We start from the raw sequence: 56,975 nt of genomic DNA on the forward strand, positions 1-56,975 counted from the left end.
CCCCCCCCCCCCCCCCCCCCCCCCCCCCCCCACCCCCCCCCCCCCCCCCCCCCCCCCCCCCCCCCCCCCCCCCCCCCCCCCCCCCCCCCCCCCCCGCTGCAGTTTTATGGGGACATTTCACGGCATGGGCGCGCTTCCATGGTGGCCGAAACCAGCCGTTCGGCAGCCGGAGGACGGTCAGCCGTGGCCCAGTGCCCGCTCCACCTCGATCTCGATCACCACGCGTGACGGATTCGGCCCCGGCGTCCGCTCGTAGCGCTCGGCGTAGCGCCGCACCGCATCCGCGACCCGCTCCGGTTCCGTCCGTATCGTCGCGCGCCCCTCCAGCGTGGCCCAGCGCCGGCCGTCCACCTGGCACACCGCGACCCGGGCGCCCCCGGGGCCGGCCGAGAGCACGTGGGACACCTTCGCGGAGGTCCTGTTCGTGATCACCCTGGCCAGTCGGGCCCCGGGGTCGTAGGTCACCCCGACCGGCACCACGTGCGGACTGCCGTCGGGCCGGAGCGTGGTCAGCGTGCACAGATGCCGCTCACGCCAGAACGCGAGGTAGGGCTCGTCCGGGGCGGCGGGGTCTACGGAGTGCGTCACCATGCCCGCAACCTAGCCCGAAAGCCCGCCCTCTGACATTGAGTGGAATAGACTCAACTTTGTGTACGCTGGTTAAGTCAGCAGTGGAGAGAGGCCGAGGAGGAGAACGGATACGTGGACGCCGAGCTGACCAACAGGAGCCGGGACGCGATCAACGCGGCCGGCAACCGGGCCGTGACCGAGGGGCACCCGGACCTCACCCCCGCTCACCTGCTGCTGGCTCTGCTCCAGGGGCAGGACAACGAGAACATCACCGACCTGCTCGTGGCCGTCGACGCCGACCAGGCCGCCGTACGCTCCGGCACGGAGCGGATCCTGGCCGGGCTGCCCAGCGTGACCGGTTCCACGGTCGCGCCCCCGCAGCCCAACCGGGAGCTGCTGGCCGTGATCGCCGACGCCGGCGAGCGCGCCAAGGACCTCGGTGACGAGTACCTGTCCACGGAGCATCTGCTGATCGGCATCGCCGCGAAGGGCGGCGCCGCCGGCGAGGTGCTCGAGGAGCAGGGCGCCGAAGCCAAGAAGCTGCTGGAGGCCTTCCGCAAGGCCAGGGGAGGACGCCGCGTGACCACCGCCGATCCCGAGGGTCAGTACAAGGCCCTGGAGAAGTTCGGCACCGACTTCACCGCCGCCGCCCGCGAGGGCCGCCTCGACCCGGTCATCGGACGGGACCAGGAGATCCGGCGGGTCGTGCAGGTACTGAGCCGCCGCACCAAGAACAACCCCGTCCTCATCGGCGAGCCCGGCGTCGGCAAGACCGCCGTCGTCGAGGGGCTCGCCCAGCGGATCGTCAAGGGGGACGTACCGGAGTCGCTGAGGAACAAGCGGCTGGTGGCGCTGGACCTGGGCGCGATGGTGGCCGGCGCCAAGTACCGGGGCGAGTTCGAGGAGCGGCTGAAGGCGGTGCTCGCCGAGATCAAGGAGTCGGACGGGCAGATCATCACCTTCATCGACGAGCTGCACACCGTCGTGGGCGCCGGCGCCGGCGGGGATTCGGCCATGGACGCGGGCAACATGCTCAAGCCGATGCTGGCCCGTGGCGAGCTGCGCATGGTCGGCGCGACCACGCTGGACGAGTACCGGGAGCGGATCGAGAAGGACCCCGCCCTGGAGCGCCGCTTCCAGCAGGTGCTGGTCGCCGAGCCGACCGTCGAGGACACCATCGCGATCCTGCGCGGGCTGAAGGGCCGCTACGAGGCCCACCACAAGGTGCAGATCGCCGACAGCGCGCTGGTGGCCGCCGCCACCCTGTCCGACCGGTACATCACCTCCCGCTTCCTGCCGGACAAGGCCATCGACCTCGTCGACGAGGCGGCCTCCCGCCTGCGCATGGAGATCGACTCCTCCCCGGTCGAGATCGACGAACTGCAGCGCGCGGTCGACCGGCTGAAGATGGAGGAGCTGGCGATCGCCAAGGAGACCGACCCGGCCTCCCGCGAACGCCTGGAGAAGCTGCGCCGCGACCTTGCCGACAAGGAGGAGGAGCTGCGCGGCCTGACCGCCCGCTGGGAGAAGGAGAAGCAGTCCCTCAACCGGGTCGGTGAGCTGAAGGAGAGGCTGGACGACCTGCGCGGCCAGGCCGAGCGCGCCCAGCGCGACGGCGACTTCGACACCGCGGCCAAGCTGCTCTACGGCGAGATCCCGCAGCTGGAGAAGGAGCTGGAGGCCGCCTCCGCCGCCGAGGAGGAGGTCGCCAGGGACACCATGGTCAAGGAGGAGGTCGGCTCCGACGACATCGCCGACGTCGTCGCCGCCTGGACCGGCATCCCCTCCGGGCGCCTGATGGAGGGCGAGACGCAGAAGCTGCTGCGCATGGAGGACGAAATCGGCAAGCGGCTCATCGGCCAGACCGAGGCCGTGCGGGCGGTCAGCGACGCCGTACGGCGCTCCCGGGCCGGCATCGCCGACCCCGACCGTCCCACCGGATCCTTCCTCTTCCTCGGCCCGACCGGTGTCGGCAAGACCGAACTCGCCAAGGCGCTCGCCGACTTCCTCTTCGACGACGAGCGGGCCATGGTCCGCATCGACATGTCGGAGTACGGCGAGAAGCACAGCGTGGCCCGGCTGGTCGGCGCGCCTCCCGGCTACGTCGGCTACGAGGAGGGCGGCCAGCTCACCGAGGCCGTCCGCCGCCGCCCGTACAGCGTGATCCTGCTGGACGAGGTGGAGAAGGCCCATCCCGAGGTCTTCGACATCCTGCTCCAGGTGCTGGACGACGGCCGCCTGACCGACGGTCAGGGCCGTACGGTCGACTTCCGCAACACCATCCTGGTGCTCACCTCCAACCTGGGCAGCCAGTTCCTGGTCGACCCGCTCAGCAGCGAGGCGGAGAAGAGGGAACAGGTGCTGGAGGTCGTCCGTGCCTCCTTCAAGCCGGAGTTCCTCAACCGGCTCGACGACCTGGTGGTCTTCTCGGCGCTGACCAAGCCCGAGCTGGAGCGGATCGCGCAGCTCCAGCTCGACCGCCTGGCCAGGCGGCTGGCCGAGCGCCGGCTCGGTCTGGAGATCACCCCGCAGGCGCTGGAGTGGCTCGCCGAGGAGGGCCTGGACCCGGCCTACGGCGCCCGGCCGCTGCGCCGTCTCGTGCAGACCGCCATCGGCGACCGGCTCGCCAAGGAGATCCTCTCCGGCGAGATCAAGGACGGCGACACGGTCCGCGTGGACCGCTTCGGCGAGGGCCTGCTGGTGGGCCCGGCGACCGGGAAGACGCTGTGACGCTCAGGTGGTGAACGCCGAGAACCGTACGAGGGCCCGGTCCGGGCCCTCGTACGTCACGTCGACGTTCACGGCGTACGCGCCGAAGCCGGGGTCGGACTTGCCGGGGACCTGGCCGGCGTAGTGCGCGAAGCCCTCGTGGAAGGCGAGGTCGAGACAGAGGTCGACGGAGTCCGGGTAGCAGTACTCCGCCTTCGGCTCCGGCGCGTCCGGATAGGTGGTCCTCAGCCAGTCGCGCACGCCGTCCCGCGGCATCCGGAACCGGGCCACGTAGTCGGTGTCCAGCCACGCCTGCACCGTGCACTCGGCGTCGTACGCCCCGTCCGGCAGCTTCGCCCCGCCGAAGGCGAGCGCCTCGGCGCACGCGGCCTCCTCCGGCTCCCCACCCAGCGGGTAGTCGGAGGTCGCGAACCTCACCACCGCCACGACCAGCCAGATCAGCACCACACCGGGCAGCACCCCGACCGCCGCGAAAAGCCCCCATCCGGTCCGCCCCCGTGCCGCCATTTCGGCCTCCGTCACCCGCTCGCCTCACCCGACCAGCCGGATCATGTCAGCCCATGGCTGACAGGTCATGCCGGGGCTTGCCACCCCCCTCCCCGCATGGGGGAGGATGGCGGGATCCGCATGAAGGGAAATACACGGTGAGCATCGACCCGTCCTCGATTCCGAACTTCGGGGGCCAGCCCGAACCGCAGCCCCAAGGACCGGCGGGCCCCGTCGTCCCGGATCAGGACCTCGTGAAGCAGCTCCTCGACCAGATGGAGCTGAAGTACGTCGTCGACGAGGAGGGTGACCTCGCGGCGCCGTGGGAGCAGTTCCGCACCTACTTCATGTTCCGCGGGGAGGCCGAGCAGGCGGTCTTCTCGGTGCGGACCTTCTACGACCGCCCCCACCAGATCGGCGAGAAGCCGCAGCTGCTGGAGTCCGTCGACGACTGGAACCGCCGCACCCTGTGGCCCAAGGTGTACACCCACACCCACGACGACGGCACCGTCCGTCTGATCGGCGAGGCCCAGATGCTGATCGGCACGGGCGTCGACATCAACCACTTCGTCTCCTCCACGGTCAGCTGGGTGCGGGCCGCGATCGAGTTCGACAAGTGGCTCATCGAGCAGCTCGGCCTGGAGCAGGAGGTCGACGAGGCGGAGAAGCCCGAGGACGACGGAGAGTAGCTCCTGCGGGCTGCCGGCCCGTCACAGCGGCACGCGCCCGAACACCACGAGGTACGCGCCGTAGGCACAGCTGAGCCCGGCCAGGGACGCGACCACCACGGTCGCGTGCCAGGGCCGGGCTCTCGCCGTGCGCACCACCGCCCGGGCGAGCGGCAGCAGCAGCGGGAACGCCGGCAGCAGGAACCGCGGCTTGGACTCGAAGAAACCCGACCCGCCGAGCGCGATCAGCAGCAGCACCCCGCTGTGCACGAGAAGCGGCAGGGGCGCGCGCTCCAGGAGCAGCAGGGCGTAGAGCAGCGCGCCGGCCACCACGATGATCAGCGCCACCGGGAAGGGGAACCGGCCCCCGTGCAGCAGCACGCGGCGCACGACGTCCAGCGCGCCCTGCCCGAAGTCGAACCGGGACCCCCAGCGCCGCTGCACCTCGAAGTAGCCGCCGAGCGGGTTCCCCGTGCGCCGGCCGACCCACAGCAGGTACGCCGTCCAGCCCAGCGGGGCGAGCGCCGCGCCCGTCCACAGCCTGTGGGCGACCCGGCCGCGGCGGCGCCACAGCTCGGCGCCGGCCGCGGCCAGCACGGCGGCGGCGACCGCGAACCCGTTCGGCCGGGCGAGTCCCGCGAACGCCGCCAGGGAGCCGGCCCACAGCCAGTTCCCGGCCAGCACCGCGTACAGCGACCAGGCCGCGAACGCGGTCAGCACCGGCTCGGTGTACGCCATCGACAGCACCACCGAGTGCGGCAGCAGGCCCCACAGCAGCACCAGTGCGATGCCGACCGAGCGCCCGTGCAGCCGGGAGCCGACCGCGTGGATCCCGGCGGCGGCCACGGCGGCCGCCGTCCACGACACCAGCAGCCCGGCGCCGATCCCGCCGAGCGGCGTCAGCGTGGTGACCGTCCGCACCAGCGCCGGGTACAGCGGGAAGAACGCCAGGTCGCTGACGGTGGTCGAGCGCAGGTGCAGGGAGTGGCCGTAGCCGTGCGCGGCGATCCCCAGGTACCAGACCGAGTCCCAGGACCGGCCGAGCAGGGTGAGCGGGTGCTTGCCTGCGGCCTGCGCGACCAGGGCCAGCACGGCGGTACCGGTGAGCCGCGCGCTCAGGAACAGGCCCACCGCGAGGGCGCTCGCGCGGCCGGGGGACGGCCCGGTCCGCCGCTCGGGCGCCGGCTGCGGTGTGACGGCGGGTGGGACGAGGACGGTGCTGGCGTGGGTCACACCACCGCACCTTGCAAGGGCCCGGGCGCCGATGCGAGCAGCGGACGCCCGAGCGCGTCACCGGTTCACCTGTGTCGCGTACAGGACCGGCGTCCGCGCGGGTCCCGTACGGAGCCCGCGCGGGCGGCTCACATGCCCCGCAACCGCTGCGCCGCCTCCCGCAGCACCTCTTCCCGCTTGCAGAAGGCGAACCGCACGAAGGGGGCCCCCGCCTCCCGGTCGTCGTAGAAGACGGCGTTGGGGATGGCGACCACGCCCGCCCGCTCCGGCAGGGCGCGGCAGAAGGCGAAGCCGTCCTTCTCTCCGAGGGGGCGGATGTCGGTGGTGATGAAGTAGGTGCCGGCCGGCTTGAAGACCTCGAAGCCCGCCTCGGTCAGCCCCCGCGCGAGGATGTCCCGGCGGTCCTGCATGGAGCGTCGGAGGTCCGCGAAGTAGGAGTCCGGCAGGGCCAGGGCCTCGGCGACCGCGTACTGGAAGGGGCCCGAGGAGACGTACGTCAGGAACTGCTTCACCGAGCGGACGGCGCCGACCAGCTCCGGCGCGGCCGTCACCCAGCCGACCTTCCAGCCGGTGAAGGAGAAGGTCTTGCCCGCCGAGCCGATGCTCACCGTGCGCTCGCGCATCCCGGGGAAGGCGGCCAGCGGCAGGTGCTCGGCGCCGTCGAAGACCAGGTGCTCGTAGACCTCGTCCGTCACCACCAGCAGATCCCGCTCCACCGCCAGCTCGGCGATCGCGGCCAGCTCGGCGCGCGTGAGGACCGTGCCGGTCGGGTTGTGCGGGGTGTTGATCAGCAGCAGCCGGGTGCGGTCGGTGACGGCGGCGCGCAGCTCGTCGAGGTCCAGCCGGAAGCTGCCGTCGTACGGCCTGAGGGTCACCGGCACCCGCGTCCCGCCGGCCAGCTCGATGCTCGCCGCGTAGGAGTCGTAGTACGGCTCCAGCGCCACGACCTCGTCCCCGGGCTCGACCAGCGCCAGCAGCGAGGCCGCGATCGCCTCCGTCGCGCCTGCCGTGACCAGCACCTCGGTGTCGGGGTCGTACGACAGTCCGTAGCGGCGCAGCTGGTGCTCGGCGATCGCGGTGCGCAGCTCGGGGATGCCGGGGCCCGGCGGGTACTGGTTGCCGCGACCGTCGCGCAGCGCCCGTACGGCGGCCTCCCGGACCTCCTCGGGGCCGTCGGTGTCGGGGAAGCCCTGGCCCAGGTTGATCGACCCGGTGGCCACGGCGAGGGCGGACATCTCGGCGAAGATCGTCGTCCCGCCGAGTCGTCCTGTGCGGCTCCGCCCCGTGGCGGCGGGACGGCGGTCGAGGTGCGGGCGCTCGGTGGAGGTCATGCCGGTCATCCTGCGCCCAAGCTCTGGAGTTCCTCAACTCTGCTTTGCGCCTCGAGGCGGCCGGGCATCCCCCCGTCACCGCGCCGGACGCGGTGACAGGCGAGGCGCCCACGGGGGGCCGCTTCGGGGGAATGGAAGGAGGGTGACGCCATGACCTACGGCATCATCCTGACGGTCTTCATGGTCCTGGTGATCGGGGTCGTGATCGCCAGTGTGCGCAAGGGCAGCCCGGTGCGCCGGAACGCGCGTTCGTACGGCGGGGGCAGCAGCAGCGGCAGCAGCAGCACCAGCTGGTGGGCCGGTGGGTCGGACAGCGGCTCCGGTTCGGGCGGCCACCACGGTGGTGGTCACCACGGCGGGGGTCACCAGTCCTGCGGGGGCGGCTCTTCCTGCGGCGGCGGTTCCTCCTCCTGTGGTGGGGGTTCGTCGTGCGGTGGCGGGGGCGGATGCGGGGGAGGCAGCTGACACGGGGCAGCTGAGCTTCCACGCGCGGGCGCCCGCCGGACGAAGGCATTCCGGCGGGCGCTCGCCCGTCACCTCCCCGCGCCCGGCGTACGCCGTAGTTGAACAGTTGAGCTGTGGAGCCCTCTGAGGGATGGAAACCGCACGAAGTTGGGTAAAAACGCTGTGGGGGCGCCTCTGTTCATGATTCCCTCTAAATCGCCAACGCAGCCCCTCGGACGTCCCACAGACTCCCTTCCCCGGCCGGGCCGGCTGGGCTGACATGGCCGATCTCCCCCTCCTTGCGTGTTAGCGGAGCCGATCCATGCTCACGACCCTGAACACCTCCTACACCGATACGCGCGCAGCCGACCTCGCCTGGGCACTGGGACGCGAGCCGCTGCCCGCCCTGGCCACCCTGGATCTCGAACTCACGGGCGCCATATTGCAGTTGAGACTGCTCGGCGCGTCCCACCAGGTGCTCCTGGAGGAGAAGCGCGGCACCTGCTCGGAGACGGTCGCCTGTATTCCGGGCTCCAGTACGCCGCTCCCGCTGGGTGTGGCCAAGCGGGTCGGCGACTGGGAGTACGAGTTCGCCGCCCGCGTCGAGGTGCTCACGCCCGGCTCGTTCGCGGGCCGGGCCCAGGAGTTGCTGGCCCTCGTCTCCGACCATCCGCACGGCCTCGCCGGCGTCTTCCCCGGCAGCCCGCACGCGTTCACCGCGATGCTGGCCCAGCGGCACCAGGGCCAGGTGCACTGGCGCACCTGGCACGCCTACCCGCAGGACGGGCAGTTGGTGGCCACCCGCACCCGGGTCGGGGTGCGATCGTCCGTGGGGCAGCCGGGCTAGGGCGAGTTCGGGTGTCATAAACCCGGGGTGCGTCAACTGCCTCCATTTCCACACGTGTGGGTGACGAAGCGTACCGAGCCCGTGACGTAACGTCGCAGAGTGATCGAACCGCACGCCCCGGCGCCCCCGGGCGCCCCGCCCTCCTGGACCGGCCCCGCGCGGCTGCCCGTCCGGCCCGGCACCGGGCGGTTCCTGGTCCTCGTGTGCGTCTTCGTCTGTGCGGCCTGCGGACTGGTGTACGAACTCGAACTCGTGGCGTTCGCCTCGTACTTGATGGGCGACTCGGTCACCCAGGCCTCCGTCGTGCTGTCCGTGATGGTGTTCGCGATGGGCATCGGCTCCCTCGGCGCCAAGCGGCTGCGCTGGCACGCCGCCGCCGGTTTCGGCGCGGTCGAGTCGGTCCTCGCGCTGGTCGGCGGGTGCAGCGCGATGGTGTTGTACGCCGTGTTCGCCTGGACCGGCGGCTGGGGCGGGGTGTGGGCCGAGGGCCCGCGCTGTCTGCTGGTCGCCTTCTCCCTCGCCATCGGCCTGCTCATCGGCGCCGAGGTCCCCCTGCTGATGGAGCTGATCCAGCGCATCCGCCGCCAGGACGCGGGCGGCGCGGTGGCCGACCTGTTCGCCGCGGACTACGTCGGCGCCCTGGTCGGCGGTCTGGGCTTCCCCTTCCTGCTGCTGCCCTTCTTCGGCCAGCTGACCGGCGCCCTGCTCACCGGCACGGTCAACGTCGTCGCGGGCGGCGCCCTCGTCCTCGGCCTCTTCCGCCGCGACCTCACCCGCCGTGCCCGCTGGACCCTGCTCCTCGTCGGCCTCACCGTCCTCGGTGTCCTCGCCTCCGCCGCGGCCCTCGCCGACGACTTCGAACGGGCCGCCCGGCACGCCGTGTACGGCAAGGACGTCCGGGTGGCGGTGCAGACCGGCGTCCAGGAGGTCGTCCTGACCGGCGGCACCGACGGCAGGCCCCTCGACCTCTTCCTCGACGGCCGTCTCCGCGTCGGCGGCCGCGACGAACGCCGCTACCACGAGGCCCTCGTCCACCCGGCCCTGTCCGGCGCCTCCGACGCGCGCGTCCTGATCCTGGGCGGCGGCGACGGCATGGCCGCCCGCGAGGTGCTGCGCCACCGCCGGGTGCGCCGCGTCGACGTCGTCGAACTCGACCCCGGCCTGCTCCGGCTGGCCCGCCACGACCCCGGCCTGTCCGCCGCCAACGACCACGCCTACGCCGACCCCCGCGTCCACGTCACCACCGCGGACGCCCTCGGCCGGCTGCGCGGCGCCCCCGCGGCGGCGTACGACGTCGTGATCGCCGACCTGCCCGACCCCGGCATCACCGCCAGCACCAAGCTCTACTCCCAGGAGTTCTACGGCCTGGCCCGGCGCGTCCTGGCCCCGCACGGCCGCCTGGTGGTGCACGCCGGGTCCGTCACCACCCGCCCCCGCGTCTTCTGGACGGTCGCCGCGACCCTCCGCGCGGCCGGCTTCGCCACCGCCCCCTACCGGGTGCTGGGCCACGACTCCGGCTTCGCGGCCGGCCCCGACCGCTCCACGGGCACGCCCCGGGCACCGCACGACTGGGGCTTCCTGCTGGCGACACCGGGCCGTACTCCACCGCCCCTGCGTCTGGGTCCCGAACGTCTGCGCACCATGAACCCGGCCGAGCTGGCGGCGGACGGCGAGGCGGCGCAACGGACCCGGATCGAGGGCTTGCCGGCGTCGACGCTGGTGCATCCGCGGTACTGAAACGGGCGTCCGGGGGCGCGGCCCCCGGCAAGGCCGGGTGAGTTCCGGCCGCGACTGGGTAGGCTCAGCGGACATGGAGCACCAGGTCTTCGTCCCGGTTCCCGCCGAGCGGCTCGGAGCGGCACTGGCCGACCCCGCTCGCGTCGCCCGGGCGGTCCCCGGCCTGCAGCAGGACGCCGGTGCCGAACCCGTCGCCGGGCGGCTGAAGCTGCGTGTCGGCGGACACTCCGTCACCTACCGGGGCGCGGTACGGGTGGTGGCCCGCGAGGACGGTGCGTACGCCGTCGAGGGCGACGCCACCGAGGCCCGCGGTACCGGCACGGTCAAGCTCGCCCTCACCCTGCGCCTCGCCGACACCGACGGCGGCTGCACCGTCACCGTCGAGGGCACGGCGGACGCGGACGGCCGGATCACGGAGCTGCCGGCGGAGGCGGTCACCGCGGCGGCGACGAGGCTGCTGAACCGTTTCGTGGAGGGCCTGGCGGACGTGGGGGAGGAACCGCGGCCCCCGGCCGACCGTCCCGCCTCCGTCTTCGACACCGAGGTGCCCCCGCCGTCCCTGGACCGCGAGGTCCCGGACGAGATCGAGCACGGCGACGACGGGGCCGACCGCCTCGCCGAGGACTTCGCCGACACCGGTGAACCACCCGCCGAGGCCGCGCACGCACGCCGGACGATGATCGGCCGCAGCGCCGAGGAGGTCGACCACGCCCCGCCGCGCGGCCGCTACGCCCCCGTACCGGCCCCCCAGAGCATCGGCGTGAGCCCGGCCCTGCGCTGGGCGGCGCCCGCCGCGGCCCTGGCGCTCGCCTCGGCGATCGTCGTCACCCGCGCCCTGCGCCGACGCCGCTAGGGGGCTTCGTCCGGATCAGCCCGGGTCCGGCCCGATCCAGACGAAACCCTGGGGCGTCGCGTACGCGACGCGGTCTTGATCGCCCCAGTAGGGTCGTGCCGTGAGTGACGAAGACATCACGCTGACCGCGGGCGACGCGGAGGTGAGCGTGCTGCCGGGCAACGGCGGCCGTATCGGTGGGCTGCGGATCGGCGGCGTGGAGCTGCTGCGACAGGGCGAGCGCTTCGGTTGCTTCCCCATGGTGCCCTGGTGCGGCCGGATCCGGGAGGGCCGCTTCCTGGACGGCGCCACCGTGCGCCAGATGCCGCTCAACTCCCCGCCCCACGCCATCCACGGCACCGCCCGCGACGGTGCCTGGCGCACCGCGCGCGTCTCGGAGGACGAGGCGGTGATCACGTACGAGCTGGTGGACCCCTGGCCGTACGCCGGCCGTGTCACCCAGATCGTCGCGCTCGCCGAGGACAGCCTGACGCTGACGATGTCCGTGGAGGCGCACGACGACTCCTTCCCGGCGCAGATCGGCTGGCACCCGTGGTTCCACCGGAACCTCGGCGGCGAGGACGTCCGGCTGGGCTTCGAGCCCGCCTGGCAGGAGGAGCGCGGCGCCGACCACCTGCCCACCGGCAACCGCGTCGACCCGGGGCCCGGCCCCTGGGACGACTGCTTCGGCATGCCGGGCGGCGTCGACGTCACCCTCACCTGGCCCGGGCAGCTGGAGCTGAAGGTGACCAGCCGCGAGGAGTGGGTGGTGGTCTACGACGAGCAGGCCGAGGCCGTGTGCGTCGAGCCGCAGACCGGACCGCCCAACGGCCTCAACACCCACCCGCGGCTGGTCACGCCGCTGGAGCCGCTGGAGGCGACGACCACGTGGAGCTGGCGTCGGCTCTAAGCTGGTCGGCATGACGGACGTACGTGGCGCGCTGCTGCAGCAGATCAAGGACAAGGCCGTGGTGCACGGCAAGGTGACCCTCTCCTCCGGTCTGGAGGCCGACTACTACGTCGACCTGCGCCGCATCACCCTCGACGGCGAGGCCGCCCCGCTGGTCGGCCAGGTGCTCCTGGACCTGACCGCGGACCTGGAGTTCGACGCGGTGGGCGGGCTCACCATGGGCGCAGACCCGGTCGCGGCCGCCATGCTGCACGCCGCCGCCGCGCGCGGGAAGAGGCTGGACGCGTTCGTCGTGCGCAAGGCGGCGAAGGCGCACGGCCTGCAGCGCCGGGTGGAGGGGCCGGAGATCGCGGGCCGGCGGGTGCTCGTGGTGGAGGACACCTCCACCACCGGCGGCTCGCCGCTGACCGCGGTGGAGGCCGTGCGCGAGGCGGGCGCCGAGGTCGTCGCCGTCGCGACGATCGTGGACCGGGCGACCGGCGCCGCGGAGAAGATCGAGGCCGGGGCGGGCGTTCCGTACCGTTTCGCCTTCTCGAAGGATGAACTGGGTCTGGACTGACACGCCCCTTTGACCTGGACTTGGTGGGGGCATGGACCAGCGCCCCATGTCTGGAAAGATGGGGACGACGATGACGTCACCCCCAAGGTCTAGGTCAGGGCCGTAACGCAGCACGTCAACCCGCACACTCAAGGAGCGGACACATGCCCATCGCAACCCCCGAGGTCTACAACGAGATGCTCGACCGGGCGAAGGCAGGCAAGTTCGCCTACCCGGCCATCAACGTCACCTCGAGCCAGACCCTGAACGCGGCCCTGCGCGGCTTCGCGGAGGCGGAGAGCGACGGCATCGTCCAGATCTCGACCGGTGGTGCCGAGTTCCTCGGCGGTCAGTACAGCAAGGACATGGTGACCGGCGCGGTCGCGCTCGCCGAGTACGCGCACATCATCGCCGAGAAGTACCCGGTCAACATCGCGCTGCACACCGACCACTGCCCGAAGGACAAGCTCGACGGGTACGTGCGTCCGCTGCTCGCGCTCTCCAAGAAGCGCGTCGAGGCCGGCCTCGCCCCGCTGTTCCAGTCGCACATGTGGGACGGCTCCGCCGAGACCCTCGCGGACAACCTGGAGATCGCGCAGGAGCTGCTGGAGCAGGCCCGCGCCGCCAAGATCATCCTCGAGGTCGAGATCACCCCGACCGGTGGCGAGGAGGACGGCGTCTCGCACGAGATCAACGACTCCCTCTACACCACCGTCGAGGACGCGATCCGCACCGCCGAGGCCCTGGGCCTGGGCGAGAAGGGCCGCTACCTGCTCGCCGCCTCCTTCGGCAACGTGCACGGCGTGTACAAGCCGGGCAACGTCGTGCTCCGTCCCGAGCTGCTGAAGGAGCTGAACGACGGCGTCGCCGCCAAGTTCGGCAAGCAGTCGCCGTTCGACTTCGTCTTCCACGGCGGTTCCGGCTCCACCGAGCAGGAGATCCTGACCGCGCTGGAGAACGGCGTCGTGAAGATGAACATCGACACGGACACCCAGTACGCCTTCACCCGTCCGGTCGCCGACCACATGTTCAAGAACTACGACGGCGTCCTGAAGGTCGACGGCGAGGTCGGCGACAAGAAGACCTACGACCCGCGCACCTGGGGCAAGCTGGCCGAGGCGTCCATGGCCGCGCGTGTCGTCGAGGCCACGCGGAACCTGCGCTCGGCGGGCAACAAGATCAAGTAAGCGGTGCCTTCGGTGGGCCCGGCGGCTGTCTGAGCCGCCGGGCCCGCTGTATACCTGGGGGCATGCCCGACGTCCGGCTGGCCTCGCCCCGGGGCAAGTGGATCCTGTTCACCACGATCCTCGGCTCCAGCATGGCCATGCTGGACTCGACCGTCGTCAACGTGGCCCTGCCGACCATCGGCCGCGACCTCGGCGCGAGCCTGGCCGCGCTGCAGTGGACGGTCAACGCGTACATGGTCACACTGGCCGGCCTGATCCTGCTGGGCGGTTCGCTCGGGGACCGCTACGGCCGCCGGAAGATCTTCGTGCTCGGGGTGGTGTGGTTCGCGGCGGCCTCGCTGCTGTGCGGCCTGGCCCCGACCTCCGGCGTCCTCATCGCCGCCCGCGCCCTGCAGGGCATCGGCGGGGCGCTCCTCACCCCCGGCTCCCTCGCGCTCATCCAGGCCTCCTTCCACCCCGACGACCGGAGCCGGGCCGTGGGCCTGTGGTCCGGCTTCGGCGGGATCGGCGCCGCGGTCGGCCCCTTCCTGGGCGGCTGGCTGGTCACCGGCCCCGGCTGGCGCTGGGTGTTCCTGCTGAACATCCCGCTGGCCCTGCTGTGCGTCCCGGTCGCGGTCCGGCACGTGCCGGAGTCCGCCGGCCAGGGCGGGCAGGGCCGCTTCGACGTGCTCGGCGCGGCCCTCGGCGCCCTGGCCCTCGCCCTGCTGACCTACGCACTCATCGAGGCTCCCGGCGGCTCCCCGGCAGTAGCCCTGACCGGGGCGGCGGGCCTGGCCGCGGCGGCCGCCTTCGTGTACGTCGAGAAGCACCGCCCCGACCCGATGCTCCCGCCGGACATCTTCGCCTCGCGCCAGTTCACGGCGGTCAACCTGGTCACGCTGTGCGTGTACGCGGCCTTCGGCGGCTTCTTCTTCCTCACCGCGCTCCAGCTCCAGGTGGTCGCGGGCTACTCGCCGCTGGCCGCCGGTACGGCGCTGCTCCCCACCACCGCCCTGATGCTGCTGTTCTCGTCCCGCTCGGGCGCGCTGGCCGACCGCACGGGCCCCCGGCTGCCGCTCACCGTCGGCCCCCTGCTCTGCGCGGCGGCGATGCTGCTGATGCTCCGGGTCGGCCCGGACGCGGACTACCTCACGGACGTCCTGCCCGCGCTGCTGGTGATGGGCGCCGGCATGGTCACCCTGGTCGCCCCGCTGACGGCCACGGTCCTCGCCTCCGTGGACACCGCCCGGGCGGGCCTGGCCAGCGGCATCAACAACGCGGCGGCCCGCGCGGCGGGCCTGGTGGCGGTGGCCGCGCTCCCGCTGCTGGCGGGGATGGGGCCGGAGGCGTATCGCGACCCGGCCGCCTTCGACCGGTCCTTCGACCGGGCGATGCCGATCTGCGCGGGGACGCTGCTGCTGGGCTCGGCACTGGCTTTCGCGCTGGTCCGCCGGCCGGCTCCCGGGTGCCGCCGACCGGAGTGCCGGACCCACGGCAACGTGACGTGTCCGCCGTTGGAGGCGGGGGGCCGTCGCTAGGGGGTCTGGCGCCCGTCCGGGGCGCTCACCCGCGTATCCGTGCGAGAAACTGAACCCATGACGATTCACGAGAACCTCCTCGGTGGGCCGGCCCCGACCCACCTCCCGGACGATCCGGAGCCCCGCGAGCTGCTGGCGAGCGGCACCGCGCCGACGGACGTCGCCGCCCAGCACCCCACCTCCTCCCTCGCCTGGGCCCAGCTGGCCGACGACGCGTTCGAGCGTGGCGCGGTCGTGGAGTCGTACGCCTACGCCCGTACGGGATACCACCGCGGCCTGGACGCGCTGCGCCGCAACGGCTGGAAGGGCCACGGCCCGGTTCCGTGGGAGCACGAGCCGAACCGCGGCTTCCTGCGCGCCCTGCACGGCCTCGCCCGGGCCGCCGGGGCCATCGGCGAGCAGGAGGAGTACGAGCGCTGCACGCAGTTCCTGAAGGACTCCTCCCCGACGGCGGCCCAGACCCTGGGCTGACCCCCCGACGGGAGGTGCCGGTGTGGCCCGCCTGGCAGCAGGCGGGCCTTGCCGTATCCGGGGGGATTGCGGAGGATTCGGGGTGGGGACCGGGGCCCCCGTGCCGGCATCGGCAGGGGCGGACCGCTACCCGGAGTAACATCAGGAGACAGCGATGTCCCAAAAGGCTCACCCCCCTTCCGAGGCCGCTGAGCCCGAGACCCCGCATCTCGATTTCGCGGGCACGACGCCGTACGAGGACTACGTCAAGGCGGACGTGCTCACCCACCTCCAGCACACCCTCTCCGACGACCCCGGAGAGATGGTCTTCCTGGTCACCACCCAGGTCATGGAGCTGTGGTTCACGGTCATCGTCCACGAGTGGGAGACGGCCGCGCAGGCCCTGCGCTCGGACGACGTACCGACGGCGATCGCCGCGCTGAAGCGCTCGGTGCGGGAGCTGGAGGCGCTGAACGCCTCCTGGAAGCCGCTCGGCCAGCTGACCCCGGCGCAGTTCAACTCCTACCGCAGTGCCCTGGGCGAGGGCTCCGGCTTCCAGTCGGCGATGTACCGGCGCATGGAGTTCCTGCTCGGCGAGAAGTCCGCGTCCATGCTCGTACCGCACCGCGGCGCCCCGCGCGTCCACGCGGAACTGGAGAAGGCGCTGCACGAGCCGAGCCTGTACGACGAGGTGCTGCGGCTGCTGGCCCGCCGCGGCCACGCGGTCCCCGGGTCCGTCCTGCACCGTGACGTGGCCCGGCGCTACGAACCCTCGGACGTCGTCGAGTCGGCCTGGGCGGAGATCTACTCCGGCGACGAGAGCGCCGAACTCGCCCGCCTCGGCGAGGCCCTCAGCGACGTGGCGGAACTGGTGTGGCGCTGGCGCAACGACCACCTGGTCGCCACCCGCCGCGCGATGGGCGCCAAGCCCGGCACGGGCGGCTCCGCCGGCGTGGCCTGGCTGGAGAAGCGGGCCCGCAAGAACGTGTTCCCGGAGCTGTGGACGGCGAGGTCCCATGTCTGAACTGGCGCTGTTCGCGAAGAAGCTGGACGAGGCTGACGAACTGGCCCCGCTCCGCTCCCGCTTCGTCCTCGACACGGCATCCGATCACGCGGCCGGCGTCGCGGGGGTCTACCTGGACGGGAACTCGCTCGGCGCGCTGCCGGCGAACGTACCGGGGCGGCTGGAGGACGTCGTCCGGCGGCAGTGGGGCGAACTGCGGATCCGCTCCTGGGAGGAGAGCGGCTGGTGGACCGCGCCCGAGCGGATCGGCGACCGCATCGCCCCGCTGGTCGGCGCGGCACCGGGCCAGATCGTGGTGGGCGACTCCACCAGTGTCAACGTTCTCAAGGCACTTGTGGCGGCGATCCGCATGGCCGACGACAGCCGTGACGAACTCCTCGTCGACGCGACGACGTTCCCCACGGACGGCTACATCGCCGAGTCGGCGGCGCGCCTGACGGGCCGCACCCTGCGTGCGGTGACTCCTGCGGAGGTCCCGTCGGCGCTGTCCGGCCGCACGGCGGCGGTCCTGCTCAACCACGTCGACTACCGCACCGGGCGCCTGCACGACCTGCCGTCGCTGACGGCGGCGGTCCATGCCTGCGGGGCCCTCGCGGTCTGGGACCTGTGCCACAGCGCGGGCGCGCTGCCGGTGGGCCTGGACGAGCACGGGGTCGACCTGGCGGTCGGCTGCACCTACAAGTACCTGAACGGCGGCCCGGGCTCACCGGCGTACCTCTACGTCCGCCGCGACCTGCAGCCCCGTTTCGACTCCCCCCTCCCCGGCTGGAACTCCCACGCCGATCCCTTCGGCATGAGCCCGTCCTACGCCCCGGCACCCGGCGCCCTGCGCGGCCGCGTCGGCACGCCGGACATCCTCTCCATGCTGGCTCTGGAGGCGGCCCTGGAGGTCTGGGAGGACGTCTCCGTCACGGCCGTCCGTGCCAAGTCCCTCGCCCTGACGGACTTCTTCCTGCGCTGCGTGTCCACGTACACGGAGCCCGGCCGCGTGGAGTCCCTGACCCCCGAACCGCACGAGGAGCGGGGCAGCCAGGTCGCGCTGCGCTGTGCCGACGCGGGTGACGTGATGAAGCGGCTGATCGAGCGGGGCGTGGTGGGCGACTTCCGCCACCCCGACGTCCTCCGCTTCGGCTTCACCCCGCTGTACGTGAGCTTCGGCGAGGTGGAGCGAGCCGCCCGGGTGCTGGGGGAGGTGCTGGCGCCGCCGGCCCGCGGCTGACGGCTGACGGCTGACCGGGGGGCGGGGGTCCGGCTGCGGGCCGGTGGGGGCCGGCCGCGCGGATCCCGCGCCCCTTCGGGGCGCTCGCCACACCGCCCTCCCGGTACAGAACCGTCCATCCCTCACCCTCCGTCACCTCCCCATGTCCTCGCACGTCACTGGCCTGATACCGTCCCCGCCAACGGCCGACGAACAATCCCCGCCTGGTCCGCCACATCGCCAAACCCGTTCCCTCGCCGAGAGGTTGGAGCATGCCGGACCACGCCGCAGCAGCCCGCGCCGCCGCCGAGGAGGAGTCGGCCTTCGCGCACTCCCCGGTCGGCCCCGACGTCACCGCCGCCTACGGCGACCACCCCGACCAGGTGATCGACTTCTACGCTCCGCGCACCGGCACCTCCCCCGCCCCCCTGGTGGTCGTCCTGCACGGCGGAGCCTGGCGTGCCCGCTACGACCGCCGCTACCTCACCCCCTTCGCGGACTGCCTGGCGCGCAGGGGCTTCGCCGTGGCCAACGTCGAGTACAGACGCGGCGGCGACGCCCCGGTCCCCGCGCGGAACACCGGATCGCAGAGCGGCTCCGGGGCCCCGACCCCGCCGGCCGGCCGCTGGCCCGACACCTTCGACGACGTGGCCGCCGCCCTGGACGCCCTTCCCGCCCTGGTCGGCACGGCGCTCCCGCAGGCCGACGCCCGCCGCACGGTCCTCACCGGCCACTCGGCGGGCGGCCACCTCGCACTCTGGGCCGCGGCCCGCCACGTCCTGCCGGCCGACGCCCCCTGGCGCACGGACGGCCCGGCCCCCCTGCGCGGTGTCGTCGCCCTCGCCCCGATCGCGGACCTCGCGGTGGCTCAGAAGCTGGACGTCTGCGGCGGCGCGGCCCTGCAACTCCTGGGCGGGCAGGATCATTTCGCCGAGCGCCGGCCGTACGCCGACCCCGCGCTGCTCCTTCCGACGGGCATCGCGACGACGCTGGTCCAGGGCCGTGCGGACCTGGAGGTGCCGCAGGCGGTGGCCGAGTCGTACGCGGACGCGGCGGCCAAGGCCGGCGAGATGGTGGGCCTGACGCTGCTGGAGGAGGTCGGTCACTTCCCGCTGATCGACCCGGCGGCGGACGCCTGCGCGGTGGTGGCGGAGGAGATCGCCCAACTGGCCTGGTGACACGCCTGCTTCCCACGTAGGGGGGCGACCCCGGTGATACCCGTAGTACCTGAGAGCTACCGCGCGGGACGGCTCCCTGGCGGGACGCCGACGACCCGCTCCCCTCCCTAACTTCCCTGTCGGACGCACCCGATGGCCGGGCGGTCCGGAGGGAAGCCACCCATGGGCCACGCGCCGCCGCACACCACGCACCCGCAGCCGCCGACGGCGCTCCCGTCCGCCGAAGGCCGCCCGACGGCGCACCGCGTCCGGCGCCGGGCCCTGCTGCCCGCCCTGCTCACCGCCGCCCTGGTCGTCCCCCTCTCCGGCGCGGCCCGCCCCGCGATCCCCGCCCCGCCCCCCGCTGCCCTCGGCGTCCCCCTCACCCCGGCGACCCTGCACACGGCGTACGAGGCGAACCGCGCCAACGCCACCGAGGCCGCCCGCATGGCAGCCGCCCACGGCGACGGCCGGCGCGCCGCCGCCGACCGTGCCGTGGCCGCCCCCTCCCGCCACCTCCTCTCCTTCGACGGCCGCGGCCCCGGCCTGGCCACGGAGGTCCTCGGCGACCTGCCCCACGCCGATCACGTGGCGGTTCTCGTCCCCGGCTCCGACACCTCCCTGGACACCTACGCCCGCTTCCACCGGGCGGCGGCCGCCCTCTACGACGACCTCACGCACCGCGCACCCGGCGGCACCCGCGTCGCCGTGGTCGCCTGGCTCGGCTACCGGACCCCCGCCACGGTCGGCACCGCCGTGGCGACCCCGGCCCGCGCCGAGGACGCCGCCCCCCACCTGCGCGCCCTCGTACGGCAGCTGCACGCCCTCACCCCCGCCCGGACGAGCATCGCCCTCCTGTGCCACTCCTACGGCTCGGTCGTCTGCGGCCGCGCCGCCGCGGACCTGGACGCGGCCGACATCGCCCTCGTCGGCAGCCCCGGCACCGGCGCCGACACCGTCGCCGGCCTGCACACGCCCGCCCGCGTCTGGGCGGCCCGCGGCAGCGACGACTGGGTGGCCCACGTACCGCACCTCCGCGCCGACCTGCTGGTCACCACCGTCGGCTTCGGCACCGACCCGGTCTCCCGTGCCTTCGGCGCCCGGGTCTTCGACGCCGCCGGCGCCGGCCACAGCGGCTACTTCACCCCGGGCTCGGCCGCCCTCGCCAACCTGGCCCGGATCACCCTGGGCGAGACCTCGGAGGTGACCCGTGCCTGAGCCCGCCCCGAGCGCCCCGCGCCGCGCGCTGCACGCCGTACGTCAGGGCGCCCACCGCGTGGACACCGCCACCCCCGCGTCCCGGGACCGCGCGGTCGACGCGCTGCGCGCCGTCGCGATCCTCGGTGTCGTCCTCGGCCACTGGCTGGTCACCGCGCTCGTCGCGAAGGACGGCGCGCTGCACACGGCGAGCCCGTTGCAGCACCTGCCGTGGCTGGCCCCGATCTCCTGGGTCTTCCAGACGCTGGCCGTGTTCTTCCTGGTCGGCGGCCATGTGGCGACCCGCGGTCATGCCTCGGCCCGCGCCCGGGGCGTGTCGTACGGCGCCTGGCTGCGCGGCCGCCTGACCCGCCTGCTCCGGCCGGTCCTCGCCCTCCTCACCCTGTGGACGGTGGCGGCGACGGCCCTGCTGCTGACCGGCACCCCCTTCGGCACGCTGCACACGCTCGTCAAACTGGCCCTGTCCCCGCTGTGGTTCCTGCTGGTCTTCGCCGCCCTGACGGCGGCCACCCCCCTCGTCGCCCGTCTCCACCCGCTCTGGCCCCTGGCCGTCGTCCTGCACGTGGACCTCCTCCGCTTCGGTCTGCACCTGGGCCCCGCGTGGCTGGGCCTGCTGAACCTGGCGGCGGGCTGGCTGGTCCCGTACACCCTCGGGGCCGCCTGGGCCCGGGGCGAGCTGGACGGCCGCCGCACCGCCTGGATCCTGCTGCTCGGCGGCACGACGGCCACGGCCGCCCTGGTGGCGGGGGCCGGCTACCCCGCGTCCATGGTCGGCGTCCCGGGCGCCGCGATCTCCAACCTCGACCCGCCGACCCTGGCGGCCGTGACCTTCGGTGTGGCCCAGTGCGGTCTTGCCCTGCTGCTGCGCGACCGGCTGCGCGCGGCGATGCGCCGTCCGCTCGTCTGGGCGGCCGTGGCCCTGGTCAACCTCTCCGCGATGACGGTCTTCCTGTGGCACCAGACGGCCCTGATGGTCACGACGGCCGCCGCCCTGCCGGCCGGCCGGCTTCCGGGCCTGCACACGCTCCCCGAGGGGCTCGGCTGGGTGGCGGCCCGGCTGCTGTGGCTGCCGGTGTTCGCGATGGTGCTCGCGCTGTTCCGGACCGCCTTTCACCGGCATGAGCAGGGCGGCGCCCGCAGCCCGTCCCGGGTGGTCCGCGCTCACCGCCCGGCGGCCCGGCGGTCCGCTCGGCAGGCGCCCCGTGTCTAGGCTGGTCCGCGTGACGGAAACGGGGGTGGGCCGCGCACGGCGCTGGCTGCGGTCGCTGCGCGAGGACCTGTGGACCTTCCGTGCGGATCCTCTGCCGCCCTCGATGTGGCTGCGCTGGTTCCCGCACGGCCTGCTGTGGCTGGTCGCCTTCGGGGTGGCCTTCGGCGCGGTGGCGCAGCTCGGATCCGACGGCGGCGTGGGTTCCCAGCTCGCCGTGCTGATCGGACTCGCGCAGGGCGGCGCCGTGGTGCTCGCGCTGTGGCGGCCGGTCCCGGCGTGGTGGATGTCCATGGCGGGCATGCTGGTGGGGGCGGTGGAGGTGCGGCGTCAGCTGCTGGCAGGCGGTGCCCACGACTTCACGTGGCCCTGGTCGTCGGCCGGGATCGTCGGGCACATGGCCGTGCTGCTGCTGCTCGCCCTGCGGGTGCGCACGCGGGTGTCCGTCGAGGCGCTGGCCGTGACCGTGCTCCTCACCTATCTCCTCCAGGGCCTGTGGGGCGCGTCCGGCTACACGCCCACCGGGGTGCTCGCGGTCGTCTTCTTCTCGGTCGTCGTGATCCTCGGCAGCGCCCTGCGCGGCCGCCGGGAGGCGCGCGCCGAACTCGTCGAGCAGACCACCCTCACCGCGGAGGAGCGGGCCCGCCGCACCCTGCTGGAGGAGCGCAGCCGCATCGCGCGGGAGCTGCACGACGTCGTCGCCCACCACATGTCGGTCATCTCCATCCAGGCCCAGGTGGCCCCGCACCTCGTCGAGCGCCCGCCGCAGGAGCTGATCGAGAACCTCGCGGGCATCCGGCAGAACGCGCTGGAGGCGCTCACCGAGCTGCGCCGGGTGCTCGGCGTGCTGCGGTCGGAGAACCCCGAGGACCCCTACGGTCTGGGCCATCCCGGCACCGGAGCGGCGCCGGACGCACCCCAGCCCACGCTCGGCCGGCTCGACGCGCTGATCGAGAACACCCGCGCGGCGGGCCTGGACGTGACCACCGAGATCAAGGGCCGGGCGCGGCCCTACGCTCCGGGGGTGGAGCTGTCGGCGTACCGGATCGTGCAGGAGGCACTGAGCAACGCCCTGCGGCACGCGCCGGGATCCCGGGTCCGCGTCGAGGTCGCGCACCTGAGGGACGGTCTGCGCCTGGCGGTGACCAACTCCCGCCCGCGGCACCCCGTTCCGCCCTCCCCGGGCGCCGGACACGGGCTGCTCGGCATGCGGGAGCGCGCCACGATGCTCGGCGGCACCCTCACCGCGGCCGGGACCCCGGCCGGCGGCTTCGCCGTCTCGGCCTTCCTCCCGCGGGACGGCGCCCCGCCCACGCTCCCGCCCGCCCCGCCCCCGACAGGAGAACAGACCCCATGACGAGCGGCACCATCCGCGTACTCATCGCCGACGACCAGCAGATGGTCCGGCAGGGCTTCACCGTGCTGCTCAACACCAAGCCGGACATCGAGGTGATCGGACAGGCGGTGGACGGCCGGGACGCGATCGCCCGGACGGCGCAACTGCTGCCGGACGTGGTCCTGATGGACATCCGGATGCCCGAACTCGGCGGCATCGAGGCGACCCGCCGCATCACCGCCGACCACCCGGGCATCAGGGTCCTCGTGCTGACCACCTTCGACCTGGACGAGTACGTGTACGAGGCGCTGCGCGCGGGGGCCGCCGGTTTCCTGCTCAAGGACGCCTCCGCCGACCAGCTCGCCGAGGCGGTCCGGGTCGTGGCGGCCGGTGACGCCCTCCTCGCCCCCGGCATCACCCGCCGCCTGATCGCGGAGTTCTCCCGTCTGGACCAAGGCCCCCGCACTCCGCTCAGACAGCGCGTCGGTGACCTCACGGAACGGGAGACGGAGGTACTGGCGCTGATCGCGCAGGGCCTGTCGAACGCGGAGATAGCCGGTCGGCTGGTCGTCGCCGAGCAGACCGTGAAGACGCACGTGGGCCGGATCCTGGTGAAGCTGGGCCTCAGGGACCGGACCCAGGCGGCGGTGTTCGCCTACGAGTCGGGGCTGGTGCGCCCCTCCGGATACTGACCCAGGCGGCCCGTAGTACCTGAGACGGACCCCCGAGGACCCCCCTTCGAGAGGACGACCGCGCCCCCGTGCGCGCCCTACGGTGTGGCACGTGACCGAGACGACGCACACGCAGACCACACCGCCGGGGGTGGCGGGCAGACCGCGCAGCCCCGAGTTCCGGCTGGCCGCGGACGCCCTGCGCGGGCTGTGGCAGGACCTGTTCCACGACGCCTTCGCCTACCGCCCGCTGCCCCGCGCTGCCGCCGACGGCCCGGTCGGCCGCCATCTGACGGGCCGCACCAAGGAGTACGCGGCCTGGGCCCCGCACGCGACGGTCGCGGCCGCCGGCGGGGTGGCGGCGCTCATCGCCCTCGCGGACAACTACCTGGGCCCGTCGGCCGTGGTGTGCGCGCTGCTGGCCCTGGTCCCGGTGCTGCTGACCCTGGTGCGTCCGGCCGGGGCGTTCTGGCTGTCGCTCGCGGCGACCACGGCCACCACGATCGCCGCGAGCAACAGCTGGAGCGAGTGGCCGTGGCTGCCGAGCAGCTTCCTCTCCCACCTGGTGGTGCTGACGGTCGTGGCGATCCGCACCCGCCCGCGCACGGCGGCCTGGATGTGGGCGCTGACCGCGCTGTACGGCTTCTGGGCCGAGGCCGCCTTCGGCTGGGGGCACTACGACACCGACGTCGCCCCGATGCTGATCGTCTCCGCGCTGATCCTGCTGGCCGTCACCGTCCGGCACATACGCCGGCAGGCCCAGCAGGAGGTGACCGCCCAACAGACGGTGACCGCGGTGGAGCGCTCGCGGCGCACGCTGCTGGAGGAGCGCACGACCATCGCCCGTGAGCTGCACGACGTGGTCGCCCATCACATGTCGGTGGTCGCCATCCAGGCGGAGGCCGCGCCCTACCGGGTGGAGAACCCGCCGCCGGAGCTGGAGAAGGCCTTCGCCACCATCCGCGAGAACGCGGTGGCGGCCCTGACCGAGCTGCGCCGGGTCCTGGGCGTCGTCCGCGCGGAGGACTACGAGGCCCCGGACGCCCCCCAGCCCACCCTCGCCGACCTGGACGCGCTGCTCGCCAATGTGCGGGAGGCCGGCCTGGAGGTGGACAAGGCGGTGACCGGCGCGGTCCGCGAACTGCCCCAGGGCGTGGAGCTGTCGGCGTACCGGATCGTGCAGGAGGCACTGAGCAACACGCTGCGGCACGCGCCGGGCGCCGGTGCCCGGGTGGAGATCGGGTATGTCCTCGGCGGGCTGGGCCTGCGCGTCGTCAACGGCCCACCGCCGGCTTCGGCCCTGCTCAAGCCCTCACCGGGCGCCGGGCACGGCCTCACCGGGATGCGGGAGCGGGTCTCGATGCTGAACGGGGAGATGACGACGGGACCGACGGCCGACGGAGGCTTCGAGGTGACGGTGTTCCTGCCGGTGCCGGCGGCCGGCGCGATCGAGGGCGAGGCATGACGATCCGCGTACTGATCGCCGACGACCAGATGATGGTCCGCGAGGGCTTCTCGGTCCTGCTGAACGCGATGCCGGACATCGAGGTGGTCGGCGAGGCCGTCAACGGCCGGGAGGCGGTGGACCGGGTCCGTGAACTGGCGCCGGACGTCGTCCTGATGGACATCCGCATGCCGGAGCTGAACGGCATCGAGGCGACCCGGGAGATCGTCGCGGCGGACGGCCTGGCGAAGGTGCTGGTCCTGACGACGTTCGACCTGGACGAGTACGTCTACCAGGCGCTGCGCGCGGGCGCCTCCGGCTTCCTCCTGAAGGACGCCTCGGCCCGGCAACTGGCGGACGGAGTACGGGTGGTGGCGGCCGGCGAGGCTCTCCTCGCCCCCTCGGTCACCAAGCGTCTGATCACGGAGTTCTCGCGCCTGTCCGAGGCGCCTCGGCTGATGCCGGCGGCCCAGGCGGCGTACGGGGAACTGACGGAACGGGAGACGGAGGTCCTGGTCCTGATCGCGCAGGGCCTGTCGAACGCGGAGATCGCCGGGCGGCTGGTGGTGGCGGAGTCGACGATCAAGACCCATGTGAGCCGCATACTGGTGAAGCTGGGTCTCAGGGACCGCACCCAGGCGGCGGTGTTCGCGTACGAGGCGCGGCTGGTGACTCCGGGCTGACGCCGAGAGCCGTGGTGGCCCCGCTGACGGCGGCACCCCTGGTCAGACCCCGGGCCGACGCGTTAGCGTCCCCGCATGGCAGGCCCCACCGACCTCGCTTTCGACCCCTGGGACCCGGAGTTCGTCGCCGACCCGTACCCGGCCTACGCCGAGCTGCGGGCGCGCGGCCGGGTGATCCGGTACGAGCCGACCGACCAGTGGCTGGTCCCGCACCACGCTGACGTCTCGGCGCTGCTGCGCGACCGCCGCCTCGGCCGCACCTACCAGCACCGGTTCTCGCACGAGGACTTCGGCCGGACCGCGCCGCCCGCGGAGCACGAGCCGTTCCACACCCTCAACGACCACGGGATGCTCGACCTGGAGCCGCCGGACCACACCCGGATCCGGCGCCTGGTGTCGAAGGCGTTCACCCCGCGCACGGTGGAGCGGCTGAAGCCGTACGTGCACGGGCTGGCGAACGAGCTGGTGGCGAAGCTGGTGGAGGCGGGCGGCGGGGACCTGCTGGCGGACGTGGCCGAGCCGCTGCCGGTGGCGGTGATCGCCGAGATGCTCGGCATCCCCGAGGCGGACCGGGGGCAGTTGCGCCCCTGGTCGGCGGACATCTGCGGGATGTACGAGCTGAATCCCTCCGAGGAGACGGCGGCGCGGGCGGTACGGGCCTCGGTGGAGTTCTCGGACCACCTGCGGGAGCTGATCGCGGCGCGCCGCGAGAAGCCGGGGGAGGACCTGATCTCGGGCCTGATCGCGGCCCACGACGAGGGCGACCGCCTCACCGAGCAGGAGATGATCTCCACGGCCGTCCTCCTGCTCAACGCCGGGCACGAGGCCACGGTCAACGCCACGGTGAACGGCTGGTGGGCGCTGTTCCGCAACCCCGGCCAGCTGGCGGCCCTGCGCGCCGACCACTCGCTGATCCCGTCCGCGATCGAGGAGCTGATGCGCTACGACACCCCGCTGCAGCTCTTCGAACGCTGGGTCCTGGAGGACATCGAGATCGACGGCACGACGATCCCGAGGGGCGCGGAGATCGCCATGCTCTTCGGCTCCGCCAACCACGACCCGGCGGCCTTCCAGGCCCCTGAGCAGCTCGACCTCGCCCGTGCGGACAACCCGCACATCTCCTTCAGCGCGGGCATCCACTACTGCATCGGCGCCCCCCTGGCCCGCATCGAACTGGCGGCGTCCATGACGGCCCTCCTCCGGCAGGCCCCGACCCTGAGACTGGCGACGGAGCCGCGGAGGAAGCCGAACTTCGTGATCCGGGGGCTGGAGGGGCTGAGCGTCGAGGTGGGGTGACCGGTACGCCGGCCAGGAGCGGTTCGGGCACCGGCCCCGCTCGGCGTCCCGGCTCAGCGTTCCTTGGTCTCCTCCAGCACCGTCCGTCCCAGCAACGCGTACCGCTCGGGGGAGCGGTGCTTGAGGTACTGGGCGCAGCCGACGCCGGCCGCCGCGACCAGGGCGACCAGCCACGGGGTCGCCTTCAGCACCAGTGAGCCGGACTCGGGCCCGGCCGCCGCGCCCATGTTGGACACCAGCAGCACGACCACCGCGAGCATCGCGACGCCGCCCAGCAGGGGCGCGGTGAAGGTGCGGAACCAGTGGCGGCTCTCGGGGTGGTGGGAGCGGAAGTACCACAGCACCGCGAACGAGCACACGGCCTGGACGACGAGGATCGCCATGGTGCCGAGGATCGCGAGCAGGACGTACGTACCCGTGTAAGGGTCCTTGCCCGCGGCCCAGAACGCGGCGATCAGCACCCCGCTCACCACCGTCTGCACCAGGCCGGCGATGTGCGGGGAGCCGTGCCGGGCGTGCGTGCGCCCGACGGTGTTCTTCAGCGAGGGCAGGACGCCCTCCCGTCCCAGCGCGTACAGATAGCGGGCGGCGCAGTTGTGGAAGGCCATGCCGCAGGCCAGGGAGCCGGTGATCATCAGCCACTGCATGACGTCGACCGCCCAGTGACCGACGTAGCGCTCGGTGGGGCCGAAGAACATCGCGAGCGGGTTGGCGGACGAGGCGGCCCGCACCGCCTCCGCCTCGCCGTTGCCGGTGATGGCCATCCAGGAGACGAGGACGTAGAAGACCCCGACGCCGAGGACGCTGATCATCGTCGCCTTCGGGATGATCTTCTTCGGGTCGCGGGACTCCTCGCCGTACATCGCCGTCGACTCGAAGCCGACCCAGGACCAGAAGGCGAAGAACAGGCCGAGCCCGGCGGAGGTGCCCTTGAAGGCGTTGACGGGGTCGACCGGCGCGAAGGTGAACCCGTGCGGACCCCCGCCGTGGAGGGCCACGGACACCGCCATGGCCGCCAGCACGGTGACCTCCGTCGCCAGCAGTACCACCAGCAGCTTCTCGGCGACGCTGACCCCGAACCAGGTGCCGGTGGCGTTGATCGCGAGCATCAGGACCGCGAAGGCCCACCAGGGCACGTGCAGCCCGGTCTGGTCCTTCAGCGTGGTCGTGGCGAACGTGGAGAAGATGCCGATCAGCGCCGGCTCGAAGACGACGTAGGCGAAGGTGGCCAGCAGTCCGGAGGCCAGCCCCACGGTCCGTCCCAGCCCGTAGGAGATGAAGCCGTAGAAGGCGCCGGTGGACGTGATGTGCTTCGCCATCGAGGTGAAACCGACGGAAAAGATTGCCAGGACGACCATTGCGACGAGATAGCTTGCGGGTGCCCCGACGCCGTTGCCGGACGACACCATGAAGGGCACGTTCCCGGTCATCGCCGTGATCGGCGCGGCTGTGGCGACCGCCATGAACACCACACCGAGCAGGCCGACGGCATTGGGTTTCAGCCGATGGACCGTGCCGTCGCCGTCCGTCCCCGCCGCCGGAGCGACGCCCTCGTCCACTGCCATCGGGTGGCCCCCTCCGTGTCCGGTCCTCGGGTCCTGATGCAGCAGAATGCTGGACGAGGGACACGCTCGGGAAGGGGTCGGCAGGGTTAAATATTTGTCACCAGACCTTTAGGGGGTGCCGTGCCCGTCAGGGATGGGCGGGCAGGGTGAGCCCCCAGGCCCCCTCCACCACCCGCCACGTCCGCCTGCGCACCGGGCCCGCGATCGCCGCGTCCGCGCGGTAGCGGAAGTCGGCGCCCACGACCGTCACCGTGCGCCCGGAGGCCAGCAGGGGGGTCGCCTCCGCGCCCACCGAGAGGGGCCGTACCTCCACCGAGGCCGCGCCGCCCGTGCCCGCCGTCACCGAGACCGCCTCGACCGGCTGGTCCAGGTCCACCACCGTCTCGCCGTCGACCTCCACCCGGAGCCGGGCGGGACCGGGAGCCGGTACGGCGGAGAGGCGGGTGGGGCGCGGTGCCAGGGTGCGGACCAGCGAGCGGTACGTCGTGCGCAGCCAGGGCCGCCCGGACGGCACGCCCACCGGCTCGGCGGCAGCCGCCCGCACCGGCGCCGGCGGAATGCCCAGGGTGCCCAGCACCACCCCGTCGCTGTCGTCGACGAGGAGGTCCAGGCGGCGCTCGGCGCCGTCCAGGACCGCCCGTGCCGCCGCCACCGCTCCCGTCGGCACCCCCAGGGACTCCGCCAGCCCCAGCGTGCCTCCCACGGGCACCACCGACAGCGCGCAGTCGGCCAGCTCCCGCTGCCGGTGCAGCAGGGTCACCGCCCGCACCAGGGCCCGGTCGTCGCCGACCACGACCGGGCGCCTCGAACCCCGTCGGCCCAGCGCGCGGGCGAATTCCTCCGGCCCCTGCGGCAGACACACCTTGGCCGCCGCACCCGCGCTGAGCACGTCTTTCACGATCCGTACGGACTCCCCGTCCGCCTCCCGTGCTGTCGGATCGATGATCACCAGCAGCTGATCGGACGTCGCGAAAGTCGCCACCTCGGTCCTGCCTCGCTTCCTCGGGTAGCATCTTTGTGCAAGAGCCCCTTGCGCTATTGCGCCAGGGGCTTCGTCTATTCCGGGGCATCCGGTCCGACGGTTGTGCGACCAACGGCGGTCGCTGTGGCACGCGGCGGTGAACCTTACGCCCACGCCCCCGACCTTGGACATGCCCCGCCCGGAAGGGGTGTACGCGCGTGCCCGCACTTGTGCTGCTCGGTGCTCAGTGGGGTGACGAAGGCAAGGGGAAGGCGACCGACCTGCTCGGTGGCTCGGTGGACTATGTAGTGCGATACCAGGGCGGCAACAACGCCGGCCACACGGTCGTCGTCGGCGACCAGAAGTACGCACTCCACCTTCTCCCTTCCGGAATCCTCTCGCCCGGCTGTACGCCGGTCATCGGTAACGGTGTCGTCGTCGACCCGTCGGTCCTGCTCTCCGAGCTGAGCGGTCTGAACGAGCGTGGCGTCGACACGTCCAAGCTCGTGATCAGCGGTAACGCGCACATCATCACGCCGTACAACGTGACCGTCGACAAGGTGACGGAACGCTTCCTCGGCAAGAGGAAGATCGGCACGACCGGGCGCGGTATCGGTCCCACCTACGCCGACAAGATCAACCGCGTGGGCATCCGGGTCCAGGACCTGTACGACGAGTCGATCCTGACCCAGAAGGTCGAGGCTGCCCTCGACATCAAGAACCAGATCCTGACCAAGCTGTACAACCGGCGCGCGATCGCCGTCGGCCAGGTCGTCGAGGAGCTGCTGGGCTACGCCGAGCAGATCGAGCCGTACGTCGCCGACACCGTGCTGCTCCTCAACCAGGCGCTGGAGAACGACAAGGTCGTCCTGTTCGAGGGCGGCCAGGGCACCCTCCTGGACATCGACCACGGCACCTACCCCTTCGTCACCTCCTCGAACCCGACCGCGGGCGGTGCCTGCACCGGCGCCGGTGTGGGCCCGACGAAGATCAGCCGTGTGATCGGCATCCTGAAGGCGTACACGACCCGGGTCGGCGCCGGTCCCTTCCCGACCGAGCTGTTCGACGAGGACGGCGAGGCGCTGCGCCGCATCGGCGGCGAGCGGGGCGTCACCACGGGCCGCGACCGCCGCTGCGGCTGGTTCGACGCGGTCATCGCCCGGTACGCGACCCGTGTGAACGGCCTGACCGACTTCTTCCTCACCAAGCTGGACGTGCTGACCGGCTGGGAGCAGATCCCGGTCTGCGTGGCGTACGAGATCGACGGCAAGCGCGTCGAGGAGCTGCCGTACTCCCAGACCGACTTCCACCACGCGAAGCCGGTCTACGAGACGCTGCCGGGCTGGTCCGAGGACATCACCAAGGCGAAGTCCTTCTCCGACCTGCCGAAGAACGCCCAGAACTACGTCAAGGCGCTGGAGGAGATGTCCGGCGCCCCGATCTCCGCGATCGGCGTGGGACCGGGCCGCGACGAGACGATCGAGATCAACTCGTTCCTGTAGGCCGCGGGCGGGGCACGGCCCCGCCGAGTGCTCGGACCGCCCCGCCGATCCGCCCCCGGGCGTGATCGGCGGGGCGGTCGCGCGTGGTGCGCGATGCACAATCGGAGTATGAGCGTCCACCGGAACGCACGGTGCCGGGGACCGTTCGGCGGTGAAGGGGACCAGGCCGACGGCACGGACTGCTCCGACCCGGCCGTCTTCGAGGTCGCCCGCTACAACAGGCCGCCGTTGCGGGTGTGCCCGGTGCACCTCGGGCCCTCGCTGCTGATGGCGAGCGGAGTGCTGTGGCCCCCGGTGATCCGCCTCATCGGGCGCCTGTCGGACCGGCAGCCGTAGCCCCCTGGCCCCGGCCGGTCCGCGGCAGGGTGAAGGGCCCGTCGGGGGCCGTACAGCCCGGGTCCGAGCGGCTCGGGTCCAGGACGGGCGGGGTGGTGCGCAGGGCGGTGTTCGCGTCGAGGACGACCGCCCGCCACGTGCAGTCGCGGCCGGAGACCCGGCGCGTGCCGGTGACCAGGGGCTCCCCGATGGAGCCGTGGGCGACGCGCACGGTCCAGCCACGGGCGGTCCGGGTGCCGGAGAAGGCGGCGGGCACGGGGTCGCCGGGGCGGCCGGCCGGGGTGAGGGTCGCCGCCTCGTCCGGGGTGTTGAGCCACATGACGTCGCCGTCCTCCTGCGCCAGCGTGATGGTGCCCATCAGCGGGCACGCGCTCCTGGGCGCGCCGGCGGGCAGGATCGTGCGGTAGCTCGGGTCCGTCAGCGAGAGCCCGTCCGGCGAGACGGAGGCCGTGCCGAACGTGCCCTCGCAGACCGCGTCCCGTGTCGCCGCGAGGTAGCGGATGCCGTCCACGTCGTACGCGGACAGGCGCAGGGTGAACCACGTCTGGCCGAGGTACTGGCCCACGGTGACCTGGCGTTCGCCGTAGAGGGAATCGATGATGTCCGTGGTTCCCGCGGTGCCGGAACCGTCCTCCTCCGCGGGGACGGCCTCGCCGTCGAACAGCGGCAGGACCACCGCCGCGCCCACCGCGACCGACAGCGCTCCCACGAGACCGACCAGGACGCCCGCGATCCGCCGTCCGACGAGGATCCTCCGTGACGGGGGCGCCGTCAGGATCCGTGGGGGAGTGATGCCCGCCTCCGGCACGTCCAGCGGGTCGTGCCGGCGCACCGGTGCCGGCGGTTCGGAGGGGTCCGGGAGATCCGGGAAGTCCGGGAACTCCGGGACCTCCTCCTCCTGCGCGGCGCCCTCCCCCAGCCGCGGCACCTCGGGCACCGGCTCCGCCGCCACCCGGTCCAGGCGCCGCAGCAGCTCCGCCGGGAGCCAGGCGCCCGCCCGGGCCGCACGGGTGAGGTCCACCAGCTCGGGGACGGTCGGCCGGTGGGCCGGGTCCTTGGCCAGACAGCGCCGCACCAGAGCGCGCAGCACCTCGGGTACGCCGGTCAGCTCCGGTTCCTCGTAGGCGATCCGGAACAGCAGCGCGTGCACACCGCCCCCGCCCGGGCCCTGGAAGGGCGACCGCCCCGTCGCCGCGTACGTCAGGACGCTGCCGAGGGAGAAGACGTCCCCGGCCGGAGTGACCCGCTCGCCCCTGACCTGCTCGGGGGACATGAACTCCGGTGTGCCGACGAGGGTCCCGGTGCGGGTGAGGGTGGAGTCGGTGCCGGCGTCCAGGGCGTGGGCCACGCCGAAGTCGATGACCCGGGGCCCGTCGACGGTGAGCAGGATGTTGGACGGCTTCAGGTCGCGGTGGACCAGACCGGCACCGTGGATGGCGTCCAGGGCCCGGGCCAGCCGGTGCGCCAGGATGTGCGCGGACGCGGAGGGGAGCGGGCCGAAGTCGCCCCGTACGACGGCCCGCAGGGTCGGCCCGGGGACGTACTCCGTGGCGACCCAGGGCTGTTCGGCGTCCGTGTCCGCGTCCAGCACCCGCGCCGTCCACGCCCCGCTGACCCGCCGCGCCGCCGCCACCTCGCGGGTGAACCGGCGCCGGAACTCGTCCTGTTCGGCGTCGGGGTCGGTGCGGATCAGCTTCACCGCGACCGTCGTCGCCTCGGGGGCGCTCCCCGCCTCACGGGCGAGGTACACCCGTCCCATGCCGCCCGATCCGAGCCTGGACAGCAGACGGTAGGGGCCTATCAGGGCCGGGTCGTCGGGGGACAGGGGCTGCATGGTCCGCGATCATTCCAGAACCCGATCGCCGCCGCGGGAGCGCACCGGCCGGCCCCGCGGTCAGCTGAACACGATCATCGATCCCTGCGCCAGGGACCGGGTCGCCGCCGCGTGCAGGCCCAGCCACACGTGCCGCTCGCGGGCGAAGGGGCTGGGGTCGTACGGCGCCGGGACGGCCGGTTCCTCCAGCTCGGTCGGTGCGGCGGGCGGTTCGGGGGCGGCCGGGGGGTTCGCGGGGTCGATGCCGATGGCCGGGGCCACGTACTGGAGTTCCCGGAGAAGGGTCTGCGAGGAGCCCAACGGGCCGCCGCCCGCGAGCAGGTCGTCGTTCGACAGCGGGTGCGGGAAGTCGACGGGGACGTACGCGCCCGCGTGGTCGTAGTGCCAGACCAGGTGGGACTGCTGGGCCGTGGACTCGAACATCTCCAGCAACTGCTCGTAGTCCCCGCCCAGTTCGTCCACCGGCGTCACCGGCAGGCCACACACCTGGAGCAGGTAGACCCGGCGCAGGAAGTGCAGGGCGTCGTAGTCGAAACCGGCCACCGGGGCGACGTCACCGGACAGGCCCGGCATGTACTGGTACACCGGTACCGGTGGAAGCCCGGCCTCGGCCAGCGCCTTGTTGTATTGCGCGAGTTCCTCGGCGAACGGGTTGTCCGGGGTGTGGCACAACACGTCGACGAGCGGTACCAGCCACAGGTCACAGGCCAAAAGAGGACTCCTCGCATCGGCAGGCGCACGGTCACGCACGGCAGCAGGTGGTCAGGGAAGGGTAGTCGCTGCGGCCCACGGTGGCTTCCCCGTGGGACCGTACCGGTCACCTACCCGTTGGTCAGGTGTTCCAGCAGCGCCAGCGAGTGGGCGTTGGCCGCGGCGACGATCCGGCGGGCGGTCTCGGCCTCGCGGCGGGCCAGCGCGTCGACCAGTTCCGTGTGACCGGCCCAGAGGCGGCCGCGCAGGTCGGGGAGGCGGAGCAGGTGCTGCACCGCGCACACCCAGGACTGCACGCGCAGCCGGTCCAGGAAGTCGGCGAGATAGGGGTTGCCGAACAGGGCGCTCAGCTCGCGCCAGAACCGCAGGTCGTAGCCGACGAGGATGGTGAGGTCACCGGCCGCGGCCGCGCGCTGGGCCTCCTCGCCCCGGCGGCGGACGGTGGCCAGTGCCGCGGTGGTGCGCGGGTCGTCCGGCGGGGTGCGGAAGGCGGGGTGGCCCGAGACGAGGGCCTGGAACATGCCGTCGGTGACCAGACTGCGGGCCTCGATCATGTTCCGGTAGTCGGTGACGGAGTACTCGGGCACCCGGAAGCCGCGGTGCTGGTCGGCCTCGAGGATGCCCTGCGCGGACAGGTCGACCAGCGCTTCACGGACCGGGGTCGCCGAGACGCCGTACTGGTCGGCGATCTCCTTGACGGTGAACGCCCGGCCCGGTCGCAGTCGTCCCGCCAGCACCTCGTCACGGAGCGCGTCCGCGATCTGCTGCCGCAGGGTGCTGCGCGTCACGGCGCCGTTGCCGGGCATGGTCCGGGCCTCTCCTCACGCATCCGGTGACGTACGGGTACGTATCCGGGTGACGTACTCGTTCGTACTCGCTGTCTACGCGAGTACTCATGTCTTACGAGCACGTCACCTTACGCGTTCGGATCGGTCCGGCGGCAGCCTCGGTTCGGTTACACCGTGTACTCGTCGGCCACGGTCAGCGCGGCGTCGAGCGCGGCCAGCCCCTCCTTCAGCTCGGCCTCGGTCACGTTGCACGGCGGGACCACATGGGTGCGGTTCATGTTCACGAACGGCCACAGGCCGTGCTGCTTGGCGGCCGCGGCGAAGGCGGCCATCGGGGCGTTCGCCTCGCCGGCCGCGTTGTACGGCACCAGCGGCTCGCGGGTCTCGCGGTTCTTCACCAGCTCCAGCGCCCAGAACATGCCGACACCGCGCACCTCGCCGACGCTCGGATGCCGCTCGGCCAGATCGGCGAGAGCGGGGCCGACGACCGTCTCGCCGAGCCGCTTGGCGTTCTCGACCACGCCCTCCTCCGCCATCACGCCGATCGTGGCGACGGCGGCGGCGCAGGCCAGCGGGTGCCCGGAGTAGGTCAGGCCGCCGGGGTACGGACGCTTGCCGAAGGTCTCCGCGATCCGCCCGGAGATGGCGACACCGCCGAGCGGGACGTAGCCCGAGTTCACGCCCTTCGCGAAGGTCATGAGGTCGGGGACGACGCCGGACAGGTCGGCCGCGAACCACTCACCGGTCCGGCCGAAGCCCGCCATGACCTCGTCCAGGACGAAGACGATCCCGTACTTGTCGCACAGCTCGCGGACGCCGGCCAGGTAGCCGGGCGGCGGGACCATGATCCCGGCCGTGCCCGGGACGGTCTCCAGGATGATCGCGGCGATCGTCCCCGGGCCCTCGAAGGCGATCGTCGTCTCCAGGTGCTCCAGGGCCCGCGCGGTCTCCTGCTCCTCGGTCTCGGCGTAGAAGCGGGAGCGGTAGAGGAAGGGTGCCCAGAAGTGGACGACGCCGGCGCCGGCGCTGTCGGAGGCCCAGCGGCGCGGGTCGCCGGTGATGTTCACGGCCTGCTGGGTGCCGCCGTGGTACGAGCGGTAGGCGGAGAGCACCTTCGGGCGGCCCGTGTGCAGCCGGGCCATGCGCACCGCGTGCTCGACGGCGTCCGCGCCGCCGTTGGTGAAGAAGATCTTGTCCAGGTCGCCGGGGGTCCGCTCGGCGATCAGCCGGGCGGCCTCCGAGCGGGCCTCGATCGCGAAGGCGGGCGCGAAGGTCGTCATCTTCGCGGCCTGCTCCTGTATCGCCGCGACGACCTTGGGGTGCTGGTAGCCGATGTTCGTGTAGACGAGACCGCTGGTGAAGTCCAGGTACCGCTTGCCGTCGTAGTCCCAGAAGTACGACCCCTCGGCGCCGGCGACGGCGAGCGGGTCGATGAGGTCCTGGGCGGACCAGGAGTGGAAGACGTGCGCGCGGTCCGCGGCCTTCACTGCGGCGCCGGCGTCGGGGTTGGGCTGAGGGGTCATGCCCGCGAGCGTAAATGTCCGCGATGCGGAAGCGACATCGGCGTCTTGCCCCCTGGGCGGGCGGTTTCCGCGACAGGTTGTCCAAGCGGAGGGTGGGCCGGCCTGTTACGGAACCGTAGACCCAGGCTCGCTCCCCACCCGGCACGGCCGCACTATTCTCGGTCTGTTGCGACCTATGGGGGGAAGGCGGCGCGGGATGGAGAAGCTGGGGGCGGGGGACCCGCAGGGGAGGATCGGGGGCTACCGGCTGCTGGCGCGGCTCGGTGCGGGCGGCATGGGGCACGTGTACCTGGCCCGGTCGGACCGCGGTCGTACCGTCGCCGTGAAGCTGGTCCGCGAGGAGCTGGCCGAGCAGGAGGAGTTCCGGGCGCGGTTCCGGCAGGAGGTGCAGGCCGCGCGCCGGGTCGGCGGGTACTGGACCGCGCCCGTGCTGGACGCGGACACCGAGGCGGCGGTGCCGTGGGTGGCCACCGGATATGTCGCCGGCCCGAGCCTGCAGCAGGTGGTGGGCCACGATCACGGAGCGCTGCCCGAGCGGTCGGTACGGATCCTCGCGGCGGGGCTCGCGCACGCGCTGAAGGACATCCACGCGGCGGGCATCGTGCACCGGGATCTCAAGCCGTCGAACGTGCTGGTCACCATCGACGGGCCGCGGGTCATCGACTTCGGGATCGCGCGGGCGCTGGAGACGACCCAGGCGGGCGGCGAAGGGCTCACCCGGACCGGATCGCTGGTCGGCTCGCCCGGGTTCATGGCGCCCGAGCAGGTGCGGGGCGACCGGATCACGTCGGCGTGCGACGTGTTCTGCCTCGGGTCCGTGCTGGCCTACGCGGCGACCGGTGTGCTGCCGTTCGGGACCGCGAACAGCGGCGTGCACGCGCTGATGTTCCGGATCGCCCAGGAGGAGCCGGACCTGGCGGGGGTGCCGGAGGGGATCGCCGACCTGGTGCGGGACTGCCTGCGCAAGGAGCCGGGGGCCCGGCCTTCGCTGGACGCGATCCTGGAGCGGACGGGGGCGGAGGACACCGTGGCCGGGGGGCGCTCACGGGACCCGTGGCTGCCGGGGTCGCTGGTGGCGCAGCTGGGGCGGCACGCGGTGCGGTTGCTGGAGGCCGAGGACCCGGAGGGGGACGGTGCGCCTTCCGGCACGGATGCCGGTGCGGCTGCGTCCGGCGGCACCCGGACCCCGGACGGCGCGGAGTTCCCCCTCGCACCGCCCGTGCCCGCATCGTCGCCGGGCCCGGGTGGCCCCGGCGCGGGGTCCCGGCCGCCGGCGGCCGCGGGCGACGTCGCGGGGGCGGGGGGTGCGGCGCCTGAGCACGGTGCCGTCTCCGACGGCGGATCCGTGCCGCCTCCCCCGGTGAGTCCGCCGTCGGTCGGTGGCGGGGCCGGCGTCGATCATCTGCCGACCATGCTGTCCGGGCAGACGCCGCCGCCCGGGTTCGGGGCGGCGCCGGGACCGTACGGGTATCCGCAGCAGCACCCTCAGCCCCCCGTCGGCTACGGCTATCCGCAGCAGCCCGGTGCCGGGGCGTGGGGCGGAGCGCAGCCGCCGTACAACCCCTATGGCGGCGGGCTCGGCTCCACCCCGCCGTACGGGCCGCCGCCGGTCGGCGTCGGGCCGGAGCCGGAGCGGCGCAACGGGCGGGGCACCGCACTGCTCGTCGTGATCGCCCTGGTCGTCGCGCTCGGCGCGGGCGGCACGGTGTACGCGCTGATGCGGAACGGCGGCGGTGGCGACGACAAGGGCGGCGGCACGGTCAGCCCCGCGCCCACCGCCACCTCCGCGCCGGCGACCGACGGGACCTCGCCCGGCCCGACCACGTCGGCGCCGTCCGCCTCCGCCTCCGCGTCCGCCACCACGGACGGGGCGGTCCCGGACGCCTACCTCGGCACCTGGGAGACCACGATCGACAACTCGGACGGTGCCAACACCCGTGAACTGACCATCTCGCAGGGCAAGGTGGGCGAGACCGTGCTGACGCTGGTCGCGGACGGCCCGACCGACGGCGGTGGGCAGTACCACTGTGTCTTCGAGGCCAAGCTCACCGAGGAGCCCACGGGGGACGGGCCGTTGGAGATCGGGCCGTCCACCGTCACCTCCGGCGAACCCGCCTCCTCCTGCTCCCCGGGGGAGGCCACCGAGGTCACGCTGCTCTCGGACGGCCGGCTCAAGCGGGCGAAGCGGAGCGGCGGGGAGAGCCTGACGTACAGCAGGCAGTGAGGGGGGTGCGGGGGCCGGCCGGCCGCGGCGCAGGGCACCCTACCGAGGCTCCGGGGGGCGCTGGCGGGGCATGTTCGGGCGGGAGCCGTTCGCCGGGGGCAGCGGAAAGCGGCCCCCCACGCCCCCGTGGTCCTGGCGCGGCACGGACGCCGCCGCCGTCTGGATGCCGAGCGGTGCCGAGCCGGTGCGGAACTCCACCATCCAGTCGGTCGTCTCCGTCCGCACCAGCTCCGTGACGTCCTCCGAGAACCGCCGCAGCACGCTCAGGCACCGCTCGGTCGCCTCGCTCGCCGTGCCCTCCGCCGGCCCCAGCACCTCCCGCACGCTCTCCGAGGCCCAGTCGTACTGCAGGGCCTGCAGCCGACGCTGCACCGCCTGCGCGGTCGCCACGTCCCTCATCCATCCGGAGGTGACCCCGAAGAACCGGTCGATGCCGACGCAGGTGACCCCGAGGAGCAGGGCGAGACAGCCCCAGGGCGCCACTCCGCCGGCCGCCCCGGTGAGGTCGAGGAGGGGCAGCGCGGCACCGGCCACCGCGCCCGCCGCCGCGCCGATCCGCAGCACCCGGGCGCCCCGGCGCTTCCACATCCGGTCCCGCAGGTACCAGGCCGTCGTCTCCAGCGCTCCGCGCTCCACCCACCGGTACAGCTCGTCGAGCCGCTCGGCGGGCTCCCCCCAGTCCCCGAGCGGAAAGGCCCGCCCGGTCAGATCGCCCGGCCGCAGCCCGGCCGCACCCTCGCCCCGCCCGTCCTGAGGCGGACCCTCGGGCTGCATCTCCGGCTGACCCACCCGGCACTCCCTACTGATCACGACCGGTCACGTAGCGTGACATTCCCCTGCTGACGCGCGCCAACCTTCCTACCGCCCAATGGGTGGCGGAGAGGGAGCTTTCCCTGCTTTTCCGCCCGTAAGGGGGCCTTGATCAGGTATAGGACTGCCACCGTTCTCACTCGAAAGAGTGGCGGGGCGATGGCCGCGTGGACCACGTAGGCTCGTGCACAGCGGAGAAAGACGTCGCGTACCGATGTCGCGGACGGACGTCGGAGAAGACAGCGAGGAGCTGATCGTGATCCCCGGTGGTGGCCAGCCCAACATGCAGCAGCTGCTCCAGCAGGCCCAGAAGATGCAGCAGGACCTGCAGCGGGCGCAGGAGGAACTGGCGAACACGGAGGTCGACGGGCAGGCGGGCGGCGGTCTGGTGAAGGCGACCGTCACGGGCTCCGGCGAGCTGCGCGCGCTCAGGATCGACCCGAAGGCGGTGGACCCCGAGGACACCGAGACCCTCGCCGACCTGATCGTGGCGGCCGTCCAGGCGGCCAACGAGAACGCGCAGACGCTGCAGCAGCAGAAGCTGGGACCGCTGGCCCAGGGGCTGGGCGGCGGCAGCGGCATCCCCGGCCTGCCGTTCTGACCGGCTGACGCGCCGACCGTTGTGGTGTTCGCCATCGGCGCGACACCCCCACCGCCTTCCAAGGAGAGGCGGCAGCCAACTACCGTACGTACCGAAAGGTCTCCAGGAAGGGCAGTCCGTTGTACGAAGGCGTGGTCCAGGACCTCATCGACGAGCTGGGGCGGCTGCCCGGCGTCGGTCCCAAGAGCGCGCAGCGGATCGCCTTCCACATCCTGCAGGCGGAGCCGACGGACGTGAAGCGGCTCGCGCAGGCGCTCCTGGAGGTGAAGGCGAAGGTCCGCTTCTGTGCGACCTGCGGCAACGTGGCACAGGAGGAACTGTGCAACATCTGCCGTGACGCCCGGCGCGACCCCTCGGTCATCTGCGTGGTCGAGGAGCCCAAGGACGTCGTCGCCATCGAGCGGACCCGGGAGTTCCGCGGGCGGTACCACGTCCTCGGCGGGGCGATCAGCCCGATCGAGGGGGTGGGCCCCGACGACCTGCGGATCCGGGAACTTCTGGCGAGGTTGGCCGACGGGACGGTCACGGAGCTGATCCTGGCCACGGATCCCAATCTCGAGGGCGAGGCGACGGCGACGTACCTCGCCCGCATGATCAAGCCCATGGGCCTGAAGGTCACCCGCCTGGCCAGCGGCCTCCCGGTGGGCGGCGACCTGGAATACGCGGACGAGGTCACCCTCGGCCGCGCCTTCGAGGGGAGACGACTCCTAGATGTCTGACGCCACGCTGCACGACACGACGCAGAACCCGGACGACTTCGTGGTCCAGATCGCGGACCAGGTCGAGAGCTTCCTGGTGGCCGTCACGGAGGTGGCGAAGGGCGACGAGCCCGAATCGGCGGTCCCCTTCCTCCTTCTGGAGGTCTCCCAGCTCCTGCTCGCCGGCGGCCGGCTCGGCGCCCACGAGGACATCGTCCCCGAGGAGCGCTACGAGCCCGACCCGGGCCCCGAGCCCGACGTGGACGAACTGCGCGAGACCTTCGCCCGCCTGCTGGACCCCATCGACGTCTACTCCGAGGTCTTCGACCCGTACGAGCCCCGCACGGCCCCCGTGCCGGCCCGCCTCTCGGACGACCTCGCCGACATCATCACCGACCTCCGCCACGGTATGGCCCACTACCGCGCGGGCCGCACCACGGAGGCCCTGTGGTGGTGGCAGTTCTCCTACTTCTCCAACTGGGGGCCCACGGCCTCCGCGGTCCTGCGCGCCCTTCAGTCGGTCCTGATCCACGTCCGTCTCAACCAGCCCCTGGAAGAACTCGACGGCCTCGACACCGACCAGGCCGCCATGGGCGACGAGACCCTGGAGTTCGAGGCCGGCCGCGTGATGGCCGAGGAGATCGGCGGTCCGCTGGGCATCCGGCCGGGCAAGTAGCGCGCGTCGGCCACTGTGAGCCGGGGCACGTTCGGCGTGGAGTGGCTCGTCCTGGGCAGGTTCCGCAATCGAGCGGCCGAGGCCTCACCGGGAGGCCTCACGGATGTCTCACCATGCGGGAGCAGGGTGGTGGAATTCGGACGCTCGATAGACTGAGCCGACACAAACGAACCGAGCGAGGAGCGCACGTGGGCCTTGTCGTGCAGAAGTACGGAGGCTCCTCCGTAGCCGATGCCGAAGGCATCAAGCGCGTCGCCAAGCGGATCGTGGAAGCGAAGAAGAACGGCAACCAGGTTGTCGTCGTCGTTTCCGCGATGGGCGACACGACGGACGAGCTGATCGATCTCGCCGAGCAGGTTTCTCCGATGCCTGCCGGGCGCGAATTCGACATGCTGCTGACCGCCGGAGAGCGTATCTCCATGGCCCTGCTGGCCATGGCGATCAAAAACCTGGGCCACGAGGCCCAGTCGTTCACCGGCAGCCAGGCAGGCGTCATCACCGACTCGGTCCACAACAAAGCCCGGATCATCGACGTCACGCCGGGCCGTATCCGGGAGTCCCTGGACAAGGGCAACATCGCCATCGTCGCCGGGTTCCAGGGCGTCAGCCAGGACAAGAAGGACATCACCACGCTGGGCCGTGGCGGGTCCGACACCACGGCCGTGGCCCTCGCCGCGGCGCTCGACGCCGAGGTCTGCGAGATCTACACCGACGTCGACGGCGTGTTCACCGCCGACCCGCGCGTGGTGAAGAAGGCGAAGAAGATCGACTGGATCTCCTTCGAGGACATGCTGGAGCTGGCTGCCTCCGGCTCCAAGGTGCTGCTCCACCGCTGTGTGGAGTACGCCCGCCGCTACAACATCCCGATCCACGTCCGGTCCAGCTTCAGCGGACTGCAGGGCACGTGGGTCAGCAGTGAGCCGATTGGGGACCAGAAGGTGGAGCAGGCCATCATCTCCGGTGTCGCGCACGACACCTCCGAGGCCAAGATCACGGTCGTCGGTGTACCGGACAAGCCGGGTGAGGCCGCCGCGATCTTCCGGACCATCGCCGATGCCGAGATCAACATCGACATGGTCGTGCAGAACGTCTCCGCCGCCTCCACGGGCCTGACGGACATCTCCTTCACGCTGCCGAAGACCGAGGGCCGCAAGGCCATCGACGCGCTGGAGAAGAACCGGCCCGGGATCGGCTTCGACTCCCTGCGCTACGACGACCAGATCGGCAAGATCTCCCTGGTCGGCGCCGGTATGAAGACCAACCCCGGCGTCACCGCCTCCTTCTTCGAGGCGCTGAGCGACGCGGGCGTGAACATCGAGCTGATCTCGACCTCCGAGATCCGCATCTCCGTCGTCACCCGCGCGGACGACGTGCCGGAGGCCGTCCGTGCCGTGCACACCGCCTTCGGGCTGGATTCCGACACCGACGAGGCCGTCGTCTACGGAGGCACGGGCCGCTGATGGCGCCGACCGGAAAGCCGACGCTCGCGGTCGTGGGAGCGACCGGAGCCGTCGGCGCGGTCATGCTCCAGATCCTGTCCCAGCGCGCGGACATCTGGGGTGAGATCCGTCTGATCGCCTCCCCGCGCTCGGCCGGCCGCAAGCTGGCCGTGCGCGGGGAGGAGGTCGAGGTGGTGGCCCTGACGGAGGACGCCTTCGCCGGGGTCGACATCGCCCTGTTCGACGTCCCCGACGAGGTCGCCGCCGAGTGGGCGCCGATCGCCGCCGCGCGCGGCGCGGTCGTCGTCGACAACTCGGCCGCCTTCCGGCTGGACCCGGATGTGCCGCTCGTGGTGCCCGAGGTCAACCCGCACGCGGCGCGGAGCCGCCCGCGCGGGATCGTCGCCAACCCCAACTGCACGACCCTGACGATGATCGTCGCGCTGGGCGCGCTGCACGCCGAGTTCGGGCTGCGCGAGCTGGTGGTGTCGTCGTACCAGGCGGTGAGCGGGGCCGGGCGGGCCGGGGTGGAGACGCTCAGGTCGCAGCTGTCGCTGGTGGCCGGTACGGAGCTGGGGACCAAGCCCGGGGACGTGCGGCGGGCCGTCGGGGACGACACCGGGCCGTTCCCCGAGCCGGTCGTGCTCAATGTCGTCCCGTGGGCCGGGTCGCTCCGGGAGGACGGCTGGTCGTCGGAGGAGATGAAGGTGCGGGACGAGTCCCGCAAGATCCTCGGACTGCCGGCGCTGCCGGTCGCCGTGACCTGTGTGCGGGTGCCGGTGATCACCACGCACTCGCTGACCGTCCACGCCCGCTTCCAGGGCGAGGTGACCGTCGACGGCGCCCGCGAGATCCTCGCCACCGCCCCCGGGGTGGTGCTGTGCGACGACCCGGCCGCGGGCGAGTTCCCCACACCCGCCGATGTGGTGGGCACCGACCCGACCTGGGTCGGCCGGGTGCGGCGGGCGCTGGACGACCCGACCGCGCTCGAACTCTTCGTGTGCGGCGACAACCTGCGCAAGGGAGCCGCGCTGAACACCGCGCAGATCGCGGAGCTGATCGCCACGGAGTTCTGCTGATCGCAGTTCCCGCCGCAAAGACGCCGGATGGGAGCGGATCCATTTGTAGGATCTCCGTAAGAGGTGTGTTCAGAAGCATGGTCCGGGCCACTTGAATCAGACCGTGCGGCAACAGAGGATTTTCCTCCCCGCCCTGCGCAACCGCGTGCAGGGCGGGGAGCGTCTTTGCGGTCACCCTTGCGGGACCTGAGGACGTGATGATCCTGGCGTGGGGACGCCGTGATCGGGGCGTGGGGACGCCCGTTCAAAATGGGATATAGCGGAAGAGCGGGACGCATGACGGCACTTGAGGCTCCGTCGGATGTCGCACCTGTGACGCCCGGCACGTACAACCCTGGCGGGGGGAAGCGTGTCCAACTGGCGTGGCAGAGGTACTCGAACTCCCAGCGGCCCGCGGCACGGCCCTGCGGCCGCCTCGTGCGGCGCTCCGGCCCCGCACGCCCGGCGGCATGCCGGTGATCGCGCCCATGCCCGCAGCGCGGCCCGCCCGCATACCCAGTCAGCGTGAAGGTTCCGACGAGACCGCGGCGGACGCGGCCACCGCGGTCGCCGGCACCACCGTCGACCATCTCACCGAGACCTACCGGGCGCACTACCGCTCGCTGCTGGGCCTCGCCGCCCTCCTCCTCGACGACACCGCCTCCTGCGAGGACGTCGTCCAGGAGGCCTTCATCCGCGTCCACTCGGCCCGCAAGCGCGTCCGCGACCCCGAGAAGACCCTCGCCTACCTGCGTCAGACCGTCGTGAACCTCTCCCGGTCCACGCTGCGCCGCCGCATCCTCGGCCTGAAGCTGCTCTCCAAGCCGATGCCGGACATGGCGAGCGCGGAGGAAGGCGCCTACGACCAGCTGGAGCGGCGCGACCTCATCAAGGCGATGAAGGGGCTGCAGCGCCGCCAGCGCGAGGTCCTCGTGCTGCGCTACTTCGCGGACATGACCGAGGCCCAGGTCGCCGAGAGCCTCGGGATATCCCTGGGTTCGGTGAAGGCGTACGGCTCTCGGGGCATCGCCGCGCTGCGGGTGGCCATGGAGGCACCGGCGTGAACACGAACCGACGAAGCAGCATGAGCAAGAGCACACGCAATCGCACGCTGGGAACGGAACTGTGAACCACGGCCCCGACCGAAAGGGCCCCGAGAGGCCCGGCCCCGATCCCGACGGGTTCGGCCCGGACGAACCGGACCTGCGACGGATGCTGCACTCCGCGGTCGACGACCTCGAGCCGCGCACCGGCACCCTCGAGCATCTGCGCCGGGCCGTCCCCGCCCGGCGGGCCCGCAAGCGGCAGGCCGTCGTCGGCATGGCCGCCGCGGCCCTCTTCATCGGCACCGCGATCCCCGCCCTCGTGCACGTCTCCCACTCCGGCGGCTCCGACCCCAACACCGCCATGGCCGGCCAGTCCTCCCAGGCCCAGGGCGGCACCGGCCAGGGCAAGGACGGCAACGGCGGCGCCTCGGCCGGCAAGCCCGATGCCGGCGGCACCAGCGTCACGCCCGGCAAGGAGACCGCCAAGCCCGGCGAGAAGGACAAGGACAGCGCCGGCCACGGCGGTGCCCCCGGCGGTGCCGACCCCACCGCGACCCTGCCCACGGGCAACCCGCTGTGCACGGCCGCCCAGCTGGGCTCCGCCACCGGCACGGCCGACGCCCCCGACACGGCGGGCGTCGTCTACGGCACCTTCCGGGTCACCAACATCTCCTCCACCCCCTGCACCGTCGGCGGCGCGGGCAGCATCGGCGCCACCGCACAGGGCGCCGCCGACCCGGCCAAGATCGTCCGGGCCCAGCATGTGGCCGGGGACGCGGCGACCAACCTGCCCGACCCGTCCCTGGAAGTGGCGGCACTGGTCCTGCAGCCGGGCGCGGCCTACGAGGAGAAGTTCGCCTTCGTGCCCTCGGAGACCTGCCCCACCACCGGTGGCAGCCCCGGCGGTTCGGACACCGGCGGCCCCAGCCCCGACCCGACACCCACCGGAGAGACCGGCACCTCCGGCAGCACGGACAGCGGCAGCACGACCTCCGGCACGAGCACCCAGCTCGTCACCGAGGACGGTACGGCCGACGGCAGCGTCCTCATCTCCCACACCGCCCAGCCGGGCTCACCGACGACTTCGGCGGTCGTCTCCAACGCGTGTGCGGGGACGGTGTATTACACCGAGGTGCTGGCGGGGGCGTGAGGCTCCGGCTCGGTCGCCAGGCCCAGCGCCGCGTCCCGCTGGAACTCGACCTCCCGCCGCAGCAACCGGAACCACATGAACACCACGAAACCGGCGAAGACGAACCACTCCCCGGTGTAGCCGAGGTTCTGGAACGCCTTCAGGTCCAGCCCCGTCCCGTCCGGCGCACTCGCGGGCACGGCCTTCATCCCCGAGTCGGCCTTGTCCAGGGTGACCCAGGCGTCGTACAGCTTGTACGGCACCAGGTTCACCAGTGACGCCGAACTGATCGCCGCCGTCTGCCCGGCGGGAAGCCCGCCCTGCGCGCCGACCCCGCTGTCCCCCGGGCTCTCGGACGCCTGCAGCGCGCCGGTGACGGTGACCTCGCCGCTCGGCGGGGCGGGCGCCTCGGCCGCGTCCGCGGTGCCCGGCAGCCAGCCCCGCACCACGGGCAGGGCCTTGCCGGAGTCGGTACGCAGCAGCGTGAGCACGTAGAAGCCGCGCCTGCCGTCCACCTCCCGGCCCGGCACCAGCAGCTGTGCGCCGTACCGGCCGCTCGCGGTGACCCTTCGCCCCGAGGTGCTCTTGTCGACGGGCAGCATCCGCTCCAGCGGTCGCGCGCTCTCGTGCCGGCCGGAGGCGGCCTGCTCGGTCGCCGTGCGATGGTCCTGCACTCGCCCCTCGAACCGGCTCAGCTGCCAGGACCCCATGAAGACGCAGAACGGGATGGCGAGCAGCACGAAGACGTTGATGCCCCACCAGCGGGGTGTCAGCAGAAACCGGTACACGCCCTCCACGGTACGGCGCCCGTGCCGGGGGCCCGCCCGCGGGTCGGCGTTCGGCGGCCTCCCCGGAGCGGATCAGCGGGATGCGCGGGTGGTCCGCCGGGACGCGATGGCAGCCATGTCCTCAGCCGGCCCTCGGGAGGGGCGGGGAGGCGGTCTGTGCGCTCATGCCGGAAAGTTGTCCACAGGCTGCGCACACCCACCACCCAATTGTCGGTTCGACCAGGCAGTATGGGCGCATGACTGGGGCCATGAGTGAGAGCAAGTCGCCGGATGTGCCGGACTGGGAGAGGCGCTTTCGGGCGCCGCGGGTGTCGCTGCCGGACTGGGCGGAGGACGCGCCCGACCGCTCCCTGTTCGTGTCGAACGCGACGGGCACGTACGAGCTGTACGCCTGGGACCGTGCCACGGGCGAGCAGCGGCAGGCGACGAACCGGCCGAACGGCACGACGGACGGTGTGCTCTCCCCGGACGGCGCCTGGATCTGGTGGTTCGACGACAAGGACGGCGACGAGTTCGGCATCTGGCGCCGCCAGCCCTTCACCGGAGGGGACGACGCGCCGGCGGTGCCCGGCCTCGACCCCTCCTACCCGGCCGGTCTGGCCCTGGCCCGCGACGGCCGCACCGCCGTCGTCGGCCGTTCCACGGACGAGGAGGGCACGACCATCCACCTCGCGCGCGAGGGCGAGGACCCGGTCGAGATCTACCGGCACCGCGAGTCGGCGGGCGTCGGCGGCCTCTCCCACGACGGCACCCTGATCGCCGTCGAGCACACCGAGCACGGCGACGCCATGCACGCGGCGCTGCGCGTGCTGCGCCCGGACGGCTCGACGGTCACCGAGCTGGACGACACCGAGGGCGGCACGCGGGAGCTGGGCCTGGAGGTGCTGGGCTTCGCCCCCGTCGACGGCGACACCCGCCTGCTCATCGGCCATCAGCGCCGGGGCCGCTGGGAGCCGCTGGTGTGGGACGTGGCGACGGGCGCGGAGACGGACCTCGCCCTGGACCTGCCCGGTGACGTCAGCGCCGAGTGGTATCCCGACGGCTCCGCCCTCCTCGTCGTGCACGGCTTCGAGGCCCGCAGCGAGCTGTTCCGCTATGACGTGGCGGCCCGCGAGCTGACCCGTATCCCCACCCCGCCCGGCACGGTCTCCGGTGCGACGGCCCGCCCCGACGGCAGCGTGGAGTACCTGTGGTCGTCGGCCGCCGAGCCCCCGGCGGTGCGTTCGACGTCCGGCGGCGTCGTCCTGGACCCGCCCGGTATGGCGTGCCCGCCGTCGGTGGTGGTGGAGGACGCATGGGTGGAGGGCCCGGGCGGCCGTATCCACGCCCTGATCCAGAAGCCGGCCGGTGCCACGGGCCCGCTGCCCACGGTCTTCGATCTGCACGGCGGCCCGACCTGGCACGACAGCGACTCCTTCGCGGCCGGCCCGGCCGCCTGGGTCGACCACGGCTACGCGGTCGTCCGCATCAACTACCGCGGCTCCACGGGCTACGGCCGCGACTGGACCGACGCCCTCAAGCACCGGGTCGGCCTGATCGAGCTGGAGGACGTGGCCGCGGTGCGCGAGTGGGCGGTCTCCTCCGGTGTCGCCGACCCCGAGCGGCTGGTCCTCACCGGCGCCTCCTGGGGCGGCTATCTCACCCTGCTCGGCCTCGGCACCCAGCCGGAGGCGTGGGCGGTGGGCATCGCGGTGGTGCCGGTCGCGGACTACGTCACCGCGTACCACGACGAGATGGAGTCCCTGAAGGCCATGGACCGCACCCTGCTGGGCGGCACCCCGGAGGAGGTCCCCGAGCGCTTCGAGGCGTCCTCCCCGCTGACCTACGTCGACCAGGTCAAGGCCCCGGTCTACATCTCGGCGGGCGTCAACGACCCCCGCTGCCCGATCCGTCAGATCGACAACTACGTCAAGCGCCTGGAGTCGCGGGGCGCCGTCCACGAGGTGTACCGGTACGACGCGGGGCACGGCTCGCTGGTGGTGGAGGAGCGGATCAAGCAGGTGGGCCTGGAGCTGGAGTTCGCGCAGCGGCACCTGGCGAGGGCGTGAGCCGTTGACCGGGAGCCGTTCGGCAGGCCCCTGAGCCGTACCGCGGCCCGGCCGGGTCCACGGGCGGGTGAGGGCGGGCGTCGCGCGTGAGTGCGGGGCGCCCGCCGGGGTGTGCCGGACCGGGGCACGGCGTCATGCCGGGCGCGGCGGGCCCGGCCGGGCCCCGGATCCACCCGTCCCGCCGGTTCGCGTCAGCCCAGCTCGGCCAGCCCGCGGCGGGTGGCGGCCACCACGACCCGGTCCCCCTTGCGCAGCACGTGATCACCGCGCACCGAAGCCCTCCCCTCCAGGGCCAGCACCCGCCACGCCCCGGCCCGGAACGCCCCCGCCACGGTCCGCCCCTCCAGCTCGGGATGCCCGTCCACCTCGACCGCGGCGAACAGCAACACCCGCCGCTCCACGGGGATCGCCCCCAGCACCTGCCGCCCCAGCATCGCCCCCGCGAAAGCCGGCGCGGCCAGGTGCGACACGCTCCGGCTGCGCGTGGAGGCCTGTGGATGCGCGGCCCGCAGCGTCCGGTACACGGCGGTGGCGAAGTCGTCGTCGTACAGCCGTAGCACCACCCGCAGGTCGGGCCGTACGGTCCGGGCGTAGAGCACGGCCTCCAGGTTGGTGGTGTCGGCGCTGGTCACCGCGAGCAGGGCGTACGCCCGGTGGATCTTCGCGGACTCCAGCACGCCCTCCTGGGTGACGTCCCCGAGGACCACCGGCACCCGCAGCCGGCGCGCCGTCGCCAGGCCCCGCGCCTCCGGGTCGGACTCCACGCACACCACGGGAACGCCCAGTTCCCGCAGCCGGGTCAGCACCCGGGTGCCGATCTTCCCGAGCCCGAGCAGGACCACGTGCCCGCCGAGTCCGCGCGGCGGTTTGCGCAGCGCGGACGCGGTCCGGAAGGTGCCCAGCGCCTCGAGGACGGCCGCCAGCAGGACGGGCAGCAGCAGCAGTCCCACCAGCCCGGACAGGAGCTGGAGGATCTGCCGGCCGAGGGACTCCCCGATGGCCGGGTCGTCGATCGCGAACATGTCGAGCAGCGTGAGGTAGAAGGCCCGCAGCGGGTGGATCCCGGTCACCACCCACAGCGCGACGGCGAGCGCGACCACGCAGCCCACGAGCCCGGCCAGCGACCAGCGCAGCCGCCGGGAGAACAGCGAGGCGAGCGAGGGGACGACCCCCACCCCGCGGCCCGGTGCCGCCGACTCCGGCCCGCCCGCGGCCGACACCTGTTCCAGCACCACGGCCGCCCGCCCGCCGGCCTGCCGTACCTCCTCGTCGTCCGGGAGCAGCCGCGGCTCCTGCTCGCCGTTGCCCTCGGAGCCGTCACCGGCGGGATCCGTCCCGGCGGGGGAGAGCAGCGCGAGGGTGCACAGTCCGGAACCGGCGCCCGGCCCGGCCCCGTGCAGCGGTCGTTCCACGGCCCGCAGCAGCAGCCCCTCGGTCTGGACGACCTTGCTGGTGCCGGCGACGGCGGTGGCGGCCAGCGCGGGCGCGGCGGTGTCGGCGTCGGACAGCACGGTGGTGGAGGCGTCGACGCCGCCGCCCTCGCCGTCCCGGCCGGGCAACCGGGCCACCTGGTCCAGGAGTTCCTCGATGTGCTGGCCCAACCGCCGGTTGTAGAGCCGTAGGACGAGCCGCAGCCGGGGATTGAGCCGGCGGGCGGTCAGCGCGGCCCGGATGTTGGTCTCGTCGTCGTCGTACACGAGGGCCAGCGCGGCCGCCCGTTCCACTCCGGCCTCGGCGAGCACGGCCTCGGTCAGCTGCGGTGCCTCCAGCACCCTGTCGCCGTCGGGGCGTTGGCCCGGCGCGGCGCCCGCGCCGGAGACGGGCCCGTTGCCGCCGCCGCGGCCGACGGAGCCGACCGCGGCGCTGACCACGCGGTCGAGCAGCGCCGACGCGCCCCGGGCCCGCCCGACCACGGGTGGCCGGGCCGTCCGCTCGTTCGGCGGTACCACGAGGGTGACCTGTTCGCCGTAGACTCCGCGCAACTCGGCGGCCAGCCGGTGCGCGAGCCCGTCGTCACCGCACACCACCATGTGCGCCGGCTGGGCCCCGGGCCCCCCTTGATACGGAACGCTCGCCACAAGGGAAAAGACTGCCCCAAGGAGAAAAGCGGTTCCAGCGACGGGTTGAACAGCTGTGCCCCGCACCGCGTACTGAGGGGGAGGCAGAGAACCAGCCGGAGGTATCCGCCCGTGGCCATCACCGAAGACGCCCCGCCCGGCGCCGCAGCCCCGGGCCCGGCGCGCCCTGGCGGCGAGCGGCCGGGGACGGACGGCCGGCGGCTCAGCTCCCCGCTGGTGCTGACCCTGGCACTGGTCCTGGCGGTGCTCGCCCAGTCCCCGATCCGCGGGGCCCTCGGCACCCCGCTGATGCAGAGCTGGATGACGGTGTTCGTGGCGGTCACCGTGCAGGCGCTGCCCTTCCTGGTCCTCGGCGTGCTGCTCTCGGCGGCGATCGCGGTGTTCGTCCCCGCGTCCTTCTTCGCGCGTGCCCTCCCGCGCCGCCCGGCCCTGGCCGTGCCGGTGGCCGGGGTCGCGGGGGCGGTGCTGCCGGGCTGCGAGTGCGCGTCGGTGCCGGTGGCGGGCGCCCTGGTCCGCCGGGGCGTGCCCCCCGCCGCCGCGCTCGCCTTCCTCCTCTCCGCCCCCGCGATCAACCCGATCGTGCTGACCGCCACCGCCGTCGCCTTCCCCCGCGACCCGGAGATGGTCCTGGCCCGGTTCCTCGCGAGCCTGCTGGTGGCGTGCGCGATGGGCTGGCTGTGGCAGCGGCTGGGCCGCACGGACTGGCTGCGCCCGCCGGCCCACGGCGCGCACGAGGGCGCGACCAGGGGCGAGACGTTCTGGAACTCGGTCCGCCACGACACCATGCACGCCGGCGGCTTCCTGGTGCTCGGCGCCATGGCCGCGGCCACGCTGAAGGCGGCGGCCCCGGCGACCTGGCTGCGCACGGCCGCCGACAGCCCCCTGTTCTCCGTCCTCGCCCTGGCCGTCCTGGCCGTCCTGCTGTCGATCTGCTCGGAGGCGGACGCGTTCGTGGCGGCCTCCCTCACCCAGTTCTCCCCGACGGCCAAGCTGGTGTTCCTGGTGGTGGGCCCGATGATCGACCTCAAGCTCTTCGCGATGCAGGCCGGCACCTTCGGCCGCGGCTTCGCGCTCCGCTTCGCGCCCGCCACCTTCGTGCTGGCCGTCGCGGGCGCCGTGGCGACCGGTGCGGTGCTGCTGTGAACCGCCAGGCCCAGGCGGCCGTCATGTTCCTGCTCGGCGCCGCCCTGCTGCACGCGGGCGCCACCGACCTCTACCTGCGCTACGTCAAGGCGGGCCTGCGCCCGCTGCTGCTGGCCTCGGGCGCGGTCCTGATCGCGGCGGCGCTCGCGACGGCCTGGTACGAACGCAGGCGCGGCAGGGCGGCCGCGGCGGGCCACGGGGGCGCCGGCCACGCCCACCCCGAACCCCGCGTCGCCTGGCTGCTGCTGCTCCCTCTCCTCGCGCTCATCCTGATCGCCCCGCCGGCCCTCGGCTCCTACAGCGCGGTGCGCTCCGGTACGGCGCTGCAGAAGCCGTACGCCTACGGCCCGTTGCCCACCGGCGATCCGGTCCCGCTCTCCGTGGTCGACTACGCCTCCCGCGCGGCCTACGACCACGGCCGCTCCCTGCGCGGCCGCCCCGTCCGCGTCACCGGTTTCCTCGCGCTGGACCACGCGGGCGCGCCCTACCTGGTCCGGATGGCCCTCAACTGCTGCGCCGCGGACGCCCAGCCGGTGAAGATCGCCCTGACCGGCGCGCTGCCCCCGGTCCTGCGCCCGGACGCCTGGCTGGAGGTGACGGGCACCTACAGCCCTCGTCTGACCCGCGACCCGGTCAACGACGGCCCCATCCCGTACCTGCGGGTCACGGCGGCTCGCCCGGTCCCGGTACCGCACGACCCGTACGACGAGACCTGGAACACCTGAGCGCGCGGTGTCGGGACCCACAGGGCGACGCCGTGCCGCGCGGCCGGCCCGTCGCCGAACTCTGCGACGGCGGTTAGCTTCCGGCGCCCGCGTCGTCCAGGTCGAACCGTTCGAGGTCACGCAGCCAGGCGTGGGCGTTGCCGTCGGACGGGGCCCGCCAGTCACCGCGCGGCGACAGCGAACCGCCGGCCGAGACCTTCGGTCCGTTCGGCATGGCCGAGCGCTTGAACTGCGAGAACGCGAAGAAGCGACGGCAGAACACCTCCAGCCAGTGCCGGATCTCCGCCAGGTCGTAGGCCACCCGCTTGGCCTTCGGGAAGCCCGGCGGCCAGGCGCCGGCGCCCTGGTCGTGCCAGGCGTGCCAGGCCAGGAAGGCGATCTTCGACGGCCGGAAGCCGTAGCGGAGCACCTGGTAGAGGGTGAAGTCGTGCAGCGCGTACGGCCCGATCTTGGACTCGGTGGACTGCATCTCCTCGCCCGGCACCAGTTCCGGGCTGATCTCCGTGTCCAGGATCGCGGCCAGGATCGCGCCGGTCTCCTCGTCGAACTGCCCGCTGCTGATGACCCAGCGGATCAGGTGCTGGATCAGCGTCTTCGGGACTCCGGAGTTGACGTTGTAGTGGCTCATCTGGTCGCCGACGCCGTACGTCGACCAGCCGAGCGCCAGCTCCGACAGGTCGCCGGTGCCGAGCACGATGCCGCCGCGCTGGTTGGCCAGCCGGAAGAGGTAGTCGGTGCGCAGGCCGGCCTGGACGTTCTCGAAGGTGATGTCGTACACCGGCTCGCCGGAGGCGAACGGGTGGCCGATCTCCTCGAGCATCAGCCGCGCCGTCGGTGTGATGTCCAGCTCGGCCGCGGTGACGCCGAGTGCGCGCATCAGCCGGTGGGCGTTGTCCTTGGTGTGGTCGCTGGTGGCGAAGCCGGGCAGGGTGAAGGCCAGGATGTCGCTGCGCGGGCGGCCGGCGCGGTCCATCGCCCGGGCGGCGACGATCAGCGCGTGCGTGGAGTCCAGGCCGCCGGACACCCCGATGACCACCTTCGGGCCGCCGATCGCCGCCAGCCGCTGCTGCAGCCCGGCGACCTGGATGTTGTAGGCCTCGTAGCAGTCCAGGGCGAGCCGGTCGGGGTCGGCGGGCACGAACGGGAGGCGTTCGACGTGGCGGCGCAGCCCGAGGTCGGTGACGGGCGGGTCCAGCTCGAAGGAGACGGTCCGGAAGTCCCCGGTGCGGGCGGTGTGGGTACGGCGGTTCTCGCCGAACGTGCCCATCCGCTGCCGCTCCTGCCGCAGCAGGTCGAGGTCCACGTCGGCCACCGCGTACTGCTCGTCGAGCGGGAAGCGGTCGGTCTCGGCCAGCAGGACCCCGTTCTCGTAGATCATGGTCTGGCCGTCCCAGGACAGGTCGGTGGTCGACTCGCCGAGACCGGCCGCCGCGTAGACGTACGCGGCCAGGCAGCGTGAGGACGCCGAGCGGCACAGCAGCCGCCGGTCCTCGGCGCGGCCGACCGTGATCGGACTGCCCGAGAGGTTGAGGAGGACGGTCGCGCCGGCCAGGGCCGCCTCGGCGCTCGGCGGCACCGGGACCCACATGTCCTCGCAGACCTCCGCGTGCAGCACGAGGCCGGGGACGTCCGTCGCCTCGAACAGCAGGTCCACGCCGAACGGCACCGTCGCGTCGCCGATCCGGATCGTCCCGCCGCGCTCGGTGTCGCCGCCGGCGATCTGCCGGCGCTCGTAGAACTCACGGTAGTTCGGCGGGTACGACTTGGGCACGACGCCGAGGACGCGGCCGCGGTGCACGATCACCGCGCAGTTGTAGATCTGCTGGCGGTGGCGCAGCGGGGCGCCGACGACCAGCACGGGCAGCAGGTCGGCGGAGCCGGCCACCACGTCGGCGAGCGCCGCCTCGACATCGTCGAGCAGCGCGTCCTGCAGCAGCAGGTCGTCGATCGCGTAGCCGGACAGGCACAGCTCGGGGAAGACGGCGACGGCGACGCCCTCGTCCGCGCACCGGCGCCCGTGGCGCAGGACCGCCTCGGCGTTGGCACGCGGGTCGGCGATGACGGTGTGGCCCGTGCACGCGGCGACGCGCGCGAAGCCGTGCTGATAGACCGACCAGAAGTTCAACGGGGCTTCCCTCATGACTCCACGACTCCACGACTCCACGACTCGCACAGAAGAAGCGGATCTCCTGCGGACAGCAGCCTAGATCCCCGCACCCGCCGCCCTCGGCCAGGTGGCGGGTGCGGGTACTCGGGTGGAACTGAGTAGGTGCGCTCTGGTCGGTGTCCGGGCCGGCCGGAACGCTGGGACCATGCGCCACGAACTGAGAAGACCCGCCCTGCAGTTGCTGTCGCTCCTCGCCTCCGCCGCCGTCGCGTCGGCCGCGTGGGCCGCCTGGCTGGGCTGGGACCAGCAGCGCGACGTGCACCCCGACGGTTCGACGACCGGTCCGTACCAGGCGTGGCAGGTCGTCGGGCTGGTGCTGACCCTGCTGGCATCGGTGTGCTGGGTGGCGTCCCGGCGCCACTTCGCCGGCGCCGCGCTCGGCACCACGGCCGGCCTGACCCTCGCCGCCTACCTCGACTGGTCGGACGACTCCAGCGGCCTCTTCGTGATCGGCGTGGGCCTGGTCATGCTGGGAAGTCTCGTCGCGACCGCCACCGTCTGCTCCGTGGTCGCCGCCCTGGGCCGTGACCTGTCGTCCCGGACCACACGGTGAGAAATGCGGTTACGCTGGCACCCGGCATTTCTGGGCCGGCTGCAGGCGAAATTCTGTATTCCTGACGGCGTGAACAACCCTCGCGTACTGGATTTACTCCTTTTCGGGTCACGTGACCGGTCCATGAGTCGGCGACTTCGCCGACGGCCCGTCGCCGTCGTGTCCCTGGCCGCGGGCGAGCGCGTCCCAGGTCCGTCGGCGGGTCACGGCCGGCGCTGATCGGACAGCCGTCCGGCCGGGTATCAGCCCCCGTCGCCCGGGCCGGCCGGGCGGGCCGAGCGGGCCCGGCCGCCGTCGGGGCGCCCGCCGCCCGCCTCGCGACCAGCGGCTTCGTGCCGCTCCTGACCGGCGTCTTACATTCCCCTGACATTCAGAGAGACGACTGACACGAGCTTTGCGGAACCCTGCAAAAATCGATCTTGCGCGCTCGACCTGCGCCGAAGAGACTCATTATCAGAGTCCGGTGCTTTGTCTCGAGACCTCGTCGGGACACAAATCCGTGGACGCTTTTGAAAGGACCCGGAGATTTCACTCCCGGAGCCTTGCGTTCGTGTTCGAGAAGTGTTCCGGACAACACCTGGCCCCGTCTACCCACCGAACCACGGACGATGAGAAGGAACTCACCATGCGGGTTCTCATAGCGGTCGCACCGTTCACCGCCCATCTGTACCCCAGCGTTCCGCTGGCGTGGGCGCTGCAGAGCGCCGGGCACGAGGTGCGGCTGGCCAGCAACACGGCCATGGCCGAGCAGATCACCGCGGCCGGTCTCACCGCGGTCCGGCTCGGCGACGTGCCTGAGGGGCCGCCGAACCTCTCCCAGGAGGAGCTGGACCGCTTCACCGAGGCGCTCGGGTTCGAGCCCGATTCCGCGTTCGGCCGGCTCTGGGCGTCGACCCGCTTCTACGTGCTGCTGAACTGCCAGCGCTACTACCCGGACGCCGAGGGACGGCAGCCGCTCGCCGACAACCTGGTCGAGTTCGCCCGGGACTGGCGGCCGGACCTGGTGATCTGGGACCCGGCCAGTCCCATCGGATCGGTCGCGGCCCGTGAGTCCGGGGCCGCGTCCGCCCGGTTGATGTGGGGCCCCGACTACTTCGGCCTGCTCCAGAAGCAGCTGGCCGACCGTGCGGCGCGGGGCGAGGTGCGGACCAACCCGCTCGCCGAGACCCTGGCGCCGATCTTCGGGCGATTCGGCTACGAGTACTCCGAGGACATGCTGCTGGGCGACTTCACCGTGGACCCGATCCCCGGGCAGCTGCCCAGGCCGGAAGGGCATCTCACGCTGCCGATGCGCTGGGTGCCGTACACCGGCTCGGCCCCGGTGCCGGAGTGGCTGTCGCAGCCGCCGTCGCGGCCCCGGGTGTGCCTGTCGCTGGGCGTCACCGCGCGTTCGGTCTTCGCCGGCCAGGACGAGCGGATCGCCGCCGTGCTCGAGGCCGTGGCCGACATGGACGTCGAGGTGGTGGCCACGATCAACCCCAACCAGCTGGGGAAGGACACGCGCGTCCCCGACAACGTGCGGATCTTCGACTACCTCCCGCTCACCCAGGTGGTGCCGACCTGCTCGGCGGTCATCCACCACGGCGGCTACGGCACGGCCTTCGCCGCGGCCGCGCACCGGGTCCCCCAGATGACCGTGATGGAGGACGTGGGCAGCCCCATGTGCCTCACCCCGTACCTGGAGGACAGGGGCGCGGGCGTGACCCTGCGCACCGACAGTGTGACGGCGGACCAGGTGCGCAAGGAGCTTTCCCGGCTGCTGACCGAGCCCTCCTTCCAGGAGGGGGCCGCCGCCGTGTACGCGGACCTGACCGCGGCCCCCGGCCCCGGCGAGATCGTGCCGATCCTGGAGCGGACG

The 56,975-nt window shown here is 72.9% G+C and carries 50 protein-coding genes (1 of these 50 running past the window's edge); 36 read left to right on the top strand and 14 right to left on the bottom strand.

The features are described from left to right. Positions 1-177: 177 nt before the first annotated feature. Positions 178-591, bottom strand: coding sequence for a pyridoxamine 5'-phosphate oxidase family protein (locus tag ACZ5CW_RS36825; RefSeq protein WP_468609372.1), 414 nt, complete (start codon positions 589-591; stop codon positions 178-180). A 111-nt stretch (positions 592-702) separates the two neighbouring features. Between ACZ5CW_RS36825 and clpB the strand changes: the two genes are divergently transcribed. Beyond that, complete coding sequence (gene clpB, locus ACZ5CW_RS36830) at positions 703-3,300, top strand: ATP-dependent chaperone ClpB (protein WP_468609374.1); 2,598 nt, start codon at positions 703-705, stop codon at positions 3,298-3,300. A gap of 3 nt (positions 3,301-3,303) precedes the next feature. Here clpB and ACZ5CW_RS36835 read toward each other — a convergent pair whose 3' ends face one another. Then, positions 3,304-3,822: a hypothetical protein gene (locus ACZ5CW_RS36835; protein ID WP_468609376.1), complete on the bottom strand. Its 519-nt coding sequence runs from the start codon at positions 3,820-3,822 to the stop codon at positions 3,304-3,306. 122 nt (positions 3,823-3,944) lie between these two features. Here ACZ5CW_RS36835 and ACZ5CW_RS36840 point away from each other — a divergent pair, with 122 nt between their 5' ends. After that, a complete protein-coding gene (locus ACZ5CW_RS36840) occupies positions 3,945-4,475 on the top strand; it encodes a type III secretion system chaperone family protein (RefSeq protein ID WP_468609378.1) in 531 nt (176 codons plus the stop codon). Positions 4,476-4,496: 21 nt separating this feature from the next. Here the strand turns inward: ACZ5CW_RS36840 and ACZ5CW_RS36845 are convergent, their stop codons facing one another. Both ACZ5CW_RS36845 and ACZ5CW_RS36850 read right to left on the bottom strand, forming a co-directional pair. Further along, positions 4,497-5,687, bottom strand: coding sequence for a mannosyltransferase family protein (locus ACZ5CW_RS36845; RefSeq protein ID WP_468609380.1), 1,191 nt, complete (start codon positions 5,685-5,687; stop codon positions 4,497-4,499). Positions 5,688-5,815: 128 nt separating this feature from the next. Continuing rightward, positions 5,816-7,027, bottom strand: a complete 1,212-nt coding sequence (locus tag ACZ5CW_RS36850) for a pyridoxal phosphate-dependent aminotransferase (RefSeq protein WP_468609382.1) — start codon at positions 7,025-7,027, stop codon at positions 5,816-5,818. Positions 7,028-7,168: 141 nt separating this feature from the next. Between ACZ5CW_RS36850 and ACZ5CW_RS36855 the strand changes: the two genes are divergently transcribed. The 19 genes from ACZ5CW_RS36855 to ACZ5CW_RS36945 all read left to right on the top strand — a co-directional run bounded on the left by ACZ5CW_RS36855 (position 7,169) and on the right by ACZ5CW_RS36945 (position 26,714). Continuing rightward, the gene (locus ACZ5CW_RS36855; RefSeq protein WP_468609384.1) at positions 7,169-7,483 is read left to right on the top strand and encodes a hypothetical protein; all 315 of its coding nucleotides are present in this window, start codon (positions 7,169-7,171) and stop codon (positions 7,481-7,483) included. Positions 7,484-7,784: 301 nt separating this feature from the next. Further along, positions 7,785-8,309 carry a DUF2617 family protein gene (locus ACZ5CW_RS36860; protein WP_468609386.1) on the top strand — a complete coding sequence of 175 codons (525 nt, stop codon included), beginning with the start codon at positions 7,785-7,787 and terminating at the stop codon, positions 8,307-8,309. Positions 8,310-8,408: 99 nt separating this feature from the next. Continuing rightward, positions 8,409-10,046: a polyamine aminopropyltransferase gene (locus tag ACZ5CW_RS36865; protein ID WP_468609388.1), complete on the top strand. Its 1,638-nt coding sequence runs from the start codon at positions 8,409-8,411 to the stop codon at positions 10,044-10,046. A gap of 73 nt (positions 10,047-10,119) precedes the next feature. Beyond that, a complete protein-coding gene (locus tag ACZ5CW_RS36870) occupies positions 10,120-10,899 on the top strand; it encodes an SRPBCC family protein (protein WP_468609390.1) in 780 nt (259 codons plus the stop codon). A gap of 100 nt (positions 10,900-10,999) precedes the next feature. Continuing rightward, positions 11,000-11,788, top strand: coding sequence for an aldose epimerase family protein (locus tag ACZ5CW_RS36875; RefSeq protein WP_468609392.1), 789 nt, complete (start codon positions 11,000-11,002; stop codon positions 11,786-11,788). 10 nt (positions 11,789-11,798) lie between these two features. Continuing rightward, complete coding sequence (pyrE, locus tag ACZ5CW_RS36880; RefSeq protein ID WP_208899688.1) at positions 11,799-12,347, top strand: orotate phosphoribosyltransferase; 549 nt, start codon at positions 11,799-11,801, stop codon at positions 12,345-12,347. Between the two features lie 143 nt (positions 12,348-12,490). Then, positions 12,491-13,513 (top strand): class II fructose-bisphosphate aldolase, encoded by a 1,023-nt coding sequence (fbaA, locus tag ACZ5CW_RS36885; protein WP_468609395.1) that lies wholly within the window; start codon positions 12,491-12,493, stop codon positions 13,511-13,513. A 62-nt stretch (positions 13,514-13,575) separates the two neighbouring features. Beyond that, complete coding sequence (locus ACZ5CW_RS36890) at positions 13,576-15,030, top strand: MFS transporter (RefSeq protein ID WP_468609397.1); 1,455 nt, start codon at positions 13,576-13,578, stop codon at positions 15,028-15,030. 57 nt (positions 15,031-15,087) lie between these two features. Continuing rightward, positions 15,088-15,501 (top strand): DUF3151 domain-containing protein, encoded by a 414-nt coding sequence (locus ACZ5CW_RS36895; RefSeq protein WP_468609399.1) that lies wholly within the window; start codon positions 15,088-15,090, stop codon positions 15,499-15,501. Between the two features lie 154 nt (positions 15,502-15,655). Continuing rightward, positions 15,656-16,504 carry a tryptophan 2,3-dioxygenase family protein gene (locus tag ACZ5CW_RS36900; protein ID WP_468609401.1) on the top strand — a complete coding sequence of 283 codons (849 nt, stop codon included), beginning with the start codon at positions 15,656-15,658 and terminating at the stop codon, positions 16,502-16,504. Continuing rightward, the gene (gene kynU, locus ACZ5CW_RS36905) at positions 16,497-17,723 is read left to right on the top strand and encodes a kynureninase (protein ID WP_468609403.1); all 1,227 of its coding nucleotides are present in this window, start codon (positions 16,497-16,499) and stop codon (positions 17,721-17,723) included. The genes ACZ5CW_RS36900 and kynU overlap by 8 nt, the downstream gene beginning before the upstream one ends. A 251-nt stretch (positions 17,724-17,974) precedes the next feature. Next, complete coding sequence (locus ACZ5CW_RS36910; protein ID WP_468609405.1) at positions 17,975-18,880, top strand: alpha/beta hydrolase; 906 nt, start codon at positions 17,975-17,977, stop codon at positions 18,878-18,880. A gap of 162 nt (positions 18,881-19,042) precedes the next feature. Next, a complete protein-coding gene (locus tag ACZ5CW_RS36915; protein WP_468609407.1) occupies positions 19,043-20,077 on the top strand; it encodes an alpha/beta hydrolase in 1,035 nt (344 codons plus the stop codon). After that, positions 20,070-21,287 (top strand): acyltransferase family protein, encoded by a 1,218-nt coding sequence (locus ACZ5CW_RS36920; protein WP_468609409.1) that lies wholly within the window; start codon positions 20,070-20,072, stop codon positions 21,285-21,287. Before ACZ5CW_RS36915 ends, ACZ5CW_RS36920 begins: the two co-directional genes overlap by 8 nt. After that, positions 21,196-22,641 carry a sensor histidine kinase gene (locus ACZ5CW_RS36925; RefSeq protein ID WP_468609411.1) on the top strand — a complete coding sequence of 482 codons (1,446 nt, stop codon included), beginning with the start codon at positions 21,196-21,198 and terminating at the stop codon, positions 22,639-22,641. Before ACZ5CW_RS36920 ends, ACZ5CW_RS36925 begins: the two co-directional genes overlap by 92 nt. After that, positions 22,638-23,312 carry a response regulator gene (locus ACZ5CW_RS36930; RefSeq protein WP_468609413.1) on the top strand — a complete coding sequence of 225 codons (675 nt, stop codon included), beginning with the start codon at positions 22,638-22,640 and terminating at the stop codon, positions 23,310-23,312. Before ACZ5CW_RS36925 ends, ACZ5CW_RS36930 begins: the two co-directional genes overlap by 4 nt. A gap of 91 nt (positions 23,313-23,403) precedes the next feature. Continuing rightward, positions 23,404-24,756 carry a sensor histidine kinase gene (locus tag ACZ5CW_RS36935; protein ID WP_468609415.1) on the top strand — a complete coding sequence of 451 codons (1,353 nt, stop codon included), beginning with the start codon at positions 23,404-23,406 and terminating at the stop codon, positions 24,754-24,756. Continuing rightward, entirely contained in the window at positions 24,753-25,418 is a 666-nt protein-coding gene (locus tag ACZ5CW_RS36940) for a response regulator (protein WP_468609417.1), read from the top strand. The genes ACZ5CW_RS36935 and ACZ5CW_RS36940 overlap by 4 nt, the downstream gene beginning before the upstream one ends. 75 nt (positions 25,419-25,493) lie before the next feature. Beyond that, a complete protein-coding gene (locus ACZ5CW_RS36945; RefSeq protein WP_468609419.1) occupies positions 25,494-26,714 on the top strand; it encodes a cytochrome P450 in 1,221 nt (406 codons plus the stop codon). 53 nt (positions 26,715-26,767) lie between these two features. Here ACZ5CW_RS36945 and ACZ5CW_RS36950 read toward each other — a convergent pair whose 3' ends face one another. Together ACZ5CW_RS36950 and ACZ5CW_RS36955 are read right to left on the bottom strand one after the other, a co-directional pair. Beyond that, complete coding sequence (locus tag ACZ5CW_RS36950; protein ID WP_468609421.1) at positions 26,768-28,279, bottom strand: APC family permease; 1,512 nt, start codon at positions 28,277-28,279, stop codon at positions 26,768-26,770. Between the two features lie 127 nt (positions 28,280-28,406). After that, entirely contained in the window at positions 28,407-29,261 is an 855-nt protein-coding gene (locus ACZ5CW_RS36955; protein ID WP_468609423.1) for a diacylglycerol kinase family protein, read from the bottom strand. Positions 29,262-29,458: 197 nt separating this feature from the next. Between ACZ5CW_RS36955 and ACZ5CW_RS36960 the strand changes: the two genes are divergently transcribed. Together ACZ5CW_RS36960 and ACZ5CW_RS36965 are read left to right on the top strand one after the other, a co-directional pair. Further along, a complete protein-coding gene (locus ACZ5CW_RS36960) occupies positions 29,459-30,742 on the top strand; it encodes an adenylosuccinate synthase (RefSeq protein ID WP_468609425.1) in 1,284 nt (427 codons plus the stop codon). A gap of 108 nt (positions 30,743-30,850) precedes the next feature. Next, on the top strand, positions 30,851-31,078 hold the full coding sequence (locus tag ACZ5CW_RS36965) for a hypothetical protein (protein WP_468609426.1): 228 nt from the start codon (positions 30,851-30,853) through the stop codon (positions 31,076-31,078). On the opposite strand, the gene ACZ5CW_RS36970 is transcribed toward ACZ5CW_RS36965, so the two are convergent. The 4 genes from ACZ5CW_RS36970 to ACZ5CW_RS36985 all read right to left on the bottom strand — a co-directional run bounded on the left by ACZ5CW_RS36970 (position 31,047) and on the right by ACZ5CW_RS36985 (position 35,934). Continuing rightward, on the bottom strand, positions 31,047-32,912 hold the full coding sequence (locus ACZ5CW_RS36970) for a serine/threonine-protein kinase (RefSeq protein WP_468609428.1): 1,866 nt from the start codon (positions 32,910-32,912) through the stop codon (positions 31,047-31,049). The genes ACZ5CW_RS36965 and ACZ5CW_RS36970 overlap by 32 nt on opposite strands. Before the next feature lie 60 nt (positions 32,913-32,972). After that, complete coding sequence (locus ACZ5CW_RS36975; protein WP_468609430.1) at positions 32,973-33,623, bottom strand: hypothetical protein; 651 nt, start codon at positions 33,621-33,623, stop codon at positions 32,973-32,975. A gap of 110 nt (positions 33,624-33,733) precedes the next feature. Beyond that, positions 33,734-34,429, bottom strand: a complete 696-nt coding sequence (locus ACZ5CW_RS36980) for a GntR family transcriptional regulator (protein WP_468609431.1) — start codon at positions 34,427-34,429, stop codon at positions 33,734-33,736. A gap of 149 nt (positions 34,430-34,578) precedes the next feature. Continuing rightward, on the bottom strand, positions 34,579-35,934 hold the full coding sequence (locus ACZ5CW_RS36985; protein ID WP_468609433.1) for an aminotransferase class III-fold pyridoxal phosphate-dependent enzyme: 1,356 nt from the start codon (positions 35,932-35,934) through the stop codon (positions 34,579-34,581). 196 nt (positions 35,935-36,130) lie between these two features. Between ACZ5CW_RS36985 and ACZ5CW_RS36990 the strand changes: the two genes are divergently transcribed. Continuing rightward, on the top strand, positions 36,131-38,158 hold the full coding sequence (locus ACZ5CW_RS36990) for a serine/threonine-protein kinase (protein WP_468609435.1): 2,028 nt from the start codon (positions 36,131-36,133) through the stop codon (positions 38,156-38,158). A 39-nt stretch (positions 38,159-38,197) separates the two neighbouring features. Here the strand turns inward: ACZ5CW_RS36990 and ACZ5CW_RS36995 are convergent, their stop codons facing one another. Beyond that, on the bottom strand, positions 38,198-38,947 hold the full coding sequence (locus ACZ5CW_RS36995) for an SLATT domain-containing protein (protein ID WP_468609437.1): 750 nt from the start codon (positions 38,945-38,947) through the stop codon (positions 38,198-38,200). A 277-nt stretch (positions 38,948-39,224) separates the two neighbouring features. On the opposite strand from ACZ5CW_RS36995, the gene ACZ5CW_RS37000 reads away from it, so the two are divergent. The 7 genes from ACZ5CW_RS37000 (at position 39,225) to ACZ5CW_RS37030 (ending at position 45,636) form a co-directional block, all read left to right on the top strand. After that, the gene (locus ACZ5CW_RS37000; protein WP_393739597.1) at positions 39,225-39,569 is read left to right on the top strand and encodes a YbaB/EbfC family nucleoid-associated protein; all 345 of its coding nucleotides are present in this window, start codon (positions 39,225-39,227) and stop codon (positions 39,567-39,569) included. Positions 39,570-39,688: 119 nt separating this feature from the next. Next, entirely contained in the window at positions 39,689-40,288 is a 600-nt protein-coding gene (gene recR / locus ACZ5CW_RS37005; protein WP_073887722.1) for a recombination mediator RecR, read from the top strand. Then, a complete protein-coding gene (locus ACZ5CW_RS37010; RefSeq protein ID WP_468609439.1) occupies positions 40,281-40,943 on the top strand; it encodes a DUF5063 domain-containing protein in 663 nt (220 codons plus the stop codon). The genes recR and ACZ5CW_RS37010 overlap by 8 nt, the downstream gene beginning before the upstream one ends. A gap of 188 nt (positions 40,944-41,131) precedes the next feature. Continuing rightward, positions 41,132-42,403, top strand: a complete 1,272-nt coding sequence (locus ACZ5CW_RS37015; protein WP_468609441.1) for an aspartate kinase — start codon at positions 41,132-41,134, stop codon at positions 42,401-42,403. Continuing rightward, on the top strand, positions 42,403-43,461 hold the full coding sequence (locus ACZ5CW_RS37020) for an aspartate-semialdehyde dehydrogenase (protein ID WP_468609443.1): 1,059 nt from the start codon (positions 42,403-42,405) through the stop codon (positions 43,459-43,461). Before ACZ5CW_RS37015 ends, ACZ5CW_RS37020 begins: the two co-directional genes overlap by 1 nt. A gap of 362 nt (positions 43,462-43,823) precedes the next feature. After that, positions 43,824-44,504: a SigE family RNA polymerase sigma factor gene (locus tag ACZ5CW_RS37025; protein ID WP_468609445.1), complete on the top strand. Its 681-nt coding sequence runs from the start codon at positions 43,824-43,826 to the stop codon at positions 44,502-44,504. Positions 44,505-44,565: 61 nt separating this feature from the next. Then, entirely contained in the window at positions 44,566-45,636 is a 1,071-nt protein-coding gene (locus ACZ5CW_RS37030) for a hypothetical protein (RefSeq protein ID WP_468609447.1), read from the top strand. Here the strand turns inward: ACZ5CW_RS37030 and ACZ5CW_RS37035 are convergent. Then, positions 45,609-46,403: an SURF1 family protein gene (locus tag ACZ5CW_RS37035; protein ID WP_468609449.1), complete on the bottom strand. Its 795-nt coding sequence runs from the start codon at positions 46,401-46,403 to the stop codon at positions 45,609-45,611. The two genes, ACZ5CW_RS37030 and ACZ5CW_RS37035, sit on opposite strands and share 28 nt — an antisense overlap. A 248-nt stretch (positions 46,404-46,651) precedes the next feature. Here ACZ5CW_RS37035 and ACZ5CW_RS37040 point away from each other — a divergent pair, with 248 nt between their 5' ends. Beyond that, positions 46,652-48,451, top strand: coding sequence for a S9 family peptidase (locus ACZ5CW_RS37040; RefSeq protein ID WP_468609451.1), 1,800 nt, complete (start codon positions 46,652-46,654; stop codon positions 48,449-48,451). 191 nt (positions 48,452-48,642) lie between these two features. Here ACZ5CW_RS37040 and ACZ5CW_RS37045 read toward each other — a convergent pair whose 3' ends face one another. After that, entirely contained in the window at positions 48,643-50,481 is a 1,839-nt protein-coding gene (locus ACZ5CW_RS37045; RefSeq protein ID WP_468609453.1) for an NAD-binding protein, read from the bottom strand. 159 nt (positions 50,482-50,640) lie between these two features. On the opposite strand from ACZ5CW_RS37045, the gene ACZ5CW_RS37050 reads away from it, so the two are divergent. Further along, positions 50,641-51,672, top strand: coding sequence for a permease (locus ACZ5CW_RS37050; RefSeq protein ID WP_468609455.1), 1,032 nt, complete (start codon positions 50,641-50,643; stop codon positions 51,670-51,672). Then, complete coding sequence (locus ACZ5CW_RS37055) at positions 51,669-52,397, top strand: TIGR03943 family putative permease subunit (RefSeq protein WP_468609457.1); 729 nt, start codon at positions 51,669-51,671, stop codon at positions 52,395-52,397. The genes ACZ5CW_RS37050 and ACZ5CW_RS37055 overlap by 4 nt, the downstream gene beginning before the upstream one ends. Before the next feature lie 73 nt (positions 52,398-52,470). On the opposite strand, the gene ACZ5CW_RS37060 is transcribed toward ACZ5CW_RS37055, so the two are convergent. Next, the gene (locus ACZ5CW_RS37060) at positions 52,471-54,537 is read right to left on the bottom strand and encodes an NAD(+) synthase (RefSeq protein ID WP_468609459.1); all 2,067 of its coding nucleotides are present in this window, start codon (positions 54,535-54,537) and stop codon (positions 52,471-52,473) included. 172 nt (positions 54,538-54,709) lie between these two features. Here ACZ5CW_RS37060 and ACZ5CW_RS37065 point away from each other — a divergent pair, with 172 nt between their 5' ends. Beyond that, a complete protein-coding gene (locus ACZ5CW_RS37065; RefSeq protein WP_468609461.1) occupies positions 54,710-55,117 on the top strand; it encodes a hypothetical protein in 408 nt (135 codons plus the stop codon). Positions 55,118-55,742: 625 nt separating this feature from the next. Further along, positions 55,743-56,975: the 5' portion of a nucleotide disphospho-sugar-binding domain-containing protein gene (locus ACZ5CW_RS37070; RefSeq protein ID WP_468609463.1), read on the top strand. 27 nt of this gene lie beyond the right edge of the window; the window shows 1,233 of its 1,260 coding nt (coding positions 1-1,233); it begins with the start codon at positions 55,743-55,745; its stop codon lies beyond the right edge, outside the window.

It is taken from the genome of Streptomyces sp. NPDC031379 (assembly GCF_055569615.1).

What these genes read in the sequence shown, in the direction of transcription:
- ACZ5CW_RS36825 (WP_468609372.1), bottom strand. Translation starts at nt 591, where the DNA reads ATGGTGACGCACTCCGTAGACCCCGCCGCCCCGGACGAGCCCTACCTC.
- ACZ5CW_RS36850 (WP_468609382.1), bottom strand. Translation starts at nt 7,027, where the DNA reads ATGACCGGCATGACCTCCACCGAGCGCCCGCACCTCGACCGCCGTCCC.
- ACZ5CW_RS36855 (WP_468609384.1), top strand. Translation starts at nt 7,169, where the DNA reads ATGACCTACGGCATCATCCTGACGGTCTTCATGGTCCTGGTGATCGGG.
- ACZ5CW_RS36860 (WP_468609386.1), top strand. Translation starts at nt 7,785, where the DNA reads ATGCTCACGACCCTGAACACCTCCTACACCGATACGCGCGCAGCCGAC.
- ACZ5CW_RS36870 (WP_468609390.1), top strand. Translation starts at nt 10,120, where the DNA reads ATGGAGCACCAGGTCTTCGTCCCGGTTCCCGCCGAGCGGCTCGGAGCG.
- pyrE (WP_208899688.1), top strand. Translation starts at nt 11,799, where the DNA reads ATGACGGACGTACGTGGCGCGCTGCTGCAGCAGATCAAGGACAAGGCC.
- fbaA (WP_468609395.1), top strand. Translation starts at nt 12,491, where the DNA reads ATGCCCATCGCAACCCCCGAGGTCTACAACGAGATGCTCGACCGGGCG.
- ACZ5CW_RS36890 (WP_468609397.1), top strand. Translation starts at nt 13,576, where the DNA reads ATGCCCGACGTCCGGCTGGCCTCGCCCCGGGGCAAGTGGATCCTGTTC.
- ACZ5CW_RS36895 (WP_468609399.1), top strand. Translation starts at nt 15,088, where the DNA reads ATGACGATTCACGAGAACCTCCTCGGTGGGCCGGCCCCGACCCACCTC.
- ACZ5CW_RS36900 (WP_468609401.1), top strand. Translation starts at nt 15,656, where the DNA reads ATGTCCCAAAAGGCTCACCCCCCTTCCGAGGCCGCTGAGCCCGAGACC.
- kynU (WP_468609403.1), top strand. Translation starts at nt 16,497, where the DNA reads ATGTCTGAACTGGCGCTGTTCGCGAAGAAGCTGGACGAGGCTGACGAA.
- ACZ5CW_RS36910 (WP_468609405.1), top strand. Translation starts at nt 17,975, where the DNA reads ATGCCGGACCACGCCGCAGCAGCCCGCGCCGCCGCCGAGGAGGAGTCG.
- ACZ5CW_RS36915 (WP_468609407.1), top strand. Translation starts at nt 19,043, where the DNA reads ATGGGCCACGCGCCGCCGCACACCACGCACCCGCAGCCGCCGACGGCG.
- ACZ5CW_RS36925 (WP_468609411.1), top strand. Translation starts at nt 21,196, where the DNA reads ATGAGCAGGGCGGCGCCCGCAGCCCGTCCCGGGTGGTCCGCGCTCACC.
- ACZ5CW_RS36930 (WP_468609413.1), top strand. Translation starts at nt 22,638, where the DNA reads ATGACGAGCGGCACCATCCGCGTACTCATCGCCGACGACCAGCAGATG.
- ACZ5CW_RS36940 (WP_468609417.1), top strand. Translation starts at nt 24,753, where the DNA reads ATGACGATCCGCGTACTGATCGCCGACGACCAGATGATGGTCCGCGAG.
- ACZ5CW_RS36945 (WP_468609419.1), top strand. Translation starts at nt 25,494, where the DNA reads ATGGCAGGCCCCACCGACCTCGCTTTCGACCCCTGGGACCCGGAGTTC.
- ACZ5CW_RS36950 (WP_468609421.1), bottom strand. Translation starts at nt 28,279, where the DNA reads ATGGCAGTGGACGAGGGCGTCGCTCCGGCGGCGGGGACGGACGGCGAC.
- ACZ5CW_RS36965 (WP_468609426.1), top strand. Translation starts at nt 30,851, where the DNA reads ATGAGCGTCCACCGGAACGCACGGTGCCGGGGACCGTTCGGCGGTGAA.
- ACZ5CW_RS36970 (WP_468609428.1), bottom strand. Translation starts at nt 32,912, where the DNA reads ATGCAGCCCCTGTCCCCCGACGACCCGGCCCTGATAGGCCCCTACCGT.
- ACZ5CW_RS36980 (WP_468609431.1), bottom strand. Translation starts at nt 34,429, where the DNA reads ATGCCCGGCAACGGCGCCGTGACGCGCAGCACCCTGCGGCAGCAGATC.
- ACZ5CW_RS36985 (WP_468609433.1), bottom strand. Translation starts at nt 35,934, where the DNA reads ATGACCCCTCAGCCCAACCCCGACGCCGGCGCCGCAGTGAAGGCCGCG.
- ACZ5CW_RS36990 (WP_468609435.1), top strand. Translation starts at nt 36,131, where the DNA reads ATGGAGAAGCTGGGGGCGGGGGACCCGCAGGGGAGGATCGGGGGCTAC.
- ACZ5CW_RS37010 (WP_468609439.1), top strand. Translation starts at nt 40,281, where the DNA reads ATGTCTGACGCCACGCTGCACGACACGACGCAGAACCCGGACGACTTC.
- ACZ5CW_RS37020 (WP_468609443.1), top strand. Translation starts at nt 42,403, where the DNA reads ATGGCGCCGACCGGAAAGCCGACGCTCGCGGTCGTGGGAGCGACCGGA.
- ACZ5CW_RS37040 (WP_468609451.1), top strand. Translation starts at nt 46,652, where the DNA reads ATGAGTGAGAGCAAGTCGCCGGATGTGCCGGACTGGGAGAGGCGCTTT.
- ACZ5CW_RS37045 (WP_468609453.1), bottom strand. Translation starts at nt 50,481, where the DNA reads ATGGTGGTGTGCGGTGACGACGGGCTCGCGCACCGGCTGGCCGCCGAG.
- ACZ5CW_RS37060 (WP_468609459.1), bottom strand. Translation starts at nt 54,537, where the DNA reads ATGAGGGAAGCCCCGTTGAACTTCTGGTCGGTCTATCAGCACGGCTTC.
- ACZ5CW_RS37065 (WP_468609461.1), top strand. Translation starts at nt 54,710, where the DNA reads ATGCGCCACGAACTGAGAAGACCCGCCCTGCAGTTGCTGTCGCTCCTC.